Source organism: Nostoc sp. (assembly GCF_054880495.1).
Map to the genome: position 1 here is coordinate 1 of NZ_JBTYKD010000040.1, position 57,671 is coordinate 57,671.

48 protein-coding genes, 1 tRNA gene and 2 pseudogenes (1 of these 51 running past the window's edge) are annotated in these 57,671 nt (G+C 42.9%); 18 read left to right on the forward strand and 33 right to left on the reverse strand.

Features of this window, described 5'->3' with window-relative positions; translation table 11 throughout:
- Positions 1–593 precede the first annotated feature (593 nt).
- The 4 genes from ACYTXL_RS04505 to ACYTXL_RS04520 are packed head-to-tail and all read right to left on the reverse strand — an operon-like array spanning position 594 to position 2,761.
- Positions 594–1,499, reverse strand: a complete 906-nt coding sequence (locus ACYTXL_RS04505; protein ID WP_461923707.1) for a cytochrome c oxidase subunit II — start codon at positions 1,497–1,499, stop codon at positions 594–596.
- A 2-nt stretch (positions 1,500–1,501) separates the two neighbouring features.
- Positions 1,502–1,633, reverse strand: a complete 132-nt coding sequence (locus ACYTXL_RS04510; RefSeq protein WP_461923669.1) for a hypothetical protein — start codon at positions 1,631–1,633, stop codon at positions 1,502–1,504.
- A gap of 25 nt (positions 1,634–1,658) precedes the next feature.
- Positions 1,659–2,264: a DUF2231 domain-containing protein gene (locus tag ACYTXL_RS04515; protein WP_461923670.1), complete on the reverse strand. Its 606-nt coding sequence runs from the start codon at positions 2,262–2,264 to the stop codon at positions 1,659–1,661.
- Positions 2,261–2,761: a DUF2231 domain-containing protein gene (locus tag ACYTXL_RS04520; protein WP_461923671.1), complete on the reverse strand. Its 501-nt coding sequence runs from the start codon at positions 2,759–2,761 to the stop codon at positions 2,261–2,263. Before ACYTXL_RS04520 ends, ACYTXL_RS04515 begins: the two co-directional genes overlap by 4 nt.
- Before the next feature lie 696 nt (positions 2,762–3,457).
- On the opposite strand from ACYTXL_RS04520, the gene ACYTXL_RS04525 reads away from it, so the two are divergent.
- The 3 genes from ACYTXL_RS04525 to ACYTXL_RS04535 all read left to right on the forward strand — a co-directional run bounded on the left by ACYTXL_RS04525 (position 3,458) and on the right by ACYTXL_RS04535 (position 6,464).
- Positions 3,458–3,748, forward strand: coding sequence for a hypothetical protein (locus tag ACYTXL_RS04525; RefSeq protein WP_461923672.1), 291 nt, complete (start codon positions 3,458–3,460; stop codon positions 3,746–3,748).
- Between the two features lie 96 nt (positions 3,749–3,844).
- Positions 3,845–4,417: a chemotaxis protein CheB gene (locus ACYTXL_RS04530; protein WP_461923673.1), complete on the forward strand. Its 573-nt coding sequence runs from the start codon at positions 3,845–3,847 to the stop codon at positions 4,415–4,417.
- A 4-nt stretch (positions 4,418–4,421) separates the two neighbouring features.
- Complete coding sequence (locus ACYTXL_RS04535) at positions 4,422–6,464, forward strand: hybrid sensor histidine kinase/response regulator (RefSeq protein WP_461923674.1); 2,043 nt, start codon at positions 4,422–4,424, stop codon at positions 6,462–6,464.
- Positions 6,465–6,534: 70 nt separating this feature from the next.
- Here ACYTXL_RS04535 and ACYTXL_RS04540 read toward each other — a convergent pair whose 3' ends face one another.
- Positions 6,535–7,734: an extracellular solute-binding protein gene (locus ACYTXL_RS04540; RefSeq protein ID WP_461923675.1), complete on the reverse strand. Its 1,200-nt coding sequence runs from the start codon at positions 7,732–7,734 to the stop codon at positions 6,535–6,537.
- Positions 7,735–7,814: 80 nt separating this feature from the next.
- Here ACYTXL_RS04540 and ACYTXL_RS04545 point away from each other — a divergent pair.
- Both ACYTXL_RS04545 and ACYTXL_RS04550 read left to right on the forward strand, forming a co-directional pair.
- Positions 7,815–8,040, forward strand: a pseudogene (locus ACYTXL_RS04545) (hypothetical protein); the annotation flags it as partial.
- 614 nt (positions 8,041–8,654) lie between these two features.
- Entirely contained in the window at positions 8,655–10,622 is a 1,968-nt protein-coding gene (locus ACYTXL_RS04550; RefSeq protein ID WP_461923676.1) for a hypothetical protein, read from the forward strand.
- A 204-nt stretch (positions 10,623–10,826) separates the two neighbouring features.
- On the opposite strand, the gene ACYTXL_RS04555 is transcribed toward ACYTXL_RS04550, so the two are convergent.
- The 6 genes from ACYTXL_RS04555 to ACYTXL_RS04580 all read right to left on the reverse strand — a co-directional run bounded on the left by ACYTXL_RS04555 (position 10,827) and on the right by ACYTXL_RS04580 (position 15,274).
- Complete coding sequence (locus ACYTXL_RS04555) at positions 10,827–11,066, reverse strand: hypothetical protein (RefSeq protein ID WP_461923677.1); 240 nt, start codon at positions 11,064–11,066, stop codon at positions 10,827–10,829.
- Between the two features lie 434 nt (positions 11,067–11,500).
- Complete coding sequence (cobT, locus tag ACYTXL_RS04560) at positions 11,501–12,679, reverse strand: nicotinate mononucleotide-dependent phosphoribosyltransferase CobT (RefSeq protein ID WP_461923678.1); 1,179 nt, start codon at positions 12,677–12,679, stop codon at positions 11,501–11,503.
- Positions 12,633–12,821 carry a hypothetical protein gene (locus ACYTXL_RS04565; protein WP_461923679.1) on the reverse strand — a complete coding sequence of 63 codons (189 nt, stop codon included), beginning with the start codon at positions 12,819–12,821 and terminating at the stop codon, positions 12,633–12,635. Before ACYTXL_RS04565 ends, cobT begins: the two co-directional genes overlap by 47 nt.
- A gap of 34 nt (positions 12,822–12,855) precedes the next feature.
- The gene (locus ACYTXL_RS04570) at positions 12,856–13,593 is read right to left on the reverse strand and encodes a DUF2232 domain-containing protein (RefSeq protein ID WP_461923680.1); all 738 of its coding nucleotides are present in this window, start codon (positions 13,591–13,593) and stop codon (positions 12,856–12,858) included.
- Positions 13,594–14,083: 490 nt separating this feature from the next.
- The gene (locus tag ACYTXL_RS04575; protein ID WP_461923708.1) at positions 14,084–14,785 is read right to left on the reverse strand and encodes a Crp/Fnr family transcriptional regulator; all 702 of its coding nucleotides are present in this window, start codon (positions 14,783–14,785) and stop codon (positions 14,084–14,086) included.
- A 333-nt stretch (positions 14,786–15,118) separates the two neighbouring features.
- Positions 15,119–15,274: a hypothetical protein gene (locus ACYTXL_RS04580; RefSeq protein WP_461923681.1), complete on the reverse strand. Its 156-nt coding sequence runs from the start codon at positions 15,272–15,274 to the stop codon at positions 15,119–15,121.
- 24 nt (positions 15,275–15,298) lie between these two features.
- On the opposite strand from ACYTXL_RS04580, the gene ACYTXL_RS04585 reads away from it, so the two are divergent.
- On the forward strand, positions 15,299–19,270 hold the full coding sequence (locus ACYTXL_RS04585) for a hypothetical protein (protein WP_461923682.1): 3,972 nt from the start codon (positions 15,299–15,301) through the stop codon (positions 19,268–19,270).
- A gap of 391 nt (positions 19,271–19,661) precedes the next feature.
- Entirely contained in the window at positions 19,662–20,315 is a 654-nt protein-coding gene (locus ACYTXL_RS04590) for a sugar transferase (RefSeq protein ID WP_461923683.1), read from the forward strand.
- A 97-nt stretch (positions 20,316–20,412) separates the two neighbouring features.
- Here the strand turns inward: ACYTXL_RS04590 and ACYTXL_RS04595 are convergent, their stop codons facing one another.
- From ACYTXL_RS04595 to ACYTXL_RS04625, 7 genes are all read right to left on the reverse strand, one after another.
- Positions 20,413–21,249 carry a carbohydrate ABC transporter permease gene (locus ACYTXL_RS04595; protein WP_461923684.1) on the reverse strand — a complete coding sequence of 279 codons (837 nt, stop codon included), beginning with the start codon at positions 21,247–21,249 and terminating at the stop codon, positions 20,413–20,415.
- 394 nt (positions 21,250–21,643) lie between these two features.
- Positions 21,644–22,219 (reverse strand): 5-formyltetrahydrofolate cyclo-ligase, encoded by a 576-nt coding sequence (locus ACYTXL_RS04600; protein ID WP_461923685.1) that lies wholly within the window; start codon positions 22,217–22,219, stop codon positions 21,644–21,646.
- 72 nt (positions 22,220–22,291) lie between these two features.
- A complete protein-coding gene (locus tag ACYTXL_RS04605) occupies positions 22,292–23,236 on the reverse strand; it encodes a GDP-L-fucose synthase family protein (protein WP_461923686.1) in 945 nt (314 codons plus the stop codon).
- Positions 23,237–23,259: 23 nt separating this feature from the next.
- Complete coding sequence (gene gmd / locus ACYTXL_RS04610) at positions 23,260–24,339, reverse strand: GDP-mannose 4,6-dehydratase (RefSeq protein ID WP_461923687.1); 1,080 nt, start codon at positions 24,337–24,339, stop codon at positions 23,260–23,262.
- Between the two features lie 793 nt (positions 24,340–25,132).
- Positions 25,133–25,891: an undecaprenyl-phosphate galactose phosphotransferase family protein gene (locus ACYTXL_RS04615; RefSeq protein WP_461923709.1), complete on the reverse strand. Its 759-nt coding sequence runs from the start codon at positions 25,889–25,891 to the stop codon at positions 25,133–25,135.
- A gap of 112 nt (positions 25,892–26,003) precedes the next feature.
- Positions 26,004–27,146: a glycosyltransferase gene (locus ACYTXL_RS04620; RefSeq protein ID WP_461923688.1), complete on the reverse strand. Its 1,143-nt coding sequence runs from the start codon at positions 27,144–27,146 to the stop codon at positions 26,004–26,006.
- Between the two features lie 95 nt (positions 27,147–27,241).
- Complete coding sequence (locus ACYTXL_RS04625; RefSeq protein WP_461923689.1) at positions 27,242–27,421, reverse strand: hypothetical protein; 180 nt, start codon at positions 27,419–27,421, stop codon at positions 27,242–27,244.
- Positions 27,422–27,605: 184 nt separating this feature from the next.
- On the opposite strand from ACYTXL_RS04625, the gene ACYTXL_RS04630 reads away from it, so the two are divergent.
- The gene (locus ACYTXL_RS04630) at positions 27,606–28,544 is read left to right on the forward strand and encodes an NAD-dependent epimerase/dehydratase family protein (protein WP_461923690.1); all 939 of its coding nucleotides are present in this window, start codon (positions 27,606–27,608) and stop codon (positions 28,542–28,544) included.
- A gap of 43 nt (positions 28,545–28,587) precedes the next feature.
- Here the strand turns inward: ACYTXL_RS04630 and ACYTXL_RS04635 are convergent, their stop codons facing one another.
- A complete protein-coding gene (locus ACYTXL_RS04635; protein ID WP_461923691.1) occupies positions 28,588–29,313 on the reverse strand; it encodes a Uma2 family endonuclease in 726 nt (241 codons plus the stop codon).
- Between the two features lie 77 nt (positions 29,314–29,390).
- Between ACYTXL_RS04635 and ACYTXL_RS04640 the strand changes: the two are divergent.
- A pseudogene (locus tag ACYTXL_RS04640) lies at positions 29,391–29,558 on the forward strand (NAD-dependent epimerase/dehydratase family protein); the annotation flags it as partial.
- Positions 29,559–29,741: 183 nt separating this feature from the next.
- On the opposite strand, the gene ACYTXL_RS04645 reads toward ACYTXL_RS04640, so the two are convergent.
- From ACYTXL_RS04645 to ACYTXL_RS04685, 9 genes are all read right to left on the reverse strand, one after another.
- A complete protein-coding gene (locus ACYTXL_RS04645) occupies positions 29,742–31,514 on the reverse strand; it encodes an ABC transporter ATP-binding protein (RefSeq protein WP_461923692.1) in 1,773 nt (590 codons plus the stop codon).
- Positions 31,515–31,564: 50 nt separating this feature from the next.
- Complete coding sequence (locus tag ACYTXL_RS04650) at positions 31,565–33,262, reverse strand: ABC transporter ATP-binding protein (protein ID WP_461923710.1); 1,698 nt, start codon at positions 33,260–33,262, stop codon at positions 31,565–31,567.
- A 364-nt stretch (positions 33,263–33,626) separates the two neighbouring features.
- Positions 33,627–35,834, reverse strand: a complete 2,208-nt coding sequence (locus tag ACYTXL_RS04655; protein ID WP_461923693.1) for a DEAD/DEAH box helicase — start codon at positions 35,832–35,834, stop codon at positions 33,627–33,629.
- A 475-nt stretch (positions 35,835–36,309) separates the two neighbouring features.
- Positions 36,310–39,063 (reverse strand): HD family phosphohydrolase, encoded by a 2,754-nt coding sequence (locus tag ACYTXL_RS04660; RefSeq protein WP_461923711.1) that lies wholly within the window; start codon positions 39,061–39,063, stop codon positions 36,310–36,312.
- 132 nt (positions 39,064–39,195) lie between these two features.
- Positions 39,196–40,140, reverse strand: coding sequence for an ADP-ribosylglycohydrolase family protein (locus tag ACYTXL_RS04665; protein ID WP_461923694.1), 945 nt, complete (start codon positions 40,138–40,140; stop codon positions 39,196–39,198).
- Between the two features lie 86 nt (positions 40,141–40,226).
- Positions 40,227–40,688, reverse strand: coding sequence for a type II 3-dehydroquinate dehydratase (aroQ, locus tag ACYTXL_RS04670; protein WP_461923695.1), 462 nt, complete (start codon positions 40,686–40,688; stop codon positions 40,227–40,229).
- A gap of 7 nt (positions 40,689–40,695) precedes the next feature.
- Positions 40,696–40,836 (reverse strand): hypothetical protein, encoded by a 141-nt coding sequence (locus ACYTXL_RS04675; RefSeq protein WP_292797121.1) that lies wholly within the window; start codon positions 40,834–40,836, stop codon positions 40,696–40,698.
- A gap of 653 nt (positions 40,837–41,489) precedes the next feature.
- Entirely contained in the window at positions 41,490–44,141 is a 2,652-nt protein-coding gene (gene topA, locus ACYTXL_RS04680; protein ID WP_461923696.1) for a type I DNA topoisomerase, read from the reverse strand.
- Positions 44,142–44,238: 97 nt separating this feature from the next.
- Entirely contained in the window at positions 44,239–44,550 is a 312-nt protein-coding gene (locus ACYTXL_RS04685; protein WP_461923697.1) for a hypothetical protein, read from the reverse strand.
- A gap of 6 nt (positions 44,551–44,556) precedes the next feature.
- Here ACYTXL_RS04685 and ACYTXL_RS04690 point away from each other — a divergent pair, with 6 nt between their 5' ends.
- The 4 genes from ACYTXL_RS04690 to ACYTXL_RS04705 all read left to right on the forward strand — a co-directional run bounded on the left by ACYTXL_RS04690 (position 44,557) and on the right by ACYTXL_RS04705 (position 46,273).
- Complete coding sequence (locus ACYTXL_RS04690) at positions 44,557–44,727, forward strand: hypothetical protein (RefSeq protein WP_461923698.1); 171 nt, start codon at positions 44,557–44,559, stop codon at positions 44,725–44,727.
- Positions 44,728–44,941: 214 nt separating this feature from the next.
- Positions 44,942–45,067, forward strand: a complete 126-nt coding sequence (locus ACYTXL_RS04695; protein ID WP_461923699.1) for a hypothetical protein — start codon at positions 44,942–44,944, stop codon at positions 45,065–45,067.
- A gap of 133 nt (positions 45,068–45,200) precedes the next feature.
- On the forward strand, positions 45,201–45,323 hold the full coding sequence (locus ACYTXL_RS04700) for a hypothetical protein (protein ID WP_461923700.1): 123 nt from the start codon (positions 45,201–45,203) through the stop codon (positions 45,321–45,323).
- 251 nt (positions 45,324–45,574) lie between these two features.
- Complete coding sequence (locus tag ACYTXL_RS04705) at positions 45,575–46,273, forward strand: Npun_F0296 family exosortase-dependent surface protein (protein ID WP_461923701.1); 699 nt, start codon at positions 45,575–45,577, stop codon at positions 46,271–46,273.
- 154 nt (positions 46,274–46,427) lie between these two features.
- Here ACYTXL_RS04705 and ACYTXL_RS04710 read toward each other — a convergent pair whose 3' ends face one another.
- Positions 46,428–48,050, reverse strand: coding sequence for an iron uptake porin (locus ACYTXL_RS04710; protein ID WP_461923702.1), 1,623 nt, complete (start codon positions 48,048–48,050; stop codon positions 46,428–46,430).
- A gap of 372 nt (positions 48,051–48,422) precedes the next feature.
- Here ACYTXL_RS04710 and ACYTXL_RS04715 point away from each other — a divergent pair, with 372 nt between their 5' ends.
- The 5 genes from ACYTXL_RS04715 to ACYTXL_RS04735 all read left to right on the forward strand — a co-directional run bounded on the left by ACYTXL_RS04715 (position 48,423) and on the right by ACYTXL_RS04735 (position 52,610).
- Positions 48,423–49,364: a metal ABC transporter solute-binding protein, Zn/Mn family gene (locus ACYTXL_RS04715; protein WP_461923712.1), complete on the forward strand. Its 942-nt coding sequence runs from the start codon at positions 48,423–48,425 to the stop codon at positions 49,362–49,364.
- A gap of 71 nt (positions 49,365–49,435) precedes the next feature.
- Complete coding sequence (locus ACYTXL_RS04720; protein ID WP_461923703.1) at positions 49,436–50,206, forward strand: metal ABC transporter ATP-binding protein; 771 nt, start codon at positions 49,436–49,438, stop codon at positions 50,204–50,206.
- A 33-nt stretch (positions 50,207–50,239) separates the two neighbouring features.
- Positions 50,240–51,121: a metal ABC transporter permease gene (locus ACYTXL_RS04725; RefSeq protein WP_461923704.1), complete on the forward strand. Its 882-nt coding sequence runs from the start codon at positions 50,240–50,242 to the stop codon at positions 51,119–51,121.
- Positions 51,122–51,195: 74 nt separating this feature from the next.
- Positions 51,196–51,268, forward strand: a tRNA-Phe gene (locus ACYTXL_RS04730).
- Between the two features lie 187 nt (positions 51,269–51,455).
- Positions 51,456–52,610, forward strand: coding sequence for an Arm DNA-binding domain-containing protein (locus ACYTXL_RS04735; RefSeq protein WP_461923705.1), 1,155 nt, complete (start codon positions 51,456–51,458; stop codon positions 52,608–52,610).
- A gap of 364 nt (positions 52,611–52,974) precedes the next feature.
- Here the strand turns inward: ACYTXL_RS04735 and ACYTXL_RS04740 are convergent, their stop codons facing one another.
- The 4 genes from ACYTXL_RS04740 to tig all read right to left on the reverse strand — a co-directional run.
- A complete protein-coding gene (locus tag ACYTXL_RS04740; protein ID WP_461922198.1) occupies positions 52,975–53,895 on the reverse strand; it encodes an alpha/beta fold hydrolase in 921 nt (306 codons plus the stop codon).
- Positions 53,896–54,034: 139 nt separating this feature from the next.
- The gene (clpX, locus tag ACYTXL_RS04745; RefSeq protein WP_461922197.1) at positions 54,035–55,375 is read right to left on the reverse strand and encodes an ATP-dependent protease ATP-binding subunit ClpX; all 1,341 of its coding nucleotides are present in this window, start codon (positions 55,373–55,375) and stop codon (positions 54,035–54,037) included.
- 9 nt (positions 55,376–55,384) lie between these two features.
- Entirely contained in the window at positions 55,385–56,083 is a 699-nt protein-coding gene (gene clpP / locus ACYTXL_RS04750) for an ATP-dependent Clp endopeptidase proteolytic subunit ClpP (RefSeq protein ID WP_461922196.1), read from the reverse strand.
- A gap of 331 nt (positions 56,084–56,414) precedes the next feature.
- Positions 56,415–57,671, reverse strand: partial view of a trigger factor gene (gene tig / locus ACYTXL_RS04755; protein ID WP_461922195.1) — the 3' portion only. It continues 183 nt past the right edge of the window; only the last 1,257 of its 1,440 coding nucleotides appear in the window; its start codon lies beyond the right edge, outside the window; the stop codon is at positions 56,415–56,417.

Sequence of the window (57,671 nt, forward strand, 5' to 3'; positions counted from 1 at the left end):
ATAACTTTATGGTCTGTACTAAAGCTAAAGTATTCTTTCCAGTTACTTGGAGATTCGTGGTTAGGCTTCTGATTCGGGAGAATGATGCCTTCAATTGGAATATTAGTCATCGGTTACTTTCCTTTTAACGTGTCGCGGAAGTCCCCACCCTCAATGTACTTATACGATGGGGATGAATAGCGGGGGTTGAGGATTGCATCTGGAATTGATTTTTTACTTGGTAAAAACAAATTCTGGATGGATGACGAATCCTACTTGTTTTTCTGGTAAGATACTCAATGTCTTGACCCTCCGGGTTCAAAATCGCTCTTTGAGGGAAACCCTCAAGACCGCGTTTTTCACCATCAATGCCATAAGCGAAAACCAAGCTAATTAGGTACATGTTGCAAGAAAACCCTTCTCTTCTCTTCGAGAGGCTGCGCCAACGAGAGGCTTGGCCAACGGCTCCGCTCAGGGTAAAAGATTTGGGTCTTGGGAACCAGGACTCCTGCCCTTGGAGGGAATGTAAGACCAACAAAACTGCGGAGTAATTGATGGCTGTTCCCGATGAATTGGGAGAGCTACGACTTCAGCCGTAGGCAGGTCTGAGTAGTTCACCCTGGAGAATTGACTAGAGGAGGTGCGGCAGGTGGAACTGTAACCCAACCTGTTTTGATTGATTGATTGGATGTTTGGGCATACTCAGAAGCTGCCTGATTCTTTGCTGGAGATGGCTTTTGAGTTGCAGCTTGGGCTAGCCACTGCTGATAATCTTTAGGAGATTCGACGACTACATTCGCTTGCATCGTCGCAAAGTATGTGCCGCTATATTGGGAATCGGTCAATCGGTATTGTCCAAGGCGGATCGGAGTAAATTCAAAGTCGATGCTCTGGTTGGGAATAATATCCTGCTTGAGGCGAAATGCAGGTATATAGAAGCCGTGGAGAACGTCTTGCGATCGCAGCGCTAAACGTATCCGGCGATCGCTCGGTAAATGCAATTCGGTACTAGTGACATCTCTTTCTGGGTAATGAAAAACCCACGCCCACTGTTTAGCTAATACGTCGATTTTCTCAACGGGTTCTGCTAAAGCGTTAGCTGGTACTGATTCCATTGCTAGCGGATTATGCAGGTGAACTAATTCGGCTGGGCCTTGAATCCCCATTTGTTCGTAAACTTGGTAGCTGTAGCCCGCAATCCAAAACACCAAAAGAATTGGGATTGCTGTCCAGACAACTTCTAAGGTGACATTGCCATGAATTGGGGGGCCGTCGGTGAAGTCATCTTTGACTGCTCGATGGAAGATCACAGAATACATTAAAGTACTTGTTACTCCCAAAAAGATGAAGGCACCGAGGGTTACTAAGAAGCTAATCAAATCATCAATTAGTTGGGATTCGGCCGCTGCTTGAGGAGGAAGCCAGGAGTAAACCTGTTTACCGATCCAGAGACTGGTAATAGTCACTGTGATCGCGCCTGTAATCGGCGTCAAAATATTTAAAATCTTCTGGATTTTCATGGTCATTGGTTATTGGGCATGGGGCACTTGTACTGACTTGTACTGACTTGTACTGAGCGAAGTCGTTGGCGCAGCCTCTCGTAGAGAAGTAGCAACGTCGTTGGCGCAGCCTCTCGTAGAGAAGTATGGGGCATTGGGCATGGGGCAAATGACTAATGACTAATTGAGGTCTTGGCCTAATCGCAGCAAATTATCTGCTGTATTGTGTACGCCAAATTCGGTGGCTAGTTGCGCTCCTAGTGTGCCGTGGACGAACATAATCAACATGATTGCTATGCCTGCGAACAGATAGATCCACTGCACTTCTCTATCTGACTGTTTATATTCTTGTTTGCCCCAAACGAAGCGCTGCCATCCTCTCCAGATGGTCATGCCAACAATCAGCGCTAATAAAAACACACCACCTACACCATGCCAAATCATGGTTTGCATTGCCTGTAATCCCCAGGCACTCTTCATATCGGCTGGTGGTGTTGCCAACAGCATTTCATAAAAGCCTGCTGCCACGGTGAAAAATGTAATGATGCTGGCAGCTAGCATGTTGTACCAGCCAACATCAAATAATTTGTCACGTTCCACAGTAATTGCCAAAAATTTGAAGACCCATTTTTCAAAGGGGAACAGAACACCAACGATATCGAAGGTAATCCCAATGATGAATAAACCTAGTGTCAAATGGACTAAGTTGGGATGAATGGGAATTGTGTAAGGTAATCCGTTTGTGCCTAGAGAGCCGGTCAATTGGTCAATTAATTCTGAGTTCATCGCAACACACCATCCTTTAGTGCTTCTACAACTGGCACTGTATGCAATCCATATACCCAAACAAGTTGATCTCCGAGATATACTTGCAAGCCAACTATCACGATTAAAACTAGTCCGGCTCCCAAATAATAAATTGGTAATTTTTGCGGGTTGCGGGTACGAATTACATAACGCCAAGCTGTAATTGCGGTGATAATTCCCGAAAGCGACCAACCAATCAGCGTATGTAAATTCAGCGCCGATTTAGCTAGGGTGTAAGGCTGTGCTAAACCCGCTTCAAACTGACCAAAAATGATTGCGACGAAGATAGCGATCGTGGCAACTAACATATTCCACCAACTCACCTCAAAAAGACGAGTGTTACCAGTAAAATAACCAATTACATCGCAGGCAAAGGCAAACAACACCATTGCAATTACGAAGTGGACAAGGATGGGATGAATCGTATCTGGATAGGGTAAATTGTGGTCGTTCAAAGATGTAAAATACTCAAGCATTGTATTCTCCTGGACATATCTACCGCACTTTGGTCAATCAATTTTGGATTTTAGATTTATTCCGTCCATGACGAGATATAAACCAGAAGACCCTAATCCAAAATTCAAATTCCCAAATCTAAAATCGCTAGTGAAACTTTAATGATTCATGGATACTCATTAACCTCACCATAAGTATCCATCCATAATTGACCAGAATCTGTTCAATATCTACGCCGTGCAATATGCTTAATTATGTCTTAGCTTTTTGTAGACGAATATAGTAAGCTTGCCTAGATGGAATAACTTCGGTTGCGATTAATTTTCTCATCTCAATAGTCTGCAACAGCAATTCTTGATGGAGCTAATCAAATCGCTGTTGTTGGTTGATTTGCCTAACCTACCTTTTAGCTTAAGTAAATTTTTATGAATTGTCAAAAAAATAAAAGTTAAATTTTTAAAGGTTAGTTATCTAACAAAAAACTATTTCTACAATGTATCCATTCTGGCATTAATGAATATTTTAAAAATCCTAAATATAATATTTTAATGCCAAGTACGTTACAATGATAAAATATTGAATTGTGAGCTAAATGACAAAAATATATAATTTTGAGTATTTGGTATAAAAGCGAATCAAGGTAAGTTAGTAGTTGTGGTGAAACTGGAGAATGCTGAAAGGATTTTATCAGCCATTAAGTCACACAAAAAGGATGTTTGAAAAGTCTCCAGATTGGGCGATTAGAAATCGCGGCTATACAGACTTGTGTTGAGCGCAGTCGAAATACAAAACCCACACTTCGACCCTTCGACCCTTCTCTACGAGACCCTTCTCTACGAGACGCTGCGCGTAGCTTGCTTCCACGAAGTGGTACGGCAAGCTCAGGGCATTGCGCTGCGCGTAGCTTGCAACTCCTGCGGAGTACGGCAAGCTCAGGGCAACGCAAGCTCAGTGACCGCCTGCATTGGTTAAAAACTCTTGATTTTCTCTTAGTCCACGGAGGTTAACTAAGTTTTGTGTAGTAGCAAATTATATTCACCCAATACTTTTAAAATACCCTCTAAGATTGAAACCCACATTCTACAGGTGGGAGGACTAAAGAAGTGTCGTTTAAAATTGTGGTGATTGGTACTTCTTTGGGCGGATTATCAGCATTAAAAATTATCCTGGGGAACTTACCAGCAGATTTCCTAGTGCCGATCGCAATCGTACAACACCGTCACAAGGATTCTGATAACATACTCCAGGAGTTATTACAAGAATCCAGTTTGTTGCCGATTCGAGAAGTGGAAGACAAAGACGAAATACTATCAGGACATATCTACCTAGCTCCAGCAGATTATCACTTGCTGGTTGAACTAGATCACTTTGCTCTTTCGACTGATCAGCCTGTTTCCTATGCCAGACCATCTATCGATGTGCTGTTTGAGTCAGCAGCCGATGTCTACACTGAGCAAGTTATTGGTGTAATATTGACAGGGGCAAATCAAGATGGTATGCAAGGTCTGAAGAAAATAAAAGCACGGGGAGGATTGACTATTGTCCAAGAACCTGCAACATCTGAGTGCGATGTTATGCCACAGGCAGCAATTTCTGCTGTTGCAGTAGACTGGATTTTGACACTCTCAAACATTGCTTCTCAGATGGTCAAGCTTTGTCACTCATCACGGAAATAAACCCATGCAGATGGAACCGAAAGTAAACATCCTCTTAGTAGATGATAAAGTAGAAAATTTACTGGCACTAGAAGCAATCCTAGAAAAACTAGGGGAGAATCTGGTGAGAGCTACTTCTGGGGAAGAGGCTTTGAGGTGTCTGCTAAATCAAGACTTTGCAGTGATTTTGCTGGATGTGCAAATGCCAGGGATGGATGGCTTTGAAACTGCTACGTTGATTCGCAATCGGGGGCGATCGCGTCACACTCCAATTATCTTTCTTACCGCCTTTAGCACCAGCGACCAAATGCTGTTTAAAGGCTATGCCTTGGGTGCAGTTGATTATTTGCTCAAACCATTAGACCCGAATATTTTGACTTCTAAAGTCATAGTATTCGTAGAACTATTTAAGAAAACAGAAGCCGTCAAGCAACAAGCCGCGCAACTGGTAGCTGTGAATGGGTCACTCAGGCAAAGTGAAGAACGATTGCGATCGCTGAGTACTTGTTCACCCGTTGGCATTTTTGAAATTGATACTGAAGGAAGATCTAGATATACTAATCCCCGCTATCAGGCAATTTGTGGCTTGCAAGCGGCAGAGAGTTTAGAAAAAAGATGGCTAGAATCTGTTCATCCAGAAGATCGAGAACGAGCAGTTAGCAGTTGGTCTAACTACATTCGTCAAAGTCGTGACTACTCTGAAGAGTTTCGCTTTCAAACTGCTTACGGTAGCATCCGTTGGGTTCAGGTTCGCTCATCACCAATGCTTTCCGGTCAAGGAGAATTGCTGGGATATGTCGGCACCCTCGAAGATATTACTGAACGCAAACAAGCAGAAGAAGTCCGCGCTCAAGTCATTCGAGAACAGACGGCAAGGGCCGAAGCAGAAGCAGCAAATCGGATGAAAGATGAGTTTCTCGCCGTTCTCTCCCACGAACTGCGCACACCCCTAACCTCAATGCTGGGCTGGTCAAAAATTCTCCGCTCTAAGAAACTTGATGATAAAGCCACTTCCCGCGCCTTGGAAGCGATCGAACGCAATGCTATATCTCAGATGCAACTAATTGAGGATATCTTAGATGTATCCCGGATTATCCGGGGTCAGCTGCGGTTAAATGTAGCTGCTGTGAATCTGATCTTGGTGATGGAGGCAGCCTTAGAAGCAGTGCGTCCCCTAGCAGAAGTAAAAGATATTAAGTTAAATACTGTCCTGGATACTTCGGTAGGGTCAGTTTATGGCGATCCAGCCCGTTTACAGCAAGTTGTCTGGAACCTACTGACTAATGCGATTAAGTTTACCCCCAAGGGTGGCAAGGTAGAAGTGAATCTGTCAGTAGTCTGTGGTGAAGGACAACAAACAACTCACAGATACGCCCAAATTCAAGTTATTGATACGGGCATTGGCATCAGTTCCGAGTTTTTACCTAAAGTATTTGAGCGTTTCCGGCAAGCAGACAGCACCACAACGCGATCGCACAATGGATTAGGACTAGGGTTAGCGATCGTTCGCCATCTAGTGGAACTACACAAAGGTACAATTTTTGCCCAAAGTTTAGGCACTGGACAAGGATCAACCTTTACTGTCAGACTGCCACTGCTACAAGACAATCGGGGTAGCAGGTGGAATGGAGAAACAGGAGAAATTTCTTCCCCCGTGCCATCGACGCCCCTTGCTGGATTAAGAGTTTTAGTTGTAGATAATGAAACAGATACCCGTAACTTTCTCAGTTTTATGCTTGAGGAGTATGGAGCGATCGCCACTACGGTAGCATCAGTTGATGAAGCGCTAGCAGTAGTTGAACAAGCAAAACTAGATATCCTAATTAGCGACATCGGTATGTCAGAGCAAGATGGTTATACGCTGATTCGGAAACTGCGCTCTTTGGAACCAGAAAAAGGCGGACGTATCCCAGCGATCGCTTTAACAGCATACACGCGAGAGGAAGACCGCCTAGAAGCGCTAAGAGCAGGGTTTCAGCAGCATTTATCTAAGCCAATTGACCCCACTAAATTGATTTCTATGGTTGCCAATGTATTAAAACTACCTCTGGAAATTTCACCCAGTTGATTTGGGAGTGGGGAGTCTCACTTCTTTACTCGAGGACTGCAAACTCGGAACTGTTTTGCTAAATACCCAATTAAACCTTAATTTTGGCGAATAAAGACTCGTATTGTTTTATTACTGATGGGGGTAAGGGAAGCAAAAATTCACTTTTATTGAAAATTTTGCGTAGGCGTAGCCCGTCGTAGACATCGCTCTCCAACAGGCTCCATAATGGTTCTTGGATATCGGAAGCGACAAGATTTGTAGAAATTGGCGAATTACTTTTGGTCAGCAGCGAAATTTGTTTAGCTGTGCTTGGTTGCCAACAAAAATCAATCCATTGAGCTGATAAAGTATTCGTAGTAATACCTGCCGGACGTACCCACAAGTCTGCCCAGATTGCTGTTCCTGACTGGGGGATAACTGCTGCAAGTTGCGGATAACGTCCCAGAACTGGCAGCACATCACTTGACCAACCAACGGCTAGCCAAGTGTCTCCCATAATTAGAGGTTCCAAGTAGTTATTGGAACTGTAGAACTTCACCTGTTGATTTAATGTCTGTAATTCCTTTTCCAAGTCTGGTACTTGGTCAAGATTCTCTGTATTGTAAGATTTTCCTAGCTTCTTTAAGACCAGACCAATAACTTCTCGTGGTTGATTAAGTAGGGAAATGTGCTGCTGCATTTCATCTCGCCATAAATCACTCCAATCTTTGGGCGTCCATCCCAATTTTCGCAACTTATCACGGTTATAAACAATCACCGTGCTACCCCAACGGTAAGGCGCACCCCACACCTTCCCTTGAGTGTCCAAGTTACCTTGGTCGTTCCGCGTTACTAATTTCTTCCAGCTTTCATCTAAAACAGACCACTGCTTTAATTGGTTTCCCTCTACCTCTTGGAGTGGTTGAATCAATTTCTGCTCAATAGCTGCTTTTAGCCAGTAATCGCCCAATGTCACTAGGTCTGCCTCAGCTGTTTTTTGATCTTGTATAAAGGGTATAAAGCGACGTATAAAGGGTATAAAGTGCCTCCATCCCTGCTCATCGGTGACTTTTGGTTTCTGCTGCCAATTTTGTAATTGCTGATATAAATCCTGTATATGCCCAACTGGAGTAAACTTTAACTGCACCTGTTGCTGCAAACCTTTGTGGAACTGATTCACCACCTGACCAGGTATAGAACCTTTTAATAACTGTACTTTTAGTTGCCTCTGGTTCTTTCCACCACAGCCAAAAAGCAGTTGTGAAAGTGCCAGTGTGCTTGTGCCTAGCAAAAAAGACCGTCGATCCATTGATTTTAAATTTGAGATTTTTGATTATACCTAATATTAAGCAGAGATTCACCAGAAGCTGACTATTTCAAAAAAATATCCAAGCAAAGGATAATTATCAGGAGAATTGCGCGGCTGGGGGCTACCAGTTCAAAGGATGAAACACAAGGATGTATTGACAGATCGCATTTATCTAGACATGAATTTCAAGGTGGAGATAACATAACACCAGAAATTTAAATACAACGACTGACAGCGCAATTAACAGCAGCATACAATCGCATTTCTGCGTTAGAAGAACAATTACTCAGAGAGAGAATTCATTAAATTTAACCTGAGTTTAACGAATTAAAAAATAGCTGGAGATAGGGAAGGCAAGCCTTTAGGTTCAATGTCGAGTGATGACTTTATGGACATACAGCACATTTCATCTGAATGAGGTACACAAGGGCGGGCAGGATGCCCACCCCACAAGATTTATCATATTAAGATGTGTACTTAATTTACCTGCAAAGTGCTGTATATATAAGATAAATATAAGCAACTAACATTCTTTTATTACTTTCATTAGGGAATATTTAAAACCTTGTTTATTCGTGCTTGGTTCCAAACAAGGTTTTTTTAGCTTTGCTGATCAAGCAAGGCTTTGAAAAAAATTCCAGGTCAGCATCTTATCTTATTTTTCTCTCTTCAGAGATATAAAAGAGCGCTAATCCAGCCATCAAATTGATAAAAAACTTAAACACGCTATTACATATATTTACGTAAGAGTGTGATATATCTACCTATAGGCTTTTAGTCACTACCTCACTATGAAACAAAAAAACAACAACCCTAAGACTGATGTCTTTAGGGTATTGTATCGTTCAAAAACCAAGATTTTCTTATTAATCTGCGTTTTTATCATTAGTGTTTTTGGCATCTTGTTATCAAATTGGTTGATGACAAGTCAAACAGCTTTCGCAAAAATTGACTTTTTGCAACCTGCTCCGACTCAACCGCTAGGCTATTACGACTATTTCGGCAAACTGCTGAGTCCTCAAGAAGCATCACAATTAGTTGTAAATAAGGGACTCGATCCTAATAATCCCATTTCTTATCAGCGTGTAGGGGCAGTTAAAATTACTCAGGAATTAATAGCGCAAGGTGAAGATATATTCTTCAACCACAAGATTGGCGACACATTTGGTTTGCAAGGAGTATTGGGTTTTGGACTTGGCATTGCTACGATTTTACCAGAATTCCAGACAGCAATAGTTAAATTGCAAGGTCAGCCGACAACGAACTTACAAATTATTCTTGAGAAGGATATAGCATTAGGTAGTCGAACTTTTCCCAAAGGAACTGTTCTCAATACAGGCTTAAAAATAGAAAAGGGAGGGACTTTTCCTATTGGACTAGGAATCACACCTAAGATTGATATTAGCTGTGCTGTGTGCCATATATCTCTTTCAAATAAGGGTGAACGTCTTTTAGGAGTACCTAATAGCGAAATTGCCACACCACTGCTGATTGCTTTATCACCCAATACAGCCGCAGGGTTTGCACGGCTAAACTTTAACCCTCTAGACCCACAATACAAAGGTAATGGCAAGACGATTATTGACAGTAAAGGTAATAAAGTAGAATTACCCGATCCTGAAAAGTTTGAAAAAGCTTTTGATGATGCAGTGTTAGATGTACCTTTCGGTAATTTTGAGAGTTCTCCAGATGGTATTAGAAACACTACTCAAATTCCTAGCATCTTTACCTTTAAGGATCATCCTTATTTAGCTGATGGACAATTTGCTGTCGGTCCATTTGCGGGATTGAGTGCTATCACTAACGCTGTTCACTCTTCAGAAATTAATCTGTTTGCAGCCGCTCAATTAAGTTCAGAAACTCTTGGTATTGATCCAGAAGTTTATATTGGTACATTACTGCAAAACGCTGCCGTTAAGAGCCTACGTTTACCAGAAGGAGTGATAGTAAAACCCTCTGAATGGCTGCGGAAGATCGTACCGAATCCGACACAAGCAGAATTAGAAAACCAAATTTCTGCTCCTGGCACAGGAACTTATCCAAACCTACGACCTAGTTTGTTTACTTACAACGGTTTGGTTTTCAGCCCAAATACTGGAAACCCCAGTGATATTGCTAGCGGCACTTTCTTATTTGCTGACAATGCTATGTCTGCTTTTCAAAATAGCTTAGTACCACCTGCTAACCAGACTCCAGAAAACTGGCAAGCCTTGACCAGTAATTCTGTTAAACGTGGCGCAAAAGTTTTTGAGAAAGCCAATTGTGCAACTTGCCATATTCCACCCTTCTTTACTGACAACAAAATTCATCCAATTGATGAAATTCATACTAACCCAGCTCGTGCCCAGTCTCGCTTGGCGCTGAATAAATTGTTAGTACCACCCAAGCTATACACTTTTAACACTCCCGTTCCCATACCTGCTAATGCTGAAGTGCTGGATTTACCAACGCAGGGTATCTCCGATACTCCCACAACTCTACCCAAAGGTATATTGCCAAAAGGTGGTTACAAAACTACTTCTTTGCGTGGTCTTTATCTAAGCGCACCATATTTGCATGATGGTGGTGCAGCAGTACGGGCAGGAAGCCTGAAAGTTGACTCAAATGGTAGTTTCACGGTTCTTGACAAGAGTGGCTTAGGACTTTCTGGCACTCTCAGCCAAAGTATACCTGCCGATGCAGCTAGCAGCTTGCGTTCTTTGGTTGATCGTGATCTTCGTGCCTTAGTTGTGAAAGCGAACAAAGCTAACCCTAGTTTAGTGCGTAGTAACCTTGATGGCACGGGTCATGACTTCTACGTAGATAGACAGGCTGGGTTTAATTCCAACCAGCAAACAGACCTAATTAATTTCTTGCTGGCACTTGATGACAATCCTGGAAGTTTTTAATTTTAGCTACTGCTGATATTTTATGTTAATACCAAGTCGTCTAATGATATATCATGAAGGCGACTTGGTATTACTTTAATAGGACTTACGCACTGTACAAATCCATCGTGATGTGCCTCAACAAAAATAGGTTGTTTCAGGCTTTGATTAATTATCCTTTGATCGTAAATAGACGATGCTGTAGGGGTAAAGCATGCTTTACCCCTACGAAAGATTTGGTTTTTCACCTAACCCTGTGATTGTGTAATTGTTTTTTATGGGATCTAAATCGGTGGTGGTAAGGATGCCGCTAGCGGAAATCGGTGTACCATTTGCTTCGTAACTGGGAAAAGAGTACTGAAAATCAAATAACTGTACAGCTTGTGCCGCAGAAGATGCACTAACACCAGTGATACCTATAACAGCACTAGCCGTAGCAATACCAAGCTTTTTGACTATTTTCATCAGATAATTCTCCTGAAAAACAAGAAGGTAAACAAAGTTGCATAATTCAAATTGCTAGAAAGAAGCTCTGATGCACAGATATACAGATAAGGAATAAGAATTAAATAACATACAATTAATGCCCCTGGCTTACCTCACCCTCAATCCCTCTCCGATATATTGGAGAGGGAAGCTAGATACAGGATGAACTTTTGCATTTTATTTAATTCACGTTCCTAAGTTAGGAGCTTCTGGCTTCCTGAGAGCAAAAGTTCGGGAGTTAAATACAGACACGCAGATGCAATTTGAATGACGATTAGCTTATTAACTGTTGATTTGCCTAAGTACGGCTTTGGTAAAATTGTACCCAATTGAGGGTTAAAATTTAAACGCATAACTTTACGGGCCTTCCCGCAGGGTAGGAGCGCAGAGTTATGCAGAGAGTTCGCTACAAATTAATGAGATGCTCTACTTAGCCTTTCAAGTTGGGCTTCAATGGCTGCCAAAAGTTGGTGTTGCTGCCAATCTTGGCTAAGATGGGCGGCTATGCAAGCGGCTCCAGCACCCATGCCTTCTTTCACAAAGCCCTGTTCATAGGCTCTCAGTTGGGGATAACGAGAATCAGCAAAGCTCAGATGAGTTGCTAATAGGGGAGGGGTTCCTCCACTCTGAGTTAAGCTGCCTTTTCCTAAGCTGAGGGCTAAGTCAACTGTAGCGCCAGTAGGGTCTTCTGCTACCCAGCGAGTTGTACCGACAACTACTGCTTCTGGTCGCCATGATAAAGTGTAAGCTTGAGCGATCGCACTCACTAGCGCATAAACCGCCAACATTTGCGTCCCACCAGCCAGCATTACACCACAACTACGACTAGCTGCGATCGCCATTCCAGCTACCACGACTTGCATCGGATCACCCACGCCGGCAACGAGTTGTAAAGGATCAACGGAATTTTGGCTTTGATATTGGAAGTTTATCTCCCCCGGCTCCCTACTCCCCATCATCTTCTCCAGTCCAGCTTGCACTAAGTCCGACTTTTGCGCGTGGTTACAAACAGGGTGGCTACTGTTAACTTTTCCGGCAGCATCTATGCCTAAACCAGTTAAGATTGCCAGGGCAGTTGTGGTACCTCCAACGACGCACTCACCCAGAATCAGATACCCCTGTTGGATATTGGCAGCAAGGCGTTCTCCCCAAAGTAGCCCTTGTTTAAACAAGTGGTGTACCGTTGTGATTTCCATAGCAGCACCTCCACTTAAACACTTAGCAGGAGCGCCACCCAAATCAATTACTGGCACGGCAGGAGGCTGGGGTAAACCAGCATTAAACAAATGAACTGGTATTTTTAGCGACTCAAAAACAGCGCGAGAAATCAGCACAGGCGAAGCCCCAGCCGCTAATGGTGGTAAGGGATATTGGGCTTTATGTTCTGCCCCGTAATACAAAAACTCGGCATCGGCACAAGCGGTATATTTCCGATCCTCTGGAGTGCGGCCAGCGGCTGAAATTCCTGGAATTAAACCAGTTTCAGTAAATCCTAAAACACAAGCAAATATGGGTAGACAACCACGATACCGTCGTAGCCATTCTTCACCCTGTTCTTTTTGGGTATAAATCCGAATTTGGGCATTGGGCATTGGGAATTGGGCACTTGTACTGACTTGTACTGACTTGTACTGAGCGTTCGCGTAGCGTCTCGTAGAGAAGTCGTTGGCGCAGCCTCTCGTAGAGAAGTAGCGTTGCCGTTGGCGCAGCCTCTCGTAGAGAAGTATTGGGCATGGGTGATTAGTTAGGACTCATCATTTAAAAATGACTAACCTTCATAATCCATAAGGACTTGTACCCAGCGTGGGGGACGGGGAATGGGATTGCCCAGGCGGTCGAAAAGGAACCATGCTGCCAGGTGTACTACAAAAAGGTAGATAAAGTTGTTGAGTAGAATTAGAGCGATCGCTCCCACTTGAATCAAAAACACACTGGGACTCGCTAACAAACTCAAGCTAAAAAATACCCACTCGATGAACTCAGTTACCTGGGTAATCACATAAATCCACAGGTCTTGACCGGACAAAACAGACAGCAACCACAGCTGAAAAAAGACTCCCAAAGTACCCAACAGCGTACCCAAGGTGATAGAAACAATCCAGGGAACACGACGATACCACGTCGCCCCCAAAAGCACGCCCATAAACCCGTAGGGCATGACAAACAGCAAACTGCGAGACGGTCCCATCAATACCGTCAGCAGTAACCCGCAGGTGAGTGCCGCCATCCATGCCGCACGTTTGCCCCAACGCAAATAAACTAGAGCGATCGGTACGGGAAAAAATATCCGCAAAACTGGCCCCAAGGGAAAGTAGAAATTAATAAACCAAATCAAGCTAGCGGTACTCGCTAAAAATGCCGTTTCTACCATCCTCAAAGGTGCATCTGCCTTGACTTGAGGAGGCATTAACTGCTGTTCTTTGTCTAACCAATGATTGTGGGGAGTTAAAGATTTAGGGGATGGATCTTTCTCCGGCTCATCTGGCAGAGAATCTAAAATACTCATATCTGACAAGTTCTTAACGCTTCGCGGAAGTCCCCATCTTCAAGGTACTCCTAAGATGGGAATTGTGAGCACTTCGACAAGCTCAGTGACCACGGGGGATGATGATTACATCCAGAATTAATTTAAAACATAAGTAAAAACAAATTCTGGATGGATGACGAATCCCCAATTTTTTCGGGTATTATGGTTAATGTCTTGACCCTCCGGGTTCAAAATCGCTCTTTGTTCGTGTAGCGTCTCCCTTAGGAGAGGGAAACCCTCATCGCCCTTGGCGTCTCCCAAGGGGAGAAGACCGCGTTTTTCACCATCAATGCCATAAGCGAAAACCTTTTCTTATAGGTATATGTCGCAAGAGAAAGATTTGGGTCTTGGGAACCAGGACTCCTGACAAGAGCAAGGAATGTCAGACCAAAAAAACTATGGAGTAATTGATGGCTATTCCTGATGAATTGGGAAGCTGAGACTTAAGCCGTAGGCAAGTCTAAGTAGTTCACACGATCATTTTTTCCAAGGCTGACAAATCGGGAATACAAACAGTATCTTGATCCCGTTTAATCAAGCCTTTTTTTTCAAGCCTTGTCAACACTCGGGTCACGGTTTCCCGCGCCAGTCCGCTCAAACTACTCAATTCCCGATGAGGTAAATTGGGGATTTCGGTTCCTGTTTGCCCTTTTTTTCCCTGTCCTTCTGCTAAAAATAGCAACGTATCTGCTACCCGTGACTGGCTATCAGATTCCCGCAAGCGCAATCGCCGATTTACTTGCCGCAAACGTCGCGCCATTAGTTGCGCTAATCGAACTCCCGCCAAGGCTTCTATCTGAAGCAACTTGACAAAATCCTGAGCAGGCATACTCCCAATTACTGTTGCGGCTAAGGTAATCACATCTGTAGATCGAGGTACTTCATCTAGCGCCGCCATTTCACCAAACAATTCCCCTTTGCCAAGAATATTCAGCGTTACCTCTTTTCCTTCCAGATTGTAGGTGCGGATTTTTACCCATCCGTCCAGAATAAAATACACAGAACCGCCCCAGTCATTTTCCAGCAAAATCACCTGATTGGCTGGGTGAGTGCGGGTGACAAGATGGATCAGGGCTGATTCCACAGCAGCTTCTGGCAACCCTTGAAAAAAGGGAGCCGATTTGAGCATCCAGGGATTAGCCTGTGCTTGCAAGCTATATCGGTCTTCCATTACGACATTTTTATTCAAGCTGCTATATACACACAACAAACAAGAGCGCCATTTTTAGCCTAAGCTATCATTGCATAGCTCCCTTTCAAAGATAAAACTAAACTATGCTACATAAGAAAACGACAAGAACGTTTTTCTAAACCATCTTTACGTATAAGTTTAAATGGGGTAAAGTTTTGCAAAAAGTAATTTATAGCCGGCGGTTGTATTGCTTAGGGGTTAGTTAAGAATATAGGCAAACAACATCAATGATACTAAAGTGAGTAAATTATTGCTCAGGTATTTTAGCAATTTTCCAAAATAGGCAACCAATGAGCTGCAAAACTAAGCTTTTTAAACAAACGCTGACTGAAGATTGCCATGACTCCCAGTAATCCATAACATAATGACAGTTACAAGTTCTAGCAGTGGCTTTTGCCACTCAAAACTTCTCCGATGGTCGAGGCTGCGCGAACGTGATTGTAAAGTAATTGTCACATTAGTTGACATAATTTTCTAGATAAGGTAATAAAAGTGACTTTCAGTGCAGATGAAATTCAAAAGCTGATCGCAGACATTGACAACTTACTTGCCAACGGTGGCAAGCGCCTGTCTAGATTTCTGTCTGGTCAGGCGCAAGAGCCTAAAGAAGTTTTAGAACGAATTCGCAACTTCTTGGTAAGGTTACAAGAAAAAGAAGCATTAGAGAGCGGCATCCCAAATCAGTCTTCTGAAGAATTGCGTTCCCCTTCCTTAACAAAACTTATTGATCATGGTAATAACCAGTATCCCCTACCGCCGCTTGAACCCAGGCAGGAACAGAGTGCTGTTGGAGCAGGACAATTAAAAAGTGAATTTTCGAGATTGATCGAGCCATTGCGATCGGAATTAGAAGGGCTATTGCAAGAAAGAGCCACTCTCATACAAGAAATTCGGCAGTTAGAGCAAAGGCGATTGCAAAACTACTCCTTAGCGCAGCAGTTGACAAACCAGGATCAGATGATTACCGAGTTTTTACAGGTACTCATGAATCGTCTTCTGCCAACTTTAACGCCACTGGTAGCACAGACGGGGGAAAATTCCGCCAGTTCCTCAGGAGTAACTAATCACGCAACCTCTGCAACTCAAAATTTTTTAGAACCACCAGACGGTGGGGAGCGGTTAACCCAGCTAGCCAGGGAGTTGGATCAACGCCTCTTATCACTAGATGGGACGGTGAATGTAGTCTTTGATGCGCTACAGCGCAACATTAATACTTATTATGAATCCCTGTCGCAAGCTGTGGCAAGAATGCATAGCAAGGGGATGCAAGGCGAAGAGCTGATGGCCAGCTTTCTGAACAATTTGACTCAGAATTTGCAGCAACAATCCCCTAGTTCCCAGTCATCTTTTCTGGGGGTAGAATCTGAGACACTACCATCATTGCTTGAAGTTGCGCCCCATCCCTTGGAGTTTATACAGCCAGAAACTTCATCTTCACTCACAATTAATTCTGAGCAACAGGAGACTACCCTCACAGAAGATTTAGATGCAGCGCTGTTGCAGCTTGGTTTACACTCCTCTCAATCTTCTGAAACAGCGACGGAATTACCGCAAGATATTTCTGCGTTAATTGGTGATGAAGTAGACCAACTTTACGCTAGTTTGTTTGGTACTGATGATGTTAATAATTCCAGCCTTGATGTTGACTTATCTGCTTCTACAGCCTCCCCCTCAACCCTGAACATCGTTGAGGGCGCACCTGTACCTTCAATACTGGATATGGATCTTTCAACCCAAGAGACTTTAGTAGAAAGCAGAGATTCATCATCAGAGCCACAGTCAGAACTATTTTTTGAAGAGGATACTGACCAAGATTCGCTTGTTAGCTTGTTTACGCCACAAACAGACAGTTTCCCGGTGCAATTCGACACTCAGCCAGCTAATGTTGATACAATTAATATCCTAACTGACCTATTGCCTGATACAGGTAGTGAGCAGCAACTGCTGGAAGTATCATCTTCTGGGGATAATGCGACAACTACAGCACCAGTTACTCCAGAAGTAGCAGAAATTGCGATCGCATACCCCTACGAGCAAGCAAGCTACGCGCAGCCTCTGGTAGAGACGCCTAGCGAACGTATCGCCGCATCGGAAGTATTAATTAACGATGATCAGCCAGAACCATCTTCAGATAACTACATTACTGCTTCACCCCAAGAAAACTTGCTTTCTGTTGAGTCAAACCAGTCTCCAGTCGTACCTAATATTTCTTTAGATGAAGAACAGTTGCAGCAATTAGATCGAGATTTGGCTAATTTTGATCGGCAGCTAAATTCGGAGTTACAGCCAGATAGTAACTGGAATATTTTCTCGGAAATAATTGGTAAGACTCAAGATACAATCCCTACAAGTTCCCCTGAACCGCAAACAGAAAATTTCCAAATAGCAGAGAATATTTCAACTACTGTTCCCCAGGTAGAAACTGAACAAAAGGAAGTCATAACTCCTATTCCAGAAAGGTCTTTACCTTCAATTTCCAACTCCCTAAATAATCCAGAAGTTTCGCTCAATCTTCTAGAATCAGTTTGGTATTTAGGGATTGATTTAGGTACAACAGGAATTTCTGGCGCATTATTAAATCGCTCAACTTTTGTTGTACATCCTATCTACTGGTCAGCAGAAAATCCGCCGGGAACAAGTTCCTTTCAGCAATCATTTCGTTTACCAACAGAGGTTTATCTGCCTACAGCTTCTATACCCCAGAGTGAAAATGAAAGTATCGAAGCACATGAGCAGATAGCACCTGCGGCTGTTGCCCAAGATAAAGCCCCTGACCACTCGGCCACCAGTTCCCCAACACCGAGATCAACAGTAGAACCGACGACAAATAATCTCTACTCGGCGCAGTTGAAGCCCTATTTACAAGTAGCTATTCCCTACAAGAGTGAACGGCAAAAATGGGAACCTGTTTTGCAATTAAATGAATTTTCGGCAGGCCCTTTGATTTGGGTTGTGCGATCGCTCTCTAAGCTACTATTAACCCTCAAATCTGACCAAACAAGTACTACACCTAGTTTAATGGTTGCTGCTGTTGGGATCAGCGAAGAAAATTTTCCCCAGATTATCAGTAATATTGCTGGTGTAATTTGTACTTGCCCATCTAGCTGGTCGGAACAATACCGCTTCAACGTGCGCGAAGCTTTACTCACTAGCAAACTGATCCAACATCCGCAGCAAGTCTTTTTTGTGGAAGAAGCGATCGCTAGTCTACTCCCAGAACTCGATGCTGGTAACGGTGAGCAAGTAAAATTAAGCGATAGTCAAGGTTCTCATCCGGCAAAAACCAGCGAACATCCGATTGTTGGCAATACCCTGGTGATGAATATTGGAACAGCTGCCACAGAAATGTTGCTGGTCGATGTCCCAGAAACCTTACTGCAATTGACATACAATGATTTCATGCTCCACAGTTTTGCATACGCTGGCAAGGGAATTGAACAAGATATTATCTGCCAGCTGCTATTGCCACCTAAATCTCGGCAATCACGCCCCGAAACACCAAGCAATCGCCAAACTATTACCACTAATCCTTGGCAATGGCAACCCTCAATTCCGGGTTTAGACCAAATGCGTTGGCAGAGTTTAGGGTTGGAAGAATTAGAACTACCCAGAGTCGGAGAACCAGATATTATCGCTCGGATTCGCCTCCAGCAACGTCTAGAAAGTTCTCTACTGGGACAGGCAGTATTAGATGCAGCACTAGCCCTAAAGTTGATTTTGCAACACCAAGACTCTTTTACCCTGGAATTGGCCGATCAGCAGTGGATTTTGCAGCGACGAGACTTAGAAAGCCAGGTATTTATCCCCTTTGTGCGCCGCATCAACCGAGAACTCAACAAATTATTGGTAGCTCGTGGCATCCCTACAGAAGCAATTAATCAAGCTATCCTAACTGGTGGGGTGGCTTGTGTGGGGACGGTGAACCGATGGCTACGCCAAAAACTCCCCAACGCTAAGATTATCCAAGATTTATATCTTGGCGAAAACGGCGCTCCTAATTGCAGTCGAGTTGCCTATGGTTTGGCAATGCTGCCTTTACATCCCCAGATATTAGATATACCCAGGCAACAATACACTGATTATTTCCTATTTACAGAATTGCTGCGGCTGCTACCAGATCGACCTTTATCTTTCGGTGAAGTTATCCAGTTATTTGAAGATCGTGGGATCAATACGCGCACTTGTCAGGAACGCCTGCTAGCTTTTTTAGAGGGTGAACTGCCTTCAGGCTTAATACCTTCAGTCATAGACTCAGCTTGGCTTACCCAGAGTTCGCAACAAAATCCCGACTATCAGGCGATCGCCACAGCACCACTTTTTGAAAAACAAGGGAGTCTCACTTATCGTCCCAATTCCCAACAACTGTTGTCTTTGCGTCGCTATTTAGATGCGATCAAGGCTAGTAATCAGCAATCACTGGAGGAACCATATACGGTGAATTTCGACTTAGAGGTTCATCGTTGAGACTAGAACATCACGTTGGGAATAAGCACGAGTACACTATGGCGGAAGTTTGCTTACTTTAAGAAGTTGCTCAGAGCAACTTGTCTGGTGAATTGAGATGGTAGCTGGATTTACGCCATGCTTTACTAGTACTTCACGACAGTAATTTTTGGGATTTTTAGCATAGTAGAGTAGTATATTTTTTATTTGATAGAAAAAATACTGTAAATTTATAATCCACCAGCTTAATTGAAAGATTCTGTAAACTTTGGGTTTTCGGTTTTTATATTGTTTAAATTTTTTGTATGTTAACACTCGGTAGGAGCGACAAAAGCAGTAAAAACCGCCTAAAAATTATGTCCATGTCTACACTACTAATGCAAAAAGTCCTGTTGTAGATAAGTTAATCTTTGTGAATAATCTTTATCTTTATTCAGTTAATTCCTCAGAACAGCCTTTACACCCGTCAACTTTAAGCGTCAGAAAACGATTAATTGACATTGTTGGAGCTATTGTGGGCTTGATTATTACATTTATAGTAGCAATTCCCGTAGCAATTGTTATTTTTATACATGAGCCAAGTCCAATATTTTATTCCCAAATCCGCTGTGGTTTGAACGGAAAAACTTTCCGGATGTGGAAATTCCGCTCCATGATCGTCGATGCTGAGAAACTCAAGCATTTGGTTGAAAACCAAGCCAAAGGTCATATCTTTAAATCTGTTGACGATCCTCGCATTACTCCTGTGGGTAAGTTTTTGCGGCGTACTAGCTTGGACGAATTACCCCAATTTTGGAATGTTTTGTTAGGCGACATGAGTTTAGTTGGTACTCGTCCACCTACTCTTGATGAAGTCAGTCATTACGATCTACACCACTGGGATAGATTGCGAGTCAAACCAGGCATTACCGGAGAATGGCAGGCTAATGGACGATCGATTATTACAGACTTTGAAACCATTGTCAAGATGGATATAGATTATCAGCAGAAGTGGTCTGTAACTTATGACCTGAGTCTGATTATTAAAACTATCTGGGTGGTATTGAAAAAGACCGGTGCTTATTGAATTGGGGCATTGGGCACTTGTACTGACTTGTACTGAGCGGCGTCTTTGGCGCAGCCTCTCGTAGAGAAGTATTAGGCATTGGGAGAAAGATTTTTTTTTAACCCTTTACTCCGCTACCAGTTTCTGTTGGTACAATGTAACGTTGTAAAAATAAGAATAGTAATAATACTGGCGCGATCGCAATTACTGAACCAGCAGCTACCAACCGCCAGTCAAGGGAAAATGTCCCTGCTAGCTTTGCGACTCCCAAGGGAAGAGTGTATAAATTTTCGTCTTGGATGACAATTAAAGGCCACAAAAAGTCACTCCAAGCACCAATGAATACGAAAATAGCTAGAGTTACCAGTGCTGGGCGAACTGCTGGTAACATAATATGCCACCACAAACCTAACTCCGAACTGCCATCCATCCGGGCGGCTTCTTCTATCTCTTTGGGGACACTCATGAAAGCTTGGCGCAACAGAAAAATACCAAAGGCAGAAGCTAAACTCGGAAAAATCATTCCCAAATAACTATTTGTCAAACCCAACTGGACTGTCAAAATATACAGGGGAATCATCACGATTTGAAAAGGAATCATAATCGTAGAGACGATCGCTACAAAAATCCAGTCTCGCCCCACAAATGACAATCTTGCCAAGGGATAGGCAGCTAAAGCGCAAAATAGCACATTTAAGCCCACAGTCAGCACTGACACCAAAGTACTGTTATACAGGTATTGTGCAAAAGGTAAAGAATTCCACACAATAAAGAAGTTATTTAGTGTTGGTGACGCAGGCAACAGCTGTGGCGGCGACTGAAAAATATTTTCCGTAGGCGATTTTAAGGATGTGCTAATTAGCCATAGTAAAGGAAAGAGCATCAACAGTGCGATCGCTCCCAATAGCGCATACATTAGCAGAATTTGCGATCGCGATTTTTTCCAGTTCAGCATTTGATTTTGCAAATTTTATTTTGTAATTCAACAGGAATGTAAACACTCATACTACTTGCTGTTTGTTTTGAAAAATAGGGTAAGCAAGTTCGTAGTAAGGACTTTAGTCCTTATTTTCTAAGCACTAAAGTGCTTACTACAAACCCTCAAAACCAACTTGACAAAGTACTAGTTGTAATCATCTCGTCAATTATTGCTTGCTGCTCAGTGTAGATGACGTTCGATTAGTTATAAAACATTTGATGAACTGTCTTCATTAGACCTCTTGCAAAAGTCCCTAACACCCCACCCCCAGCCCCTCCCCGCACGCGGGAGGGGAGAATTTGACGTAAGTCAAAGGCGGGGGTGAGGTTCTTTTTTTGATTTATGTAAGAAGTCTATTATCCTGAATCCTTTAGCCTTTTGGAGTCAATCCGGTTTCGGTAGAAACAGCTTGTAGTGGTTTATCCCAAGATTCAATCGGTATTTGGGACAAATAGGCAAACTCAAAGATAATTCCGATAGTCGGCTTTGTCTGCCACTGCGGTAAACTGAGCAAGCGATCGTAATATCCGCCGCCATAACCCAAACGATATCCTTGATAGTCGCAAGCTACACTGGGGACGAGAATCAAATCTATTTCAGCAGCATCTAAGATTGGAGCGTCGGGGTGTGGTTCAGTAATGCCATAAGCGCCACTTTGCACAGAATCATTCGGTGTCCAAATATGCCAATACAGAGATTTATCAACGCAGCGAGGAAATCCCCAACGGTATTTGGTGTCTGCAAATAGGGGACTGAGGTCAGGTTCTTGACGAAAGCTGAAATAAGCGAGTATTGTTTTTGCTTGGGTGAACAAAGTAGAGTTTTGTAAATTAGAGCATAAGCGATCGCTTTTTTCTCTCCACTCTCCAACGGACATTGATTGACGTGTTTTAAGTAAAGTGCGGCGTAGTTCTGCTTTATTTAATTGATGATTAGCTTTGTCCATAAAAATTTATGGCGTCAAATAAATCAGCTGGGCATCGCCCAGCTTAATTACGCTACACTCATTAATACATCCTTATGCAGCGTGTTGACGGTACCATTCAATGGTATTTTTTAGCCCTTGCTCAAAGCTCACCTGAGCCGTGAAATTAAAGCCTTGTTTCGCCCTTTCAGTATCTAAACAACGGCGTGGTTGACCATTAGGCTTGTCAGTTTGCCAAACAATTTCACCCTTAAACTCCATCAATTGGCAGATTAAAGTTACTAAATTAAGGATGGAGATTTCCTCACCCGTTCCCAAGTTAACTGGTTCCGATTCGTTATAGAATTGAGTCCCCATAATAATCCCCCGCGCTGCATCTTCTGAATACAGAAACTCGCGCGTAGGACTGCCATCACCCCAAACTGGAAGTTGCTTTTCTCTCTTAATTTGGGCTTCGTGAACTTTGCGAATTAATGCGGGAATGACGTGGGAACTTCCAGGGTCAAAGTTATCTTCTGGACCATATAAATTTACTGGCAGGAGGTAAATCCCATTAAAACCGTACTGCTGACGGTAAGATTGCAATTGGACTAAAAGTGCTTTTTTAGCAATTCCGTAGGGCGCGTTAGTTTCCTCTGGGTAGCCATTCCAAAGATCATCTTCTTTGAATGGCACTGGGGTAAATTTAGGATAGGCGCAGATTGTGCCAATACATACGAATTTTTGTACTCCCGCTTGATAGGCAGCGTGAATTAGCTGGGTTCCCATAATCAAGTTATCGTAAAACAACTCTGCGGGCTTTTCGCGGTTTAGACCGATGCCACCGACATGAGCTGCTAAGTGAATGATTATATCTTGCTGGTCAACTACACGTTGGCTATTTTCCCAGACACGTAGATCGGACGATTGCGATCGCGGTATTGTAATCTTCTCACGATCAGCCCCTGCTTTACACAGTTGATCGATCACCTGACGACCTAGAAACCCCGACCCACCAGTGACCAGAATACGTTGATTTTTTAGTTCTAAGGCGGTCATATTTTTATCCTCTGTGGTGCGAATCAGAAATGGAGAGCGCCCAGTTCTTGACGAATAGTAGCAATATCATGTGGAAATTGTGAACCATTTCCATTCGGTGAAGTGTGACCCAATGCTTGTAAGTCTGCTTCTACCATTAGGGAAACTAGTTCTTCAAAGGTTACTGATGTTGTCCAGCCCAATTTTTGCCGTGCTTTGGTAGAATCGCCAATCAACAACTCTACCTCAGATGGACGGAGGTAACGCTCATCAAACTCTACATAATCTTCCCAATTGAGATTTACATAATTAAATGCCAGTTCCAAAAACTCTCGCACCGAGTGAGTTTCACCAGTCGAAATTACGTAATCCTCTGCTTGATCTTTCTGCAACATCAACCACATTGCTTTAACGTAATCCTTCGCATAGCCCCAATCTCGCTTGGCATCTAGATTACCCATGTAAATTTTTTTCTGCTTACCAGCGACGATACCAGCCACGGCTCTAGTAATTTTGCGGGTTACAAAGGTTTCACCGCGCCGTGGTGACTCGTGGTTAAAAAGTATGCCGTTACAAGCAAACAAACCATAAGATTCACGGTAATTTACAGTTTGCCAGTGGGCGTAAACTTTCGCACAGGCATAGGGACTGCGGGGATAAAAGGGCGTTGTCTCATTTTGAGGTATTGCTTGTACTAAACCATACATTTCTGAAGAACCCGCCTGGTAAAATCGCACCTGAATTCCAGTACGCTGTTGGTAGTCCCGAATTGCTTCCAACAGACGCAGCGTGCCCATTCCTACAGCATCCACCGTGTATTCTGGTGAATCAAAACTGACTCTGACATGAGATTGAGCGCCGAGGTTGTAAATTTCTACCGGCTTGACATCTTCTAAAATCCGCCGCAACGTCGTACCATCGGTTAAGTCGCCGTAGTGTAGAAACAACCGTACTCCCTCTTTATGGGGGTCTTCGTAAATATGATCGATGCGGTCTGTGTTGAAGGTAGAAGTCCGGCGAATGATGCCATGAACTTCATAACCTTTTCCTAGCAAAAACTCACTTAGATATGAACCATCTTGACCAGTAATACCAGTAATCAACGCTCGTTTCTGTTGCGTCATGCTCAATTATCCCTTATTATTCTTTGATTAAAAAGTTACAGGCAATCTGATACAACCTAGCAGCTAATTGCGGAATTGCCTAATGGGAAACCTACGAGTTCTTGTTGTTAAAACACTTTTCGCCTAAATAAATTTACTTAACAAAAAGGAATTTAACACGTAAGCCAACCTGAGATAGATGAAGATTGTTTAATTATGTATATTTTTTTAGATGAAGATTCTTTTTGTGTACGTCTTTTTTGTCAAAACTTCATATCTTTAGTTTTGTGAAGATTCAATAAAATAGGATTTTAAATTAGACTTCTGGCAAAAATCTGAATATGAGCAAAACGAACCACAGAGAGAAGTTTCAGCTAGGTAGAAAGACATAAACCTCGTCCATTTTGAAAAGTGAAGTAGTACAGGCAGGGTTCGACTGACTTGTACTGACTTGTACAGAGCAACGCGTTGCCCTGAGCTTTGCCGTACCACTTCGTGGAAGCAAGCTACGCGTAGCGCGATGCCCTGAGCTTGCCGTTGGCGCAGCGTCTCGTAGAGAAGCGTCTCGTAGAGAAGGGTCGAAGTAGCGTTGCCGTTGGCGCAGTCTCTCGTAGAGAAGTAGCGCTTACGCCGAAATCTTACCCGCTACTACCCGCATTTTAGCAAGATGCTGCCGCTACTTTTAAAATAGATGGAGTTTAAATATTAAATATAGATAACTATATAAAACAAAGATGAACAGTCGTTTAGTCTAGGGCAAGAATTAGTAGTTAGGGGCATTAACTGCCCCCCAGAATCCACCCTAAGTAGTTACTCAGTATGCCCCGTTATTTTTGGGCAGAATGACCACATCAACAGTTTTCAAGATGATCCATAAATCAAGCCAGAAATTCCTAAATTTCACATAATGCAGGTCTATTTGGACTCGCCGAGGGTAGGGAATATCATTACGCCCAGACACCTGCCACAATCCAGTAATTCCTGGACGGATTGTTAAAATCTCATCAATGTGACAACCGTATTTTGGCAGTTCTTCTGCTACTAAGGGTCGGGGGCCGACTACACTCATGTCCCCTTTTAAAACGTTCCAGAACTGGGGAAATTCGTCTAAGCTAGTAATTCGCAAAAATCGACCAATTTTGGTAATCCGGGGGTCTTGTTTCAGCTTAAAACTGCTCTCAAATTCTTGTCGCAACTGGGGAGATGTTTCCATCATTTGCACCAAGATTTCGTCTGCATTGCTCACCATTGTTCGGAATTTAATACAATAAAACGCTTTGTAATTTTTCCCTACCCGTTCGTGGACATAAAAAATTGGACCATCTGAGCTCAAAGCAATCAGCAAGGCCAAGATTAAGTAGACGGGGAAGAACAAAATTAACACCGACAGCGAAAACACTATATCGAACAGTCGCTTGGCAAACTCTCCGTTTAAACCCTGAAAAGATAAACCTTTGGGTTTAACTTTTGGCGTCTTTGTTTTTTGACCGCGTTTTAAGAAAGTCCGCGTAGACCTTCTAGTGTCTTGCCGTACGCCTCGCTTGCCGGAGAGGAGTGAGCTCTGGGCAGTCATCATACTCCTTAATAATCCACACCACACATAGTCCCAATATTAAAGCCAAAATGAGGTGCTTCTGGGGGGAAATTGCCAAAAGCCTAAAAAAATCAGAGATTAACCAAGACCATCATTCCAAAAACGGTCTTTTTTCGTTGCATTTGTTTACAAAATCGAGAAAACGATCTGCAAAGATTTGCGGTGAAAACTGGGCGGCGTGCGATCGCATATACTCAGAACTGAAAGAACCCTCATACACTTCAAATTTTTCTACTGCCTCCACTAAAGCCGCCTCTGTTTGCGTCCTGAAAAATATACCTGTCCCTGTATCCACACAAGAACGGATATCTCGTACTGTTTCTAAAGCACCTCCTGCACCATAAGCAATCACTGGCGTGCCACAAGCCTGTGCCTCCACTAGGGCAATACCAAAATCTTCACAAGCTGCATACACAAACGCCTTAGCCCTAGACATATATTTTTTTACCACATTATCGGGTTGCCATCCCAGTATTTCGATATTGGAGTTTGCCATCTCGCGGATTTTTTCCATTTCATCTCCTGTACCAATGACTACTAATGGTCGTTTTAGTTGATTAAAAGCGTTGACAATCAACGATACTTGCTTATAACTCACTAACCGGGAAACTATCAGATAAAACTCCTCTTTCTCAGACATAAACGGAAATTCCGCAATATTCACTGGTGGGTAAATGACTGTTGCTTCTCGCCGATAGCAACGCCAAATCCGCCGAGCTGTATACTGCGAGTTGGCAATGAAGTAATCAACGCGATTGGCACTCAATACATCCCACTGGCGCAAATTATGTAATAAATATCGCGTTGCCCACCCAGGTAAACCACTACCCAGTTTGCTGTGGCGCAGATAATCAAAGGTTAAGTCCCAGGCATAGCGCATCGGGCTGTGGCAGTAGCAAATATGCATCTGTTCGGAAGTGGTAAGGATTCCTTTGGCAACAGCGTGGGATGATGACAGAATTACGTCATAATGGCGCAAATCCAGTTGTTCAATTGCCAACGGCCACAAAGGCAAATATTTTTGTACGCCGTTGCGGGCATAGGGAAAGTGCTGGAGAAACGTCTTGCCAATCTGACGCTTGTATAAATAACTTTCTCTATTGCTGGATTCAAAATCGATTAGAGCATATAAATCAGCATCAATATGATTCAAAATTTCTCGGACAACGAGTTCTGAACCACCGGTGGCTTTGGGCGTCAGCCACTCATGGACTAGAGCATATTTCAAGGGCACAGCTAACTTGAATAAATGGAAAATACAAAGGCCAACTTGATGACGTTAATTAGAAAAGTTTCTCCTTGTGATTAATTAACGGGAAGCGCCCCAGATTAGCACATAAGACGCAATCTTTCTCTCAGAGGTTCCAGATGGATGCTGCAACCTGATAACCTCAGATTGGGGCATTGGGCACTTGTACTGACTTGTACTGAGCGGCGTCGTTGGCGCAGCCTCTCATAGAGAAGTAGCGTTCGCGTAGCGTCTCGTAGAGAAGTCGTTGGCGTGGTCACTGAGCCTTGCCGTTCGCGCAGCGTCTCGTAGAGAAGTGCAGCCTAAGAAGAGAAGTATTGGGCATTCGTTATTTTCTCCTTGTCCCCCTTGTCTCCCTCATCCCCCCCACTCCCATTCGGCTACGCTCACGGCAAGCCTACTCCCAAGTCCTTTGACGACAACTGATATAGAAAAGGTGAATTTATGCGAATTCTAATTATGGGTGGTACTCGGTTCATTGGTGTCTATTTGACTCAACTACTAGTGGAACAAGGACATGAGGTGGTACTGTTCAATCGTGGGAATCGGCCAGCACCTCCTTTACAGGGAGTAGGACAAATTATAGGCGATCGCACGGATGCTACCCAAATAAAAGCAAAATTATCACCAGAAAACTTTGATGTCATTTTTGACAATAATGGGCGGGAACTGACTGATACTCAACCACTGGCAGAGATTTTTCAAGATCGAGTGCAACATTTTGTGTATATGAGTTCTGCGGGGGTGTATCTCAAATCTGACCAATTACCCCACATAGAAGGTGATCTAGTAGATCCCAAAAGTCGCCACAAGGGTAAACATGAAACAGAAGCTTATCTGACTCAATTGGGATTGCCCTTTACCTCTATTCGTCCTACTTATATTTACGGCCCTCGTAATTATAATGAGTTGGAAGGCTGGTTTTTTGACAGAATTGTGCGCGATCGCCCGATTCCCATCCCTGGAAATGGCTTGCATATCACCCAGCTAGGTCATGTAAAAGACTTAGCAAAAGCTTTGACTCAGGTTTTGGGCAATAAACAAGCCATAGGACAGATTTATAATATATCTGGCGATCGCTTTGTCACTTTTGATGGTTTAGCCCGTGCTAGTGCTGTAGCTGCTGGTAAATCACCCGATGCTGTAAAAATCGTCCATTACGACCCGAAAAAGTTTGATTTCGGCAAGCGCAAAGCTTTTCCGATGCGAGTGCAGCATTTCTTCGCTTCGGTGAATAAAGCGCAAACAGAATTAAACTGGCATCCTGAATATGATTTAATTTCTGGGTTACAAGACTCTCTGGAAAATGATTATTTGGCGAATGCAAAAGACAAAGCCGAAGTAGATTTCTCTGTAGATGAGGAGATTTTACAAGCTGTTTAACAACAAGATTACCGACTTCTTAAAGAAGTCGGTAATCTGAGCCTTATATTTCATCTGGATTGATACCTAATTCGCGCAATTTTGCTGCTAATTTATCAGCCCTTTGTTTTTCTTGTTCTAGCTGTGTAGAAATCCAATTTCCTCTTTCATCGTACCAACGTAACCACGAACGATCAATACCTTGGTAAGCGCCTTGCCAAAGTCCCAAACCTAATTGTATTCCTGGCATCCACACTCTAGAAGTAGTTACATCTATTTCGTGATAACTATCTGCAACTAGTTGAAATGCTTGGAGCTTATCAGTGTAGCGGTCAAAAAGAATATAATAGGGAACTCTTAAAATTCGTTCATAAACTTCCCATTTGGTCGGTGGTTGGTTAACTTCTCTGAGAGTTTGTCCCAAGTCTTCTTTTTCTGTCCCTGGAGACAAAAGTTCTACCATTACAAAAGGCGCAACCCCTTCTTGCCAAATCACATAACTTAAACGTAAATCTCGCTGTTCATAAAGGCGGGAAACTCCAACCACTGCAAACCAATCTGGGCGTTTGTACCACAGTGGATGGTGGAGGTCATAATAGATATTTAAGTCAGAGGCAACCAATACCTGATCTGCTAGATATGTGGGAGGAGAGAAGGTATCGCCTAAAAGTCGGGGTTGCAAAATGTGAAATTCGTCAGGCAAGCCAGAGTCCTCCGGGTATTCACTGGGAAGATCATACATCGTAGGTAGGACTTCTTTGGGGGAGAGAGGCGGGTCTGTTTGGTACATAAGAGGAATCTTGACCGACTAACTTTAAGTTAACGGATCAGGGCAAAGGTTTGGTCAAAGTCAAAAGAAAGAATCTTTTCTTTGACCAAATTGTGCGCGATCGCCCGATTCCTATCCCCAGAAATGGCTTGCATATCACCTAGCTAGGTCATGTAAAAGACTTGGCGGTTGCTATAACTCAGGTTTTAGATAATAAACAGGCTATAGGACAGATTTATAATATATCTGGCGATCGCTTTGTCACTTTATGTCCCTGGCTTACCTCACCCTCAATCCCTCTCCGATATATTGGAGAGGGAAGCTCGAGACAGGATGAAGTTTTCCATTTTATTTAATCTAGGTTCCTAAGCAAGACTTAAAACGTAGCCGGAAAATTTTATTATTTGGTTGAATTACAAAAGTTTTCGATTTACTGAGTTTTGGGAAAACTAAACAAATGTCCCAAATTGTAGACCATACAAATTGGCGTATACACCCTGTTTAGCAATCAACTCTGCATGGGTTCCACGCTCAACAATTTTACCTTGCTCAACTACCAGTACTTGGTCGGCGTTAATCACCGTGCTAAGGCGGTGAGCAATGACAAAGCTGGTGCGATCCTTAAACAGCCGAGCAAGTGCTTCCTGAACTAGGGCTTCGGTACGAGTATCAATGCTGCTGGTGGCTTCATCCAAAATCAAAATTCGAGGGTTAATTAAGACTGCTCGCGCAATACTAATTAGTTGTTGTTGTCCTTGACTCAGGCTAGTTCCCTGCTCTCCCAAACGAGTTGCATACCCTTGGGGTAAATTAGTGATAAACTCGTGAACATTGGCAATTTGTGCTGCTTGTTCAATCTCTGCTTGGGTGGCATCTTTTCGACCAAAGGCGATATTTTCGGCGACTGTGCCACTTAACAATATCGTATCTTGTAAAACTATCCCAATCTGACGCCTTAAACTTGCTTGTGTAACACGTCGGATATCAATATTGTCAACAGTAATCATACCACCCAAGACATCGTAGAAGCGCAAAATTAAGTTGATAATTGTGCTTTTACCTGCTCCAGTTGCACCCACTAAGGCAATCATTTGTCCTGGTTTGGCATGAAAATTAGCGCCCTTAAGAGCCAACTGGTTATAAGCATAGCCAAATGTCACATCCTCAAACTTGACTTCACCCTGAATTGCTGGCATTTCTATTGCATCAGGCGCATTTTGCAGCAATGCAGGTTCATCCAATAGGAGAAAAATTCGTTCTAATCCTGCGATCGCTGATTGGGCTTGGGTGTAAAATTGACTAAGAATTTGAATCGGCTGAAAAAATTGCTGAACGTAAATTAGGAATGAAGTTACAGTTCCTACTGTTGCCTCACCTTTTACTGTCAGATACCCCCCATAAACTAGCACCCCTGCTGTTCCTACGGTGTTAAGAAAATCTATTGAGGGTAAAAAGGCAGAGGTAATTGCTACAGCTTGTACATTCGCATCCCGATTCGCAGCATTGAGAGTATCAAATTGCTGCATATTATATTGGATGCGATTAAATGCTTGTGCTTCCCGAACAATGTTAATATCTTCCTCGAACCTCGCTGAAAGTTGACCGATAGTTTGTCGCGTTACCCGAAATCTTGTTTTTGCCCATGAAGCAAACAACCCTGTGGCAAAAATCATCAAGGGTACAACTAAGTTGCTCATCAATCCCAATTGCAGGTTGAGCAAAAGCATGGCGACGATAATCCCAATTAAGCTAAATACAGTGCCAATAATTTGGGCGATCGCCATTCCAAATGTCTGCTCTACAGTACTGACATCATTCAACAAACGACTCATTAAGTCACCCGATTGGCTACGATCAAAAAAGCCCAAGGGTAAGCTTTGAATTTTTGTGAAAATATCACGACGTAATTGACTCAAAAGATGCTGCATAATCCAGCCAATCTGCCTAATTTGACTTCTGATAATCAAACTACCAGTAACATAGACAACTGCTAGCAGAATTAACATCTGCATTAAACCTCGCCAGTTTCCACGTATAATCAAATTGTCAATTGACCAACCGACAAGAAATGGACCTGTGGCTTGACACACAGCACCAGCAATTACCAATCCCATAGTCATCAAAATATTTTGGCGATAAGGGAGAAAGTATTGCAGAAATCGTTGCAGTGTTTGGTAAGAAGGCAAAGTATCTTTTGATCTAAAAATATTTTTGTTAATCACTTTAAATTCAAGGTTTATAATAAAATGAGAACTCCATAAACCCGATTTATTTAAGAAACCGAGTTTATTTGTTTAACTTGTGATTCTAAAATAGAACCGTACAAGGGACTCCGCAGCATCAACTCTTCATGGGTTCCCTGAGCAACTAGTTCTCCTCCATCAATCAAAAGAATCCGGTCAGCATTCTTGACTGTACTGATACGTTGAGCAATCGCAAATACTGTACAAGTTCGACTCTTCATTAATTTATCAAGAGAGGCGTAAATTTGTCTTGCGGTTTTAGCATCGACCGCAGATGTGCTATCATCTAAAACTAAAATTCGATAATCAGTCAGAAACGTGCGAGCGATCGCTATCCGTTGTTTTTGCCCTCCTGATAAACCTACCCCGCGTTCTCCCACAATTGTTTCATAGCCATCTGGCAAACTGATAATAAATTCGTGAATATGGGCAATTCTAGCGGCTTCCATCACTAGCTCTAAGGGAGCACTGGGTATGGCATAGGTAATATTATCGCGGATGCTACCTGAAAATAGCCTCGTTTCTTGGAAAATCATCCCAATATGCGTGCGTAAACTATGAAGTGTAAAATCACGTACATCATTACCGTCGATGCGAATTGCTCCCTCTGTCACATCATAAAAGCGGGGAATCAGGTTGACAAGGGTGCTTTTTCCTGAGCCTGTTCTCCCTAAAATTGCAATTAGTTCGTTAGGTTTGGTTTCAAAGGAAACGCCTTTAAGGGCATAATTAGTCGCCCCAGGATAGCGAAAAGACACATCCTCAAAGGTAATTCTGATACTGCTGGTGTGAAAAGGAATCGCATGAGGGCGATCGCGAATTTCCTCTTCAGTATCAATTACCTCATATACTCGTTTAGCCGAAGCCGCCGCCTGTGCAATTCCTGCCGAAGCGAAGCCCAACTGGAGAATTGGTTGGAGAACCACAGCTAAATAGGAATTAAAAGCTACTAATTCACCAACCGAGAATTGTTTCCCAATGACAATGCTACCACCATAACCAAGCACCCCTAACGTTACTAAATTGTTTAACAAAAATATAAAGGGGAAAACATTAGAAATTGCCCAAATTGCTTTCAGGTTAGCAGTGATTACTTCCTGATCTCTGTAAATATAACGTTCAATTTCAGCATCTTCTCGAACAAAAGCTTTGATTAAACGAACGCCAATCAGGTTCTCTTTCAAAACTGCATTCAGTTCTCCCAATAGCTGTTGTACCCGACCAAATAGCATTCCAGCTTTCGAGAAAAACCGGATCAACAAAAACGCGGCGATGGGTACAGCAGTTAGTGTAATTAATGCCAATTGCCAATTCATTACTAGCAAAATTACAGTAATTGTAACTAAAGTCAAGATGGAACTGATGACCTGAAGTAAAGTAGTACCAATGAAGGTGCGTATTTGTTCAATATCTCTGGTAATCCGCGTCAATAGTTGTGAAGTTGGGGCGCGATCGTGATAGCTGAAACTGAGGTTTTGAATTTTGTGGAAAACCTGATTTCGCAATCTGTAGGCGACTCCTTGAGCAACTGCTTCTGCCCAAAAACCCTGTCCAAAATTGGATACTCCTCTAGCGATCGCCACACAAATTAACAAACTGCCTGCTTGAAAAACAACATCTAAGTCTTTTTTAGCAATACCTTGGTCAATTCCCCACCGGAAAAGTTGTGGAGTCAAAGCATTGGCAGCAATCAGGAGTAACAAACTCAGCAAAGCACCTATACCCATCCAGCGATACCCGTTCAGATACCCTAAAGCGCGTTTGAGTGATTGGATTTGTGAAGGAGAAGTGACATCTTGTTTAAGCAACGTTGTACCTCGTTTCTTTAGTAATTAAATTCTCTAAACCGGAAAATCTCATCTGCTGCTTGTTGATATCCACTTATTCCAATACTGCGTAGGTTTTGCCTAAAAAATAAAAATGTGTAGATTGGATTGAGGAACTAAACCCAACCTACGAATATTCTTAACCAAGCAGTATTGCCACCTATAGCAGTTTTCATTTGAATGCAATACACTTTCACCTATCTCCTTTTAGGAGAAAGGCTTTGAATCTTACTCCCCAACGCTAGTAGGGAAGGGGCTGTTCTTGTTAGGTCTGTATTTCACTCAACCCAGAAGCGTTATATTCTCTCCACAGTGCTACTTGCTGTTTGAGTTCTCTTATATCTAAATAATCGCTAGCAAAAGCTTTCCGTAAAAGTGGATGAGGAATAAATTTATCATACTTTTGAATTTCTGGTGCTTCTGAAGTACTAACTAAATCTTCTGGGGTAATTCTTTGCTCACACAAGGAAGCAATTTCATGATAAAGATATTTAAATTTATCCTTGCCTAATTTAATTGTTAAATAATAGGGATTTACTCCGCTAATATTTGTAATTTCCAACGATTCTCGACAGTAGGAGTTGAGTAATCTTTCTAAGGTGCGATAAGCAACCGTACCCATCCAGGGAAAAATACAGCATTTACCTTTTTCCAATTGCAAGATATTATGTTTATCTAATCCAACTTGCTGCGCCAATTGGCGAACTTTACGTAAACGTTCCAAGGCATTTTTTTGCAAATAGCTGTACTCGACATTCTCAAATAAAACTTGCCGCATTCGTTGCAAAACTTTGGTATGAATAGTACCACCACTACCACGCCAATAAATACTAGCTTTACCCTCGGCTTGTTTAACAAAAATAGCCTTCTTTTTAAAGTCAACTTCTACGACTTCCCAACTTCTTCCAGCTAAAGCAAATTGATTACCAACAGCAGGCGGCGTGACGATACTACCAATTTCCGTTGCACCTTGCTTAACAATATATTCTTGCTGTTCAGCAAAGACAGCATAAAACTGAAATTTTCTAACAATATTTTCTCCTACCAAACCCAGGATTAATTTACCTTGTTCAGTATGTTGAATATGACCAATATCAATTAAATAGCGTAGCAATAGTTGGAAATCCTCTTTATAAATAGCAGCAAAGGGCGGCAGACTAAAAATTTGTTTAGCTAGGGCATTAGGTGAAATTTGCCCCATTGCTGTTATGATACTCATTGTTTGGTGATAAAGCAAACTTAAAGGATATTTAATTAGTCTGATTGGTTCAATCCATTGCTCCTCTAAATAAAGTTGAATGATAGCGATACACTGCAAAAGTTGCCAGGGCATTTGCTCTGGTAGAGAAGCTTCTGGTAATGGTTTATCTTCGGCACAGATAAAGCGCATATCGGCAGCTTCACCTCTTCGCCCACTACGTCCCAATCGCTGTAAAAAGCTAGCTACAGATAAGGGTGATTCTAATTGAATAACTCGCTCTAAATGACCGATATCTATGCCTAATTCTAACGTCAGAGTAGCGGCGGTGACAGCTGGATTGTTGGGTTCACGCATCGCATTTTCAGCGGCTTGCCGCAAGCTAGCAGATATACTGCCATGATGCACATGATATATATCTGGTAGTCCTTGTTTTGTGGCAATTTGTCGCAAAGATGCTATTACAGATTCGGTACGCGTCCGATTATTTGCAAATATCAGGCATTTGCGAGATTTGCTGAGGTTAAAAATATATTGTTCATCAGCTGTCGCCTCTGATTCATCTACTTCATCAGTAATATAAAAATGTTCTACAGCTAGTTTTATTTGGCGTTTTATCCCGTCAATTGGCGGTGTAATCACTAGCTTGTCTGTTCCAGAACGCAACCACTCTTCAGCTATTGAGTAATCACCAAGAGTTGCTGATAAACCAATACGGCGCGGTTGTTTTTGCGTCAACTTTGCTAAACGTTGTAATTGGCAAATAATTTGACAGCCGCGTTCTGAACCCATAAAGGCGTGAATTTCATCAATAATCACAAATCTTAAATCACCAAATAAGCGAAGTAGGTCGTTATTTTTGTTGATTAATAAACTTTCTAGAGATTCTGGTGTAATTTGTAAAATGCCTTGAGGATTCTTTAAAAGCTTGTTTTTTCGACTTTGAGAAACATCACCGTGCCAGTGCCAAACGGGAATATCTGCTTCTTTGAGTAAGTCGTTGAGGCGCTCAAATTGATCATTAATTAAAGCTTTGATGGGACTAATATATAATGCCCCGATAGTTGCAGCCGGGTTAATATGTAATAGAGTTAAAACTGGTAGAAAGGCTGCTTCTGTTTTACCCGCAGCAGTTGCAGCAGTAACTAGCAAGTGAGCATCGGTGTCAAATATAACTTCACAAGCGGCAATTTGAACTGGTCGTAATTCAGTCCACTGGTGATGATAAATATATTCTTGGATGAAGGGTGCAAGTCTGCTAAAAGCATCGCTCATGTTTTTTATGAATAATTAGTTATACCAATTCTGTATGAAGATGCGCTAAACCATATTTAAGTATAAGAAAGAAAAACGAACCGCATACTCCTGCGTCCAACCAAGCTACGCGCACCGTCTCCTTGGCGCAGCCTCTCGTAGAGAAGAGTTGGACAGATGAAAGCGATCGCTAAATTAATATAGAACTAGTATTTGATTTTTGAAATGGACGTAGTAGACCCTCTAGGCTAAAATAGTGCATTAGACGTAGGTTGGGTGGAGCGGAGCGCAACCCAACTGATTATCAGGATGTTGGCTTTGGCAAAGCCTCCACCCAACCTACAATTTTCTTGCTACATTCTAGCCATCTGTTGTGTTTTTCGTCTGGTAAACGAATAGTTAAAGTAGCCATTTTTGTTTAACTCCTAAAGTATGTGAATCAGGATAAAATGCCTATTTTGGGCTAAATCTTTAGGTTTGGTTTTTAGCGATCGCATTACAAATTACGCACAGCACTACTAGCCTTCAACTTCGGATAAGCAATGCGTTTGTGATGAAATTGCTGCCAAACATCCACAAATATCTGAGCAATTTGTGACATTTCTTCTCGTGTTAATCCTGAATCTACGAGTTGATTGTCTTGCCATTTGGCACGCAAGATATTATTCAGCATTGCTAAAGCTTGTTCAGTCGAGACATCTTTAAGCGATTGCTTCTTTTCCAAAGGTTTAGCCGATGCTTCGAGCGATCGCAGCGCCGCTTCACAAGAATCTGCTAACATCACAATTCCGGTTTCCCGTGATTGGGGAATTGGTCCATCGTAACGAAAGTCTGCGTCGTCTACTGTTAAACTTGGATCTGACTGAGCCATTTGCTGGGCTTGGTGATGGAAATAGGCAATCAGCATTGTTCCCTGGTGCTCTGGAATAAAAGCTTGAATCGCCGTCGGTAAAAGGTGTTTACGTGCCATCACTACCCCTTCCGTTACGTGCCTTTTGATAATTTCTGCACTCTTCCAAGGGTCTTTAATCTCTGTATCATGTTTATTCGGCCTCCCCATTTGATTTTCAATAAAGCCAAGGGGGTCGTGCATTTTGCCAATATCATGATATAATGTCCCAGCCCTAACTAGCTCAACATTGCATCCCAGTTCTTTAGCAGCAGCTTCGGCAAGGGTAGCCACAAACAGCGTATGTTGAAAAGTTCCGGGAGTTTCAGTAGCGAGTCGTTTTAATAAAGGGCGGTTAGGGTTTGCCAACTCTGCGAGGCGGATTGGAGTGACTAAATCAAAAAGTTTTTCTAGATAAGGACTCAAGCCCAAGGCGACAACACTCCAGCCTAAACCGGATAAAGCAAATAACGCGGCTTCTCGGAGGACGATATACCAGCCCTGACTAAATGCTTGACCAATTAAGATTTTAACAACCAGATAAATGCCGCCCTGAGTTAAAGCGATCGCAATACCCAATAATGCTAATTCTTCACGCGATCGCAATCTCTGTGCAATGTAACTACCTAATATTGCTCCGCCTGCACCAGCTAAAAGCGCCGCCTTGCTCATCTCCAAGCTAATTGCTAATATCGCTGACAGCAGTCCGACAACTGTCAACCCCAAAGTCGGTCCGTAGAAGCTTCCCAACAATAAACCAAGGGCGCTCCAGGTGGTATAAGGCAATCCCATCGTGATCACTGCTGGCACACTCAGAGTCAGCAATAATACTAATAGGCGATCGCGTTGTCGCAATTCGTAATTGATATGTCGTTCTACCCAGACAAAAATCCCAATGGCGATCGCAATAAAGCTTCCTAACTTCACTAACTCCTGCCATTTTACCTGACGGCGAATCAGGTGATAATACTCCAGCACCTCAAAGTTCCACGCACTAATCTGCTCTCCTTTTTTGATAATCACCTCACCATACCGAACCTTCACCATTACGGGTGTCACTCCAGCAGCAGCCTTTTGAGCGTTTTGTCTCGTTTGTTCTTCATCTTTTTGCAGATTCGGTTTAAGTACAGTTAACAACAGGTTTTTTGCCAAAGTTTCAGAAGATTCTGGTACAAAGGTCTGCAATTGTAAACTCACCGCATCTTGTAAGATATTTTTTGGCAGTCCCTGTGGGATGCCTTGGGTGAGAATCAGCTCTGAAGTCTGATGGATTCCCATTTTTGTTTTTTCCCACTCCTCATCTAACAAATCCAAAAGCAGGGATTCCTCGTATATTGCTTTTGAGCTAACAGTCTCTAACTGTAAAAGTTTGGCAGTGGCTTGCATGTATCTTGGGCGTACTTGAGAAACTTGGGCAATTAGTAAGGATAAGTTTTTCTCAGAAGTTGTGACACGGTAAGATTCTAGTTCTGCTACTGCTTGAATAAAGTCACTGTTTTGAGAAAAATCAACTGGCTCTGTCTTCTGTGGCTTTACCTGCGAACTCTGGAAATCAGATTTTTGTGGTGTTGTGCGTGGCTGGCGTTGCTGATTGGGTGCAGCTATAGATGATGAACCGGATGAAGCGGCGGTTTGTTCTGTTCCTTTCTTCTGCTGATTTTTAGTATTTTCTATAGCTACTAGCAGTGCTTGCCATTCCGAGTCAACACAAGAGCGGAGGTAACGCTGGGTAGAGATGGACAAAACTACAGGATCAAAAAAAGGAAAAGCTCCAGCAACGGCGCGAATTTTGTTACCATCATCCAGAAGTTGTTGCAAATTTTCGTTGATTTGTTCGTTTGTTGCCGCATCAATCATCAACATTTGTAAAGAGCTATTACTGACGGCTTGGCGCTCGGCTGCGGTTTTTTTCTGATCTTCGATGCTAGCTGTGTAAGGCGCTGTAATTGTCTGGGGCGCGGGATGTCCTACTTGGAGTTGAGTCTGGTTGTATAATTTATACCCAATAACGCCTGTCAGAGACACGATAGCGATCGCCAAAATTACCGAGTAACGCTGTTTATGTGCCCAATCTAAACCGACTACATAAATACTACTCTTAGTTTTGACCGATTTTGCTTTTGATTTAAGCGCTCTTTCTTGTTTTCGGCGATGCCGACGGCAGGCTACACCGGAGCTTTTGTCATTGGTTTTTGATAAAAATAGAAGTACATTCTTGAACATAGTCCTTAGAAGTTCGCTTCTATGGCTTTTGCATTTGGGACTTCTGATTAACTTTCCCTTACGGCGTAGTGCTTTGTACTGTCGCCGCCAGTGAGTCAATTGCTGGGTAAAGAACTGCAAAAATTGCTGCATTTTTATTATCTCTGCCTGCAATTGCCGACTTTGATAGCTCCAAAAAAGACAATCATCAGGGAAGTTTGATCTGCGGCGGCTAATTAAGAATTCGTAATTCGTAATTCGTAATTCGTAATTAAGAATTGATCACTATTGTTAACGCAACCGAATAACGCGAGCAGCTGCGTAAACACAAAGCAAGTCCACCTCACATCCTTCCTCTGTTAACTCCCTTGGATTTAAGGTAATATCATACACTCCTGACCACACCGCCACAAATGCATCGATTAATTTTAACATTTGGGAAAAGCTAGTTAATCCCCATGCTGGATAATTCTTCTGCAAGTGCAAGACTTGCCAATTTACGGGAATTCCACTTGTACCATTATATGCGCCTGATAAAGCACCAGTAATTACACCTCTAGCCTGTGAGCTTAGAGGCGTAGCATCTTGCACTTGAGAATTTCCATTGTGAGTAGCCCGCAAAACTGCAAGGCGAAAGTCTTCCAAAGTACTCAAAAAGCAGTAAAATGCCATAGGAATAATCTTACTGAGTTTTTCTTCCCTAGCAAACTCAGCTTCCGCCCTTGACAATCCCGCCCCTTCTTCTAATAAACTCTGGACTATTAATAAATTTTTTGGGATTGATGTCGGTGTTTCTCCGATAAAAGAAATTATTTGCGGGATGAGTGTTAGGGAGTCAAGTTTTTCAGTTAAGGCTTGAGCGATCGCATATCCTACCGCGAGTGTTCCATCCCGTACTACTGGGTCATCTTCCCAGATTTTGAGTACATCCAGCAAGTTTTGTCGGAGCTTAATTGGATTTTCATGAAAAAAAAGTGCTACTGGTAGTGTGGCAATAATTATTTTTATCGATATGTCATCAGTTGCTGCTAAATGAAGAGATTCTCGTTGCTGACGCCCTATCCAATCATCTAAATCTAATCTACCCAACGCAATCAAACTTTGGATACCTATAACCGCCATTCTACCCAAATTTAGGTAACTCGGAAACTCTATTTCACCACCAGAAGCTAAACTTCCTCCCAGGAATGCTCCGAGTAAAGTACCTTTAAAGCGACTTATAGGAGAGTAACGCATGAATTATATAGTTAAAAGTGAGGAGTTAATTAAAGATTGCTAATTCCTAACTTTACTACCAATTCCTAACTCCTAATTCCTAACTCCTAACTGCTTCTTAAATGATTCACTAACGCTTGTAAGCCCAACAAGTAACTTTGTCCGCCAAAACCGCTTATTTGCCCGATCGCTACTGGGGCGATGTATGAATGATGCCGAAAATCTTCCCGGCGGTAAATATTACTCAGATGCACTTCTACTGTAGGCAAATTAACAGCAGCGATCGCATCCCGCAATGCCACACTTGTATGGGTATATGCCCCCGCATTAATCAAAATTCCCTGATATTGTCCTAATGCACCATGAATATTATCTACCAAAACTCCTTCATGATTTGACTGCACAGAAAAAACTTTCGCCTGTAACTTGAATCCTTCTTCTTCTAACAGGCGGTTAATTTCAGCTAATGTCAACGAACCATAAATTCCTGGTTCTCGCTGTCCTAGCAAATTTAAGTTTGGCCCATGCAGTGCGAGAATGCTTAAGGGTTGCAACGTCGAGTTCACCACTTTCGGGCTAGTGGCGACGGCGCGAGCGATCGTTCACAGGAATCGGAATCAGTTCCGGTTCCCGTTCACCCTCTGGTCCTAACAGGCTCTCAATTAGCCTACGAGCTAATTCCTTAAGCTTTTCCAGCACCTTTTCTATATAGTCCATGAACTGAGCGCTCCTGAGATATTACCTCAATTTTTGATTAACAGGTACGCAGAAAATGGCATATTTTCGCACCTGTGGCTTCTAACCGGGCTGAAACACAATCTCCGTATTTCGGACATAACCCACCTCTAGAACTTGGCGTTGTGTTCTCCCTTACTTTTTAGAGTATCACACTTGCAACCTACCCAACTTCATCCTATCAAGGATGGAGATCAAGGGTCAAGAGTCCAAAGTCGGACTCTTGAGTGCCAATTTCAGATTGAAGAAAAGCCGATAGCCCCAACGGAGAGCAAGTCAGAGGCTCTTACGTCGCTAACGCCTCTCTAGGAGACGCTACGCGATCGCCATCGAGCGTCTTTTAGATTTTTTGATTTTTCGTTCATGCCCGACTAACGTCAAGCTATGCTAAGGGATTTCCAAGAAATAAATTACTACTGTTGGATATCTTTTTATTTGGAAGTCCCTAACACCTCTTGTAAGTGAAACAAATCCAAAATCGTTCGACTGAGCATCTCGACTTACTTCGACTGCGCTCAGCACAAGTCGCGCGATGGAACCGTAGCCGTACTCCTTCTCTACGAGACGCTCCGCCAACGGAGAAGCAAGCTACGCGTAGCGTTCCGCAGGAAAGTCCAAAATTGTTTGATTTGCAATTAACCTTCTGTGGCCTTTTTTTTCGCAGCAGTCGTTGATGACTTAGCAGTTGACTTAGATTTAGAACTCGTTGATTTACTCGTTTTGCGAGTCGATTTCCCAGTCGATGCTTTACTTGCCAACAAGTTCAGCGCCGCAGCCAGCGTTATATCTTCTACCGATTCACCTTCAGGGATACTCACATTAGTTTTGCCATGCTTAATGTAAGGGCCATAGGGTCCATCGTAGATGTTGATTGTTTCCCCGTCCTCTGGATGTGGACCCAATTCGCGTAAGGCTGCCTTAGACTTGCTGTTGGTGGAACTGCGTCCCTTTTTTGGTTCGGATAACAATTCCAATGCACGTTCTAGGGGAATTGTCAATACATTATCAGCAACTTTTAGGGAGCGGTAGTCTTTCCCCTCCTTACCCTGGTCATGAACCACATAAGGGCCAAAGCGCCCCAAACTTGCTTGAATTTTGCCGCCAGTTACTGGATGAACTCCCAATGTCCGGGGTAGTGCTAACAGACCAACAGCCATTTCTAGGGTAACGGTTTCCGGGGTGACACCTTTGAGTAGGGAGGCTTGTTTCGGTTTAGGGTTTTCGTCGGTTTTGTCACCCAATTGGACATAGGGACCATAAGCACCAATTTTCACATAAATCGGTTCGCCAGTTTCGGGATGCCGACCTACCTGATCTGGACCTGTGGTTTTTTGTCGCAGCAACACTTCTACCTGTTTGGGGTCGAGGTCAGCTGGTGTCAGGTCTTTGGGAATTGAGGCGGTAATAACTCCGTCACCATTTTCGACTTCGATGTAGGGGCCATATTTACCAATGCGGACTTTGGCCTCTAGATTCTCCAGTACTACAGTTCTAGCTTTGGTGGCATCAATTTGACTTTCCTGTTCTCTAACTAGGGTTTCCAGTCCTTTCTCTCCCAGATAGAATTCCCGCAAATAGGGTAGCCATTTCACTTCACCTGTAGCAATGTCATCAAGGGTTTGCTCCATCTTCGAGGTAAAACTGGGATCAACAATATCTGGAAAATGTTTTTCCAGCAACTCGGTGACGGCGAAAGCAGTGAAGGTGGGAATGAGAGCGTTAGTCACCAATTGGGCATAACCTTTGTCGATGATTGTGCCAATGATGCTGGCGTAGGTACTGGGACGACCAATACCTTCACTTTCTAAGGTTTTCACTAAAGTAGCTTCGGTGTACCTAGCTGGCGGTTGGGTTTCGTGACCAACTGCTTCCAGTTCTGTACAATTTGGATGATCTCCCACTTTCAGATTCGGCAAAATTACTTCCTGGTCTTCTAGTGCTGCTTCCGGATCGTCTGAGCCTTCAACGTAGGCACGTAAGTATCCGGGAAATTCAATCCGTTTGCCAGAAGAACGAAATCCCGCGTCCTCGACTTGCAATTGCACGCTAATTTGAGTTTGGCGGGAATCAGCCATTTGACAGGCAACAGTCCGCTTCCAAATCAAATCGTAAACCGCAAGTTCCCGACCGCCCAAAGCAGTTTCTTGGGGGGTGCGAAAGCTGCTACCTGCTGGACGAATTGCTTCGTGCGCCTCTTGTGCGCCTTTGGATTTGGTAGTGTATTGCCGAGGTTGGGGACTGAGGTATTGTTTACCGTAGAGCTTTTCTACACAACTACGAGCAGCTGCGATCGCCTGATCTGACAAATGCACCGAATCTGTCCGCATATAGGTAATATACCCCTGCTCATACAAATTCTGAGCAACCCGCATCGTGTCACGGGCTGAAAGCCGCAGTTTCCGGTTAGATTCTTGTTGCAACGTCGAGGTAGTGAACGGTGGCGAGGGTTTGCGCGTCACTGGGCGTTCCTCGATCTCGTTAACACTCCAGGTTTTCCCAGTCAGGCGTTCCTTGAGGGCTACCGCTTGGTCTTCGTTGAGCAATAAGACATTGCGACCGGCGGTAATTTGTCCAGTCGCTGCGTCAAAATCGCTGCCGTTAGCGATTTTCGCTCCTGCCAGTGTTACCAACTGGGCACCAAAAGGGGTTTTTTCCTTTGACAAGCTGGCTTTCAAATCCCAGTACGTACCCTCATGAAAAGCGCGGCGTTGGCGTTCCCTAGTAACTAAAAGTCGCACAGCTACAGATTGCACTCGCCCAGCAGATAATCCCCAGGCGATTTTTTTCCATAGCAGGGGAGACAGAGTATAACCTACCAATCGATCTAAAATCCGCCGCGTTTCTTGGGCGCGAACCAACTGCTCATCGATATTGCGGCAGTTGCTCAACGCTTTTTTGATCGCGTCTTGGGTAATTTCGTGAAACACCATCCGCTTAGTCGGAACTTTTGGCTTCAGCAATTGGTATAAATGCCAACTAATGCTTTCACCTTCCCGGTCTTCGTCCGTTGCCAGAATCAGTTCATCTACATCTTTGAGGGCTTCTTTGAGCTGAGTGACAATTTTCTTTTTGTCTTTCGGGACAACATATACCGGTTCAAAGTCGGCGTCCACATTTACCCCTAGCTGCGCCCATGTTTCCCCCTTGACGGCAGCAGGAATTTCACTAGCCGACTGGGGTAGGTCACGCACATGACCCATAGATGCCTCCACCCGATAGCCTGATGGCAAGTAGTTGCGAATGGTACGAGCTTTGGTTGGAGATTCGACGATGACGAGGGTTGACATGGAAATTTCAAAAAAAGAATAGCTACTAAGCTAAACAGTCAAATTGAGGTAATTTTTGCAAATTGTCAAGATAAAAGGTCACGCTTAGGGCGGTGATTTAATCCTCACATAAACTGCCCGTTAGGGCGAAAATCCGCTTAACTTCGGGTGCAGTCCTTCCTAAAGGATAGGGTAGGGGAACGCTGGGTGTGAATATTCCAGCTATTTCAATCTTTAACTTATCTAACGCATAATTGGCGAGTAAAGTTTTCAAAATATCCTTTAATTGGGGAATGGGGAGTGGGCTTGCCGTGAGCGTAGCCGAATGGGAATTGGGCTTGCCGTGAGCGTAGCCGAATGGGAAATGGGCTTGCCGTGAGCGTAGCCGAATGGGAATGGGGAATCGGGGAGATGAGGGAGAAATAACCAATGTCCAATGCCCAATACTTCTCTACGAGAGGCTGCGCCAACGGCTTCTCTACGAGATGCTACGCGAACGCTACTTCTTTACGAGAGGCTGCGCCAACGACGCCGCTCAGTACAAGTCAGTACAAGTGCCCAATGCCCCACTCTCATAGAGCTTGTGCCCAAATTAAACCAAACTTAAGAGTAAAAGCGAAGTGGGGTTTCTACCTATCCGCTTGAGGCAAAATTATGCAAGCAATTCGTCAAGGTGATGTAATTTTACTACCTGTGTAGCAGGTTGAAGGACAAAAAATACCTCATTTAACTTTGGCAGAAGGCGAAGTTACAGTCATAAACATCGTATTACTGAGGGCAAGGCGGAATTATACGAACAAGATAGCACACTCTATTTACGTGTGTTTTCAGAGTCGGCATTGCTAGCTTATCAGGAGCATAAAGCTATTTCTATTCCCCAAGGTCACTGGATGCTGAAAATTAAGCGAGAATACGAGCCTGAAGGTTGGCGCTATGTCGCTGATTGAGAAGTGCATTCATTATTTAACAGGTAGCCCTTATGACTGGAATAGAAGCCTTACAATCAGTTCAATTTATCAACTTAAAAGAAAGCAAGTTGCTGTCCTCAGTGTTGAAGATTGGCAAGCACTTATCGAATAGTTGGAAACTTTAGAAGATATAGAAATTGCTCGGAAAGCCTTTGATAAATTGAAAGCTGCTAATGGAAACCGCCAAGGTGCTGGTTGGTTAAAATGGGATGATGTCGAGTCGGAATTAGAGTGAGTCGCTATACAGTTTACATTGTTCCAGATACCAGATCAATTAATTATACAATCTTCATATTAATCTAAGTATATACATAGAGATGCTATCTGACATAATTGTGTTTATTTCTATTATTCTAAAGAGCTTTTTGGCATCTTCAGATTCATGGCATCAATAAATATTTTTGGTAAAAATGATTGCTACTTACTACACAAGCAGAAGGATGATATGCCAAAGTATGGGTATCAAATGTTTAAGGAAATAAATCAATGTCTACTCTGCAAAAACTATCATTAGCTTTAGTTGGAACAGCAGTTCTTTTGATAAGTGCTAATCCAGCTAGTGCTGTTAGCCTGACTACAGGAAGCGGGATATCCTCTACTGTTGCTGGAGCCACTACAGTTGATTTTGAAAGTGGCGCAGCACCGACCAGTGGATTTGCTACATACTCTTCTGCTTCTGGTACTCCCACGGTAGTTCAAGGAAGCTTAAGTAATCAATATGCTGCACCGGCTGGTGATGGAAGCAAATATTTAACTATTTCTCCCACAACCTCCAGCGTTGTAGGCAACACTGGTCCTGTGACGATTAATTTTGCTAAAGCACTTGATTACTTTGGCTTGTACTGGGGTTCAATTGACAAGTCTATTTCATCAAATTTGAATTCGATCGCATTTTATAACGGCGGTACTCTGTTGAATACCTTTACTGGCCTCAGTGTTCCTGGAACTACTAATGACGGCGGTAATCAGACTAGTCCTCAGGACAATGTTTTCGTTAATTTCTTCGCAGATCCGGGACAGACTTTTGACAAGGTAGTTCTAAATTCTAGCGGTGTTGCATTTGAAAGTGATAACCATGCCTACAGATTAGCTAATGTCCCTGAACCTACTGCAACATTGGGCTTGTTAGCGTTCGGTGTTATGAGTGCTGGTTCATTTGTGAAACGCAAATCAAAGTTAGTTTAAAATCATCTATTTAAACCGACTCACAAACTAACAATATCATTCTCGTTTTAAGATATAAAACCCAGCAAAAAATGCTGGGTTTTTCTTTTTGAAATCATCCAAAAAGGCGAAGACACAAATAATAAATTTGCATCTTTAAATAAAATTGGGAAAATTAGAAAGTGAATGTGGTTCTCACTGTACCAATTACGATATCGTCGTTTTGATTGTTATGATCTGGCGATGTTAGCCAGATAACTCCTGGAGTAATGCTGATATTGTCACTTAGATTATATTGATAGAAACCTTCAATGTGATATGAAGTGTCTGGATCTTTGTTGATACCTGCATTACTGAGAGAATTGCTGACACTGGTAACTTTAGGTTCCATACCCACAATAATTCCTGCAACGTTGCCTTTTTTACCAAAATCTGGGAAAGCCAGTGTGACGGCATAGTTCCAGATGTCAGCATCACCAGGAGTAACTGAAAGGACGCGAGCGCTGGTCAAGCCAGCCCAACCGCCAATCACGAATTTTGAGCTAGGTTGGAATGATGCTTCTATACCGTAGGAGTTACTAGAAGCATTCTGCAATATGTTATTAGCATTATTGCTACCACCACTGCCATTGGCAAAAAAAGTATTTTTGTAGGCGTTAAGGTAGGTCAAACCAAGGGTAATTTGGTTGCTAGGCTTAACAGTTAACTGCGCTATAGCACCATAAGCACCGTTGAATAGTCCAGAGCCAGGCTGAGGGCTAGCAGCATCATTCGCTAAATACCCCAAGCTTAGTTCCAGATGATCACTGAACTGCTGTTTGATTCCTATACCAGTACCATTGGCTAGATAATAAATTGGGTTACGAGTCCCAAAATTGGAAAGGGCACCAGTACCACCGTCCCCATCTAAGTACGGGTTGACTGTGTTGGTGAAATCATCAATTGCACCTGCATTTGCTTCCAGGGTAACGTTTGTTTTCTTACCGAGAGGGAACTGATACAACAGCGCGTCTATCACAACTGCATTACTGTTGTTACCACCAGCAAATCGGAAGTCACCTTCTGGTGTAAAGGTAGCAGTCTGAGAGAAGGGATCTAGATTTGTTGCCTGAAGTCGTGTTCTGAGTAAATCTTGACCAGTAAAACTGGTATCGAGGTTCAGACGCACCCGGTCTGCAAGGACAACATTTTGGTTTACTTTTTGACCATTAACTGTATTTCCACTGATGACACCCGCGATCGCCATTACCACTTCCCCATTCAGCTTGGTTGTGGTCGAAAACTGATGTGCTTCCAATTCAGCAGTGTGTGTTTCTACTGAGTCCACACGACCTCGCAGTGTCGCCAGTTCAGCTGAAAAGTCTTCTCGTAGCTTTTGTAATGTGGCTAAATCTTCTTTTTTAACTAAATCGCCAGTGGCTGTAGCAATTAGTTCGTTAACGCGGTTAAGACAAGCATTCAAACCAGCAGCAAACTCATATCGTGTCAATGCCCGATTACCCCGATAAGTGCTATTTGGGTATCCTGCAATACAGCCGTAGCGCTCAACTAAGGATTGCAATGCTTGGAATGCCCAGTCGGTTGGTTGTACGTCGGAAAATTGAGACACGGAGGTAACTTGCGCCATTGTCTGATCTGGCGCTATGTTCGTAGCTCTTGTGTCTGGATTAGCCAGAACTTGCGGTTGATTGATTTCAGACGTGCTGGATGTTTCACCTGCAAATGCAGCAGTATTCACAAATAGCATTACACCGCAGACTGCTGGACTAAATAGCAGATATTTACAGAATTTTTGCATTTTTCTCCTCACACCGATCTCCAATTCACACCCAAACCACGTTTTTTTAAACGTGGGCTTTCTAAAAATATTTGTCAGTAATTTTATCAGAAGTTAGGAAACTTTTTCACAAAAAAAGTCAATAAATCCTAATTATTCAGGGAAAACTAAATTTCAGAGGGCTGTACCGTCTGAAAAAGTTTTCTTGTTACTCATTACACAAGAAGCTCAGAATGATATTATCTGTCTAAAATGAGAATGAGAATTATTATAGTATAAAATGCAGAATAGGAATTGTGACAGATTTGAGGAGAAAACACTGTGATTGTGAATTACAGAGGACTTAGAACAGGCAGACAAAGAAGCGGCATCTTGCCCATAGTTGCTTTGCTAATGTTGTCAATGGCTACTGGCTGTAGTCAATCGAATCGGAATCAGGGAACAACTTCCGAACAGTCGCCGCAAGCACAGGAAACTGCATCTACCCCACGGTTGCAGTCGGGAAAAACTAAAGTAGTGACGACATTTTTACCGATATATTTGTTTACTAAGGCAGTGGCTGGAAATGTGGCAGATGTTGAAATTCTAGTGCCGCCCGGTACGGAGGTACATGAATATCAAGCGACACCAGAAAATGTCAAAGCGATCGCTACTGCAAATGTGTTAGTAAAAAATGGTTTAGGGTTGGAGGTATTTCTGGAAAATACTGTCAAAAATGCCCAAAATTCCAAATTAACTGAAATTGATACTAGTAAAGGTATTAAACCCTTAAATGAAATTTCACCTGTTGTAAAAATGACGCAAGAGGAAAAAGACCACGAACACGCTCAAGGTAATCCGCACATTTGGTTAGATCCAATTTTGGCGAAACAGCAGGTAACTAATATTCGGAATGGATTAATTGCTGCTGATCCAGTGAACAAAGCTAATTATGAGGCCAATGCTGCGGCTTATATTCAAGAATTAGAAACTTTAAACAGCCAATTTCAGCAGACTTTGCAGAAAACTCCTAGTTGTACCTTTATTACCTTTCATGATGCGTTTCCATATTTAGCTAAACGTTATAACCTCAAGCAAGTTGCTGTGGTGCAAATTCCCGAAGATCAACTTTCACCAACCGATGTGCAAAATGCAGTCAATGCAGTGAAAAAGTACAAAGTTAAAGCTTTATTTAGTGAACCAGGAGTAGATAATAAACTGCTGGTCAGCCTCTCCAAAGACTTGAAGTTAACTTTGCGCCCTCTGGATTCTCTGGAAACTGGCGCAACAGATCCGCAACATTATTTTCAGGCGATGAAAGCTAACTTGCAAACTCTGCAAACAGCGTGTAAATAGGTTTGTCATTTGTCAGTTGTCCTTTGTCCTTTGCAAATGACTAATTACCAATAACCAATAACCAATGACCAATGACTAATAATATTTTGAAAGTAGAAGGATTAACTGTCTATCAAGGCAGCTATCTAGCTGTTAAAGACGTTTCCTTTGAATTGTTGCCAGGAACAGATACAGCCATCGTTGGACCCAATGGCGCTGGTAAAAGTACTTTGGTAAAAGCGGTTTTAGATTTGATACCCCGAAGTGCTGGTACGATTGAAATATTGGGTCGTCCAATTGTAAAACTGGGGCGTTTACGTCACGTGTTGGGGTATATGCCGCAAAACTTCATCTTTGACCGCAGCTTTCCCATTTCTGTTAGCGAATTGGTGGGACTGGGATGGACTAATGAAGGGAAAAGAAAGGATTCATTTTTCTCTCAGCTGTGGAGACAAGACCGGGAAAAATCGGTAGCAGTCACAAAAGCTTTACGGCGAACTGATGCTTATCATTTACAGCATCAAGCTATTGGTACTCTTAGCGGTGGTCAACTCAAGCGGGTTTTATTGGCTTATTGTTTGGTAATGCCTCGGAAACTGTTGGTACTAGATGAAGCCTTCGCTGGTGTTGATGTGCAAGGTACAGCAGATTTTTACGCTTTGCTAAATGAATTAAAGCGGGAGGAGAGTTGGACGGTATTGCAAGTTTCTCATGATATTGATATGGTAAATCGCCATTGCGATCGCGTGCTTTGCCTGAATCAAAGCATTGTTTGTACTGGTAAGCCGGAAATTGCTCTTTCACCACAAAACCTATTAGCAACCTATGGCCCAGGTTTCAGTCGCTACCAGCACCAACATTAAAATAATTCGTAATTCGTAATTGAAGAATGAAAGATGCCAGTAATTATAAATTTCTGCAATGATTGTCAGATAGCAAGGCTTGCGATCGCCAATAGCAATGACTTGGTAAGCTTGTTACAATTCCCTTTTATGCAGCGTGCGATCGTAGGTGCTGTGTTAATGGGAATACTTGGCGGTATGTTGGGTAGTTTTGTCACCTTGCGCCAGTTATCCTTTTTCAGCCATGCGGTTGGTCATGCAGCATTAGTAGGTGTGGCGTTAGGTGTGCTGCTACAAATAAATCCGACTTGGATGCTGTTACCTTTTACCTTGGTTTTTGGGGTTATTGTCCTCTACTTTATTGACAAAACCGACTTAGCTAGCGATAGCGTACTTAGCATAGTGCTATCTGGGGCATTAGCGATCGGTGTGATTCTCACGAGCCTGATTAAAGGATATCGTGGCAACTTGATGGCGGTGCTGTTCGGGGATATTCTAGCGATCGATACCACAGATTTGATTTTGACGCTGTTAGTACTTGTGGGAGGTAGCATATTTTTACTATCAACCCTGCAGCAGCAAATTTTATTGACCCTTAACCCGGATGTTGCTCAGGTTCAAGGCGTTCCCGTCCAATTGTACCGCTATGTGTTTGTGGTCTTACTTTCACTCGCCGTTGCTGTCGCAATTAAAGCTGTTGGCGTTTTACTGGTGAACGCCTTTTTGGTTATTCCCGCCTCCACCGCCAAACTGATGAGTCACCACTTTAGCCGCTTTCTAGTCATGTCGGTGATAGTTGGTTCCATCAGCAGCATTGCTGGCATCATTGTGTCAGGTATTTTCAACTTTGCTTCTGGCCCAAGTATTGTTCTTGTGCAGTTTCTGATATTTGTAGCCGTTTTCATCTGGTTCAAGTTGAGGTTGAAGGTCGCATAAATATTTTTCTCCAAGGTATTGCTATATTCTCTGATGTTTGCTACATTTAGTAATCGTGGCTCACAAAAGCCCCAGCCGGGATAGCTCAGTTGGTAGAGCAGAGGACTGAAAATCCTCGTGTCACCGGTTCAAGTCCGGTTCCTGGCACTTAATAAAAACCCTTGAAACTCAGTAATTTCAAAGATTTTCAGTTTATTAACTGCTAACTAATAGATAGCTAGAGTACTAAATTCGAGATAAATTTTGGACATTTTTGGATACCTTTAGACAAAAAATGGGTGTAAAATGGGTGTAAAAGAGATAGATTAGAGGAGTAATTACACCTTATAAAGCTATGTTCTCCAAAACTCCTACAGGGCGGGCATCTAAAGGTTCTGTCTCTATCCTGAACTCTAATGATCGATTGCAGTTACGGTTCAGATATAGGGGCAAGCGTTATTACATCTCTACTGGTTTAGCAGATACCCCAAATAACCGTAAATTGGCTGAACTTAAGGCCTCTGAGATTGAGAAAGATATACTCTGCGAGCGATTAGACTTAACTCTAGAGAAGTACCAACCTCAATCTGCTTTAAGTACGATTACACCCGTTACACCCATCAAGAAGCCTAAACCCAATTTAAATGAACTTTGGGATAGGTATAGCGAGTTCAAGAAACCGCAAATTAGTCCTAGTACGTACGTCAAAGATTTTGCCAAGCATCGGAATCACATTGCTAAGTTACCAACGCGATCGCTAGATGAAGCATCTGCTATTCGAGATTATCTTTTAGCCAATTTAACTCCAGATGCTGCTAAACGTTGTCTAATTCAGTTCAAAGCTTGTTGTAATTGGGCAATGGAAGAGGGGTTAATCGATACGAACCCTTTTGCTGCGATGAAAATCAAAACACCCAAAGGTGCTATTGAAGAACAAGATGTTAATCCTTTCAGTAAAGAAGAAAGAGATTTAATTATTCGTACTTTTGCTAGCGATCGCCATTACAGCCACTACACTCACTATGTCCGCTTCCTTTTCTTTACAGGATGTAGACCATCTGAGGCAATCGGTTTGAAATGGAAACACATCACTAATAATGTGGTTCAGTTCCGGGAATCAGTTGTTGTGTCTGAAGACGGCTTAGTGTTAAAAGAGGGACTGAAAACACAAAGAAAGCGAGATTTCCCAATTAATTCAGAACTAAAAGCGATTTTGGATGAGATTAGGCCTACAGAACCTAATGCTGAAGCATTAATTTTTACCAGTCCAAAAGGAAAATTTATCGACCATCACAACTTTTCTAATCGTGCATGGAAGTCTATGTTAGCCAAATGCTGCATTCCTTATCGCAAAAGCTACCAGACACGACATACCTTTATCAGTTTGTGTGTGGAATCACATATTAACAGTACAGCGATCGGGCGATGGACGGGAACATCCGCCAAGATGATTGACAATCACTACGGTGCTACTAACTTTACAAATTTAAGACCACCTGACCTTTTATAGGAGGACTTCACCTGCATTTCTCACAAGTCTTGCGATCGCACTGCTCATAATCCTTACCCAGAATAAGTTTCGGGCATTTTTGACAGATTATTTTTTGATGCAATGTGAAAAACTGGAATCTAGATTTTATACCCCTCTTCTGTAACTCTCCGAAAACATTTGACATTTGTGAATTCTAGAGCTTTTATTTACCAGGCGAGCGCTCGATTATTTCCTAATAACAAGGTAGCGCGGAGTCGGAGCCACTCCGCCTCCGATCAGTTTCAGTCGGGGTTTAAATCCCCGTCTGAAAATGTCTTTAATTACGAATTACGTTAGCGAAGCGTTAGCGAGTCATCGAGCGTCATTACGAATTACGAATTATTTAATACACCTGTGGTTCTGGGATAGAAATTTCCAAAAACTCTTGTACCCTTTGCAGATAAGTTGGTGCATCTTCCAACATTGGGAAATGCGCTGTACCCGGAATCATCGTAAATTCCACTTTGTTACTCAGTGCTGCTGCTTGACGCCCCATCTCTGCTGGAATAATCTTGTCATACTCCCCCGCCACAAGTAGAGTCGGCACTGTCAACTTGGCAAACTCTTGCGGCATAAACTCAGCTTGAGCCTTACTGACTGAAGTAAAAATTGTCCCTAAAGCCGCATCGTAATCGGCTTCGAGAAAATCTTGCAAAAAAGCTTGACGCTCAGAATGTGGTATGGAACTATGCAAAAATCGTGACATAAACATTCGGTCAACAAATGGAATTTTGCTTAACCACTTGGGACGGAATTTTACTACATAGCCACCGAATTTATGAAAGGCGCTAAAGGATTTTTCGTCATACTCAAAAACGCCGCTACAGGTTAAAATTCCTCGTTCTACTCGTTCGGGATAGCGGTTAAAAAATAAAGTGGCAACAGAAGCGCCCATTGAGTGAGCATGGATATACACGCGCTGAATATGCAACCTATCTAACAAAGCTGCCAAATCATCAGCGTATTCCTCTAATTCATAGGTTAACTCTCTGATTGCCTCTGATTCTTCCCGAAGAGACTCCGACTCGGCAACAGCTTCAGTTGCTTTAGCTATGGTTGGCTTTCCACGAGAACGGCCAAATCCTCGCAAATCGTAGAGTAAACAATCAAATTGCTCTGATAAAGCATCAGCGATATTTTGCCAATATCTAGCCGAACCAGCCCAACCGTGCATAAAAACCATCACTGGTTTTACCAAAGAAGCAGATGGTTTTTTCACCCATTCGTAGTAATGCTCAACGCCACGAACATTAATATAAGGCATTTATCATTTGTCCTCTCTTACAAAGTTCTGAGCGGAGGTTTCCTCCAATCAGACTTTGCCCTTTGTCAGTTGTCATTAGTTATTTTTCCTTGGTACATGGTTATTAGTCCTTCAGTTTTTGACAAATAACCAATGACTATTACGCTGATTCGGGTTTCGGTAGTGAAGATGGATGTATTATTAGTTCGGCAGTCGATCGCTTCTCGACCATTTCCCGTGTTACTGTACAGCGTGTCACATCCTTACGGGATGGTAACTCATACATTACATCCAGCATCAGTTCTTCGACAATACCACGTAATGCTCTAGCACCAGTTTTACGGCGGTAGGCTTCTTGAGCGATCGCTCGCAAAGCATCTGGTTTAAAATCTAACTGGACATTATCCATCTTCAGCAGCTTTTGGTACTGCTTCACTAAGGCGCTGCGTGGTTGGGTGAGAATCGCCATCAGCGTTTCTTCATCTAGCGGATCTACTACTGCTACCATTGGCACGCGCCCAATAAATTCTGGAATCATGCCAAATTTTACTAAATCATCCGGTTCTAGACTGTGAAGAGTGTCTGCGGCTCGTTTCTCCTTAGATTGTCCTTCTCCCGGTTGCACAAAACCGATTGCTTTTTTGCCAACTCTCTGATCTACAATCTTTTCTAAGCCAACGAAGGCACCACCACAGACGAACAAGATATTACTTGTATCAATCTGGATGCAGTCTTGATAAGGATGTTTGCGCCCTCCTTGGGGTGGTACATTGGCGATCGTTCCCTCCAACATTTTCAGCAAAGCTTGCTGCACACCTTCGCCAGAAACATCGCGGGTAATTGAGGTGTTCTCGCTCTTACGCGCAATTTTATCAATTTCGTCAATATAAATAATTCCCCGTTGTGCCTCCTCTATATCCAAATCTGCCACCTGCAACAGTCGCAGCAAGATATTTTCTACATCTTCTCCCACATACCCTGCTTCCGTCAGCGTCGTGGCATCGGCTACGGCAAAAGGTACATCCAAGATTTTTGCTAGGGTTTGCGCTAAGAGAGTTTTGCCGCAACCAGTCGGGCCAATTAACAAAATGTTGGACTTTTGCAGTTCTATTGCATCATCCGCCCCAGGTTTGCCACTAGCTTTAGACTGAATTACCGCTAGCCGCTTGTAGTGATTGTAAACAGCTACTGACAGCACTTTCTTGGCTTCGTCTTGACCAATAACGTGTTCGTCTAAATACTTTTTGATCTCTCTGGGCTTGGGTATTTGATTAAACGAAATACTAGAAGAGTGAGTACGCCGTTTTTCAGGTGCTTCTACTCTTGGTGCTGGTTGTGCTACCGCACCATTGGTATCGAGTAACTCCTCGTCTAGTATTTCATTACACAAGTCAACGCATTCATCGCAGATGTAGACTCCCGGACCTGCGATTAATTTACGCACCTGCTCTTGAGACTTGCCACAAAATGAACACTTTAAATGGGAGTCGTACTTAGACATACCAGCCTCTTATTTCAGAATGGTGACGTTTTCCCCTGCTGTGGGAAGATTTTGCCTGGAAATGACCTGATCAATCAAACCGTAATTCTTCGCTTCATCTGCCGACATAAAAAAGTCGCGCTCAGTATCTGCTTGAATTCTTTCTAAGGGTTGACCAGTATGATGAGCCATTAACTGATTCAACTTAGCCTTAATGTAAAGAATTTCTCTGGCTTGAATTTCAATGTCAATGGCTTGACCTTGAGCGCCACCAAGTGGTTGGTGAATCATAATCCGGGAGTCGGGCAGAGACATTCGCTTACCGGCAGCCCCTGCTGTCAACAAAAATGCCCCCATGCTCGCGGCTAATCCAAAACAGATGGTAACAACATCAGGGCGAATTTGCTGTATTGTATCATAGATTGCCATCCCTGCGTAGACCGAGCCGCCAGGAGAATTAACATACAGTTGGATGTCCTTTTCTGAGTCTTCGGCATCTAGGAATAACAACTGAGCCACAATTGAGTTGGCTACGGCATCGTCTATTGGTGTTCCCAAAAAGATAATCCGCTCTCGCAGCAGGCGGGAGTAGATGTCGAAAGCTCTTTCTCCCATGCCAGATTGTTCTATCACCATCGGCACGATGTTGCTAGGGCTGCTTAACTGGGAGTTAATCTTGATTCGACTTAAGTTGCTGATGGGGTAATTTCCCGACTGCGATAGAAGCATACAAGCTTTCTTTGACGATAATTTAGGACAAATGTTTCAGCAGCATTATGCTGCCTTTTCGACGAATGAGATTTTTGTAAGCTACGTATTAACCATTATGCCTCATATAATTTCTTCTCGTCTAACACAGTATCAAGCCCAGGTAATAACAGGTGTGACTATTTGCAAAAAATTCATCAATTCTTTAATTATTCTGGCTTCATCCCAGAATTCTCAGAAGTCAAGAGGCAGTGGTCTTTCATCTCCTCCTGCTCCCTCATCTCCTTTACCTTACCCATTTCACCAGTACTTTAACTCAGAACTGGTGAACTCATGGCTGTGGGATTTTTGATTATCCTTCTGTGACTTCTGTGGAAGCTTCGCTGTTTTGTGGCTCAGTCTGAGGTGCATCAGCATCAACATCTGATTCTACGGCTTCCGTTTCCTCTGTGGCACTCAACGAGCCTTCGGGTACAAGTTCAACTGAGGAGTGTTCTAAGAGCCAATCAATGATTTTTTCGGTTGATAGTTCGTTTTCCACGATAGAGCGCAGTCTATCTTCATCAACCTCTTTTTCCTCCGGGTATTGCTGCAAAAGCTCTGTGACTCTGGCTGCGATTTCTTGTGGTGTTACCTGGATAGATTCGCGTTTCCCGATTTCCTGTAAGGATAAGGAGCGTTTGATGCGTTCAATTGCCTCAGTCCGCGATCGCTCCCGCAACTGAGCAATAATATCTTGAGTAAACAAATTCCTCACATCCAATCCCTGCTGAGACAGGCGCATTGCTGTTTGCGTTAACATCGCATCCACTTCTTGGTCAATCAATGTTGCTGGTAAGTCAACTTCTACGTGGTTGAGCAGTTCCGTTAACAAAGCTTCCTGTTTATTTGTTTTTGTTTTGTCGTCCGCCTCTTTTTGATATCGCTCTACCAAAGAAGCGCGTAACTCCTCTAAAGTTTCAAAATCGCTGATTTCTTGCGCGAAATCGTCATTTACCTCTGGTAGCTCCTTTTCCTTCAGTTCTTTGAGTGTTACTGTGAAAGTTGCCCCTTTTCCAGCTAAATCTTCATTAGCATACGGATCTGGGAACTGCGCCGCAATTTCTTTGGTTTCTTCCGGATTCATCCCGACTATTCCTAAAATAAACCCTGGAATAAACTTATCTTCCTGCAACTCAACTTGAAAATCAGTTGCTTCGGCTCCCGGAATCGGTTCTGGTTCGGCTGTTTCCTCTTCGCCCTCAATTTTGGAGAATACACCTTTAAAATCGACTACGGCGATATCGCCGATTTGGGCTGCACGTCCTTCCACAGGAATCAATGTCGCTAATTGTGTACGTTCCTGCTCTAGCGTGTTCTCCACTCGCTCTGGATCGTAATTGACTTCTTCAGCTTTCGCTTGCAAATCAGTGTACTGCACTAGATTCACTTCTGGTTCTACATCCACAGCAGCCGAAATCGTCAGAGGTTTTCCAGGTTCATAATTCTTAATCAAATCCTCAAACGAGGAGCGCAATTGCGGCTGACCGATTGCTGTAATTGCTTCTTGTTTGACTGCTTGCTCAATGCCATCTTGAATTAGTTCTTCCAGCGCTGCTGCCTTGATTCG

What these genes read in the sequence shown, in the direction of transcription:
- ACYTXL_RS04715 (WP_461923712.1), top strand. Translation starts at nt 48,423, where the DNA reads ATGTTGTCAATGGCTACTGGCTGTAGTCAATCGAATCGGAATCAGGGA.
- ACYTXL_RS04510 (WP_461923669.1), bottom strand. Translation starts at nt 1,633, where the DNA reads ATGCCCCATACTTCTCTACGAGAGGCTGCGCCAACGACGTTGCTACTT.
- ACYTXL_RS04550 (WP_461923676.1), top strand. Translation starts at nt 8,655, where the DNA reads ATGACAAGTCAAACAGCTTTCGCAAAAATTGACTTTTTGCAACCTGCT.
- ACYTXL_RS04740 (WP_461922198.1), bottom strand. Translation starts at nt 53,895, where the DNA reads ATGCCTTATATTAATGTTCGTGGCGTTGAGCATTACTACGAATGGGTG.
- ACYTXL_RS04690 (WP_461923698.1), top strand. Translation starts at nt 44,557, where the DNA reads ATGCCCAATACTTCTCTACGAGAGGCTGCGCCAACGGCTTCTCTACGA.
- topA (WP_461923696.1), bottom strand. Translation starts at nt 44,141, where the DNA reads ATGTCAACCCTCGTCATCGTCGAATCTCCAACCAAAGCTCGTACCATT.
- gmd (WP_461923687.1), bottom strand. Translation starts at nt 24,339, where the DNA reads ATGACGCAACAGAAACGAGCGTTGATTACTGGTATTACTGGTCAAGAT.
- ACYTXL_RS04535 (WP_461923674.1), top strand. Translation starts at nt 4,422, where the DNA reads ATGCAGATGGAACCGAAAGTAAACATCCTCTTAGTAGATGATAAAGTA.
- ACYTXL_RS04570 (WP_461923680.1), bottom strand. Translation starts at nt 13,593, where the DNA reads ATGAGTATTTTAGATTCTCTGCCAGATGAGCCGGAGAAAGATCCATCC.
- ACYTXL_RS04575 (WP_461923708.1), bottom strand. Translation starts at nt 14,785, where the DNA reads ATGGAAGACCGATATAGCTTGCAAGCACAGGCTAATCCCTGGATGCTC.
- ACYTXL_RS04605 (WP_461923686.1), bottom strand. Translation starts at nt 23,236, where the DNA reads ATGACCGCCTTAGAACTAAAAAATCAACGTATTCTGGTCACTGGTGGG.
- ACYTXL_RS04540 (WP_461923675.1), bottom strand. Translation starts at nt 7,734, where the DNA reads ATGGATCGACGGTCTTTTTTGCTAGGCACAAGCACACTGGCACTTTCA.
- ACYTXL_RS04595 (WP_461923684.1), bottom strand. Translation starts at nt 21,249, where the DNA reads ATGCTGAACTGGAAAAAATCGCGATCGCAAATTCTGCTAATGTATGCG.
- ACYTXL_RS04505 (WP_461923707.1), bottom strand. Translation starts at nt 1,499, where the DNA reads ATGAAAATCCAGAAGATTTTAAATATTTTGACGCCGATTACAGGCGCG.
- cobT (WP_461923678.1), bottom strand. Translation starts at nt 12,679, where the DNA reads ATGCCCAATGCCCAAATTCGGATTTATACCCAAAAAGAACAGGGTGAA.
- ACYTXL_RS04675 (WP_292797121.1), bottom strand. Translation starts at nt 40,836, where the DNA reads ATGGACTATATAGAAAAGGTGCTGGAAAAGCTTAAGGAATTAGCTCGT.
- ACYTXL_RS04630 (WP_461923690.1), top strand. Translation starts at nt 27,606, where the DNA reads ATGCGAATTCTAATTATGGGTGGTACTCGGTTCATTGGTGTCTATTTG.
- ACYTXL_RS04655 (WP_461923693.1), bottom strand. Translation starts at nt 35,834, where the DNA reads ATGAGCGATGCTTTTAGCAGACTTGCACCCTTCATCCAAGAATATATT.
- ACYTXL_RS04515 (WP_461923670.1), bottom strand. Translation starts at nt 2,264, where the DNA reads ATGAACTCAGAATTAATTGACCAATTGACCGGCTCTCTAGGCACAAAC.
- ACYTXL_RS04710 (WP_461923702.1), bottom strand. Translation starts at nt 48,050, where the DNA reads ATGCAAAAATTCTGTAAATATCTGCTATTTAGTCCAGCAGTCTGCGGT.
- ACYTXL_RS04635 (WP_461923691.1), bottom strand. Translation starts at nt 29,313, where the DNA reads ATGTACCAAACAGACCCGCCTCTCTCCCCCAAAGAAGTCCTACCTACG.
- ACYTXL_RS04555 (WP_461923677.1), bottom strand. Translation starts at nt 11,066, where the DNA reads ATGAAAATAGTCAAAAAGCTTGGTATTGCTACGGCTAGTGCTGTTATA.
- ACYTXL_RS04665 (WP_461923694.1), bottom strand. Translation starts at nt 40,140, where the DNA reads ATGCGTTACTCTCCTATAAGTCGCTTTAAAGGTACTTTACTCGGAGCA.
- ACYTXL_RS04615 (WP_461923709.1), bottom strand. Translation starts at nt 25,891, where the DNA reads ATGACTGCCCAGAGCTCACTCCTCTCCGGCAAGCGAGGCGTACGGCAA.
- ACYTXL_RS04520 (WP_461923671.1), bottom strand. Translation starts at nt 2,761, where the DNA reads ATGCTTGAGTATTTTACATCTTTGAACGACCACAATTTACCCTATCCA.
- ACYTXL_RS04565 (WP_461923679.1), bottom strand. Translation starts at nt 12,821, where the DNA reads ATGCCCAATACTTCTCTACGAGAGGCTGCGCCAACGGCAACGCTACTT.
- ACYTXL_RS04720 (WP_461923703.1), top strand. Translation starts at nt 49,436, where the DNA reads ATGACTAATAATATTTTGAAAGTAGAAGGATTAACTGTCTATCAAGGC.
- clpX (WP_461922197.1), bottom strand. Translation starts at nt 55,375, where the DNA reads ATGTCTAAGTACGACTCCCATTTAAAGTGTTCATTTTGTGGCAAGTCT.
- ACYTXL_RS04600 (WP_461923685.1), bottom strand. Translation starts at nt 22,219, where the DNA reads ATGGACAAAGCTAATCATCAATTAAATAAAGCAGAACTACGCCGCACT.
- ACYTXL_RS04580 (WP_461923681.1), bottom strand. Translation starts at nt 15,274, where the DNA reads ATGTCAACTAATGTGACAATTACTTTACAATCACGTTCGCGCAGCCTC.
- ACYTXL_RS04725 (WP_461923704.1), top strand. Translation starts at nt 50,240, where the DNA reads ATGCCAGTAATTATAAATTTCTGCAATGATTGTCAGATAGCAAGGCTT.
- ACYTXL_RS04650 (WP_461923710.1), bottom strand. Translation starts at nt 33,262, where the DNA reads ATGGGTATAGGTGCTTTGCTGAGTTTGTTACTCCTGATTGCTGCCAAT.
- ACYTXL_RS04705 (WP_461923701.1), top strand. Translation starts at nt 45,575, where the DNA reads ATGTCTACTCTGCAAAAACTATCATTAGCTTTAGTTGGAACAGCAGTT.
- ACYTXL_RS04735 (WP_461923705.1), top strand. Translation starts at nt 51,456, where the DNA reads ATGTTCTCCAAAACTCCTACAGGGCGGGCATCTAAAGGTTCTGTCTCT.
- clpP (WP_461922196.1), bottom strand. Translation starts at nt 56,083, where the DNA reads ATGCTTCTATCGCAGTCGGGAAATTACCCCATCAGCAACTTAAGTCGA.